The 57671-nt window shown below is 67.9% G+C and carries 42 protein-coding genes and 5 pseudogenes (1 of these 47 running past the window's edge); 18 read left to right on the forward strand and 29 right to left on the reverse strand.

Annotated features, from left to right (window positions below):
- From B8W69_RS21820 to B8W69_RS21845, 6 genes are all read right to left on the reverse strand, one after another.
- Positions 1 to 741, reverse strand: a 741-nt coding sequence (locus tag B8W69_RS21820) for a patatin-like phospholipase family protein (protein ID WP_110882021.1), incomplete at its 3' end; no start/stop codon positions are given.
- Complete coding sequence (locus tag B8W69_RS21825; protein WP_085291857.1) at positions 722 to 1792, reverse strand: ABC transporter ATP-binding protein; 1071 nt, start codon at positions 1790 to 1792, stop codon at positions 722 to 724. The genes B8W69_RS21820 and B8W69_RS21825, both read right to left, overlap by 20 nt.
- A 2-nt stretch (positions 1793 to 1794) precedes the next feature.
- Entirely contained in the window at positions 1795 to 2637 is an 843-nt protein-coding gene (locus B8W69_RS21830) for a carbohydrate ABC transporter permease (RefSeq protein ID WP_085291858.1), read from the reverse strand.
- Entirely contained in the window at positions 2624 to 3469 is an 846-nt protein-coding gene (locus B8W69_RS21835) for a carbohydrate ABC transporter permease (protein ID WP_165762666.1), read from the reverse strand. Before B8W69_RS21835 ends, B8W69_RS21830 begins: the two co-directional genes overlap by 14 nt.
- A 119-nt stretch (positions 3470 to 3588) precedes the next feature.
- Positions 3589 to 4917, reverse strand: a complete 1329-nt coding sequence (locus B8W69_RS21840) for an ABC transporter substrate-binding protein (protein WP_085291860.1) — start codon at positions 4915 to 4917, stop codon at positions 3589 to 3591.
- Positions 4907 to 5902 (reverse strand): sigma-70 family RNA polymerase sigma factor, encoded by a 996-nt coding sequence (locus tag B8W69_RS21845; protein ID WP_085291861.1) that lies wholly within the window; start codon positions 5900 to 5902, stop codon positions 4907 to 4909. The genes B8W69_RS21840 and B8W69_RS21845 overlap by 11 nt, the downstream gene beginning before the upstream one ends.
- Before the next feature lie 168 nt (positions 5903 to 6070).
- Here B8W69_RS21845 and B8W69_RS21850 point away from each other — a divergent pair, with 168 nt between their 5' ends.
- On the forward strand, positions 6071 to 6421 hold the full coding sequence (locus B8W69_RS21850; protein ID WP_085291862.1) for a DoxX family protein: 351 nt from the start codon (positions 6071 to 6073) through the stop codon (positions 6419 to 6421).
- A 12-nt stretch (positions 6422 to 6433) separates the two neighbouring features.
- Here B8W69_RS21850 and B8W69_RS21855 read toward each other — a convergent pair whose 3' ends face one another.
- Together B8W69_RS21855 and pncA are read right to left on the reverse strand one after the other, a co-directional pair.
- Complete coding sequence (locus B8W69_RS21855) at positions 6434 to 7234, reverse strand: ketosteroid isomerase family protein (protein ID WP_085291863.1); 801 nt, start codon at positions 7232 to 7234, stop codon at positions 6434 to 6436.
- Positions 7234 to 7794 carry a pyrazinamidase PncA gene (pncA, locus tag B8W69_RS21860; RefSeq protein ID WP_085291921.1) on the reverse strand — a complete coding sequence of 187 codons (561 nt, stop codon included), beginning with the start codon at positions 7792 to 7794 and terminating at the stop codon, positions 7234 to 7236. The genes B8W69_RS21855 and pncA overlap by 1 nt, the downstream gene beginning before the upstream one ends.
- A 101-nt stretch (positions 7795 to 7895) precedes the next feature.
- Between pncA and B8W69_RS21865 the strand changes: the two genes are divergently transcribed.
- Positions 7896 to 8897 carry a DoxX family protein gene (locus B8W69_RS21865; protein ID WP_085291864.1) on the forward strand — a complete coding sequence of 334 codons (1002 nt, stop codon included), beginning with the start codon at positions 7896 to 7898 and terminating at the stop codon, positions 8895 to 8897.
- Positions 8898 to 8923: 26 nt separating this feature from the next.
- Here the strand turns inward: B8W69_RS21865 and B8W69_RS21870 are convergent, their stop codons facing one another.
- The 5 genes from B8W69_RS21870 to B8W69_RS21890 all read right to left on the reverse strand — a co-directional run bounded on the left by B8W69_RS21870 (position 8924) and on the right by B8W69_RS21890 (position 14033).
- Positions 8924 to 9502 carry an ATPase gene (locus B8W69_RS21870; protein WP_085291865.1) on the reverse strand — a complete coding sequence of 193 codons (579 nt, stop codon included), beginning with the start codon at positions 9500 to 9502 and terminating at the stop codon, positions 8924 to 8926.
- Between the two features lie 30 nt (positions 9503 to 9532).
- The gene (locus B8W69_RS21875; protein WP_044485838.1) at positions 9533 to 9922 is read right to left on the reverse strand and encodes a TA system antitoxin ParD family protein; all 390 of its coding nucleotides are present in this window, start codon (positions 9920 to 9922) and stop codon (positions 9533 to 9535) included.
- Positions 9923 to 9989: 67 nt separating this feature from the next.
- A complete protein-coding gene (locus B8W69_RS21880; protein WP_085291866.1) occupies positions 9990 to 10484 on the reverse strand; it encodes a gluconokinase in 495 nt (164 codons plus the stop codon).
- Positions 10485 to 12497 carry a DUF7064 domain-containing protein gene (locus tag B8W69_RS21885; protein WP_085291867.1) on the reverse strand — a complete coding sequence of 671 codons (2013 nt, stop codon included), beginning with the start codon at positions 12495 to 12497 and terminating at the stop codon, positions 10485 to 10487.
- 18 nt (positions 12498 to 12515) lie between these two features.
- The gene (locus tag B8W69_RS21890) at positions 12516 to 14033 is read right to left on the reverse strand and encodes a carboxylesterase/lipase family protein (RefSeq protein WP_085291868.1); all 1518 of its coding nucleotides are present in this window, start codon (positions 14031 to 14033) and stop codon (positions 12516 to 12518) included.
- A 79-nt stretch (positions 14034 to 14112) separates the two neighbouring features.
- On the opposite strand from B8W69_RS21890, the gene B8W69_RS21895 reads away from it, so the two are divergent.
- Positions 14113 to 14787, forward strand: a complete 675-nt coding sequence (locus B8W69_RS21895; RefSeq protein WP_181447458.1) for a hypothetical protein — start codon at positions 14113 to 14115, stop codon at positions 14785 to 14787.
- Here B8W69_RS21895 and B8W69_RS21900 read toward each other — a convergent pair.
- Positions 14777 to 15745, reverse strand: coding sequence for an SDR family NAD(P)-dependent oxidoreductase (locus tag B8W69_RS21900; RefSeq protein WP_085291869.1), 969 nt, complete (start codon positions 15743 to 15745; stop codon positions 14777 to 14779). The two genes, B8W69_RS21895 and B8W69_RS21900, sit on opposite strands and share 11 nt — an antisense overlap.
- On the reverse strand, positions 15742 to 16974 hold the full coding sequence (locus B8W69_RS21905; protein ID WP_165762663.1) for a cytochrome P450: 1233 nt from the start codon (positions 16972 to 16974) through the stop codon (positions 15742 to 15744). Before B8W69_RS21905 ends, B8W69_RS21900 begins: the two co-directional genes overlap by 4 nt.
- Before the next feature lie 92 nt (positions 16975 to 17066).
- Between B8W69_RS21905 and B8W69_RS21910 the strand changes: the two genes are divergently transcribed.
- Positions 17067 to 17696: a TetR/AcrR family transcriptional regulator gene (locus tag B8W69_RS21910; RefSeq protein ID WP_085291870.1), complete on the forward strand. Its 630-nt coding sequence runs from the start codon at positions 17067 to 17069 to the stop codon at positions 17694 to 17696.
- 11 nt (positions 17697 to 17707) lie between these two features.
- On the opposite strand, the gene B8W69_RS21915 is transcribed toward B8W69_RS21910, so the two are convergent.
- The 3 genes and pseudogenes from B8W69_RS21915 to B8W69_RS32295 all read right to left on the reverse strand — a co-directional run.
- Positions 17708 to 18334 carry a hypothetical protein gene (locus B8W69_RS21915; protein WP_085291871.1) on the reverse strand — a complete coding sequence of 209 codons (627 nt, stop codon included), beginning with the start codon at positions 18332 to 18334 and terminating at the stop codon, positions 17708 to 17710.
- 139 nt (positions 18335 to 18473) lie between these two features.
- Complete coding sequence (locus tag B8W69_RS21920; RefSeq protein ID WP_085291872.1) at positions 18474 to 19556, reverse strand: NAD(P)H-dependent amine dehydrogenase family protein; 1083 nt, start codon at positions 19554 to 19556, stop codon at positions 18474 to 18476.
- A gap of 65 nt (positions 19557 to 19621) precedes the next feature.
- Positions 19622 to 19705: pseudogene (locus tag B8W69_RS32295) on the reverse strand (SDR family NAD(P)-dependent oxidoreductase); the annotation flags it as partial.
- 219 nt (positions 19706 to 19924) lie between these two features.
- Here B8W69_RS32295 and B8W69_RS21925 point away from each other — a divergent pair.
- A complete protein-coding gene (locus tag B8W69_RS21925; protein ID WP_085291924.1) occupies positions 19925 to 20524 on the forward strand; it encodes a TetR/AcrR family transcriptional regulator in 600 nt (199 codons plus the stop codon).
- 117 nt (positions 20525 to 20641) lie between these two features.
- Here the strand turns inward: B8W69_RS21925 and B8W69_RS21930 are convergent.
- Positions 20642 to 21223, reverse strand: a pseudogene (locus tag B8W69_RS21930) (NAD(P)H-dependent amine dehydrogenase family protein); the annotation flags it as partial.
- 319 nt (positions 21224 to 21542) lie between these two features.
- Between B8W69_RS21930 and B8W69_RS21935 the strand changes: the two are divergent.
- From B8W69_RS21935 to B8W69_RS31535, 7 genes and pseudogenes are all read left to right on the forward strand, one after another.
- Complete coding sequence (locus B8W69_RS21935) at positions 21543 to 22190, forward strand: hypothetical protein (protein WP_181447460.1); 648 nt, start codon at positions 21543 to 21545, stop codon at positions 22188 to 22190.
- 188 nt (positions 22191 to 22378) lie between these two features.
- Positions 22379 to 23907, forward strand: a pseudogene (locus tag B8W69_RS21940) (nitric oxide reductase activation protein NorD).
- 22 nt (positions 23908 to 23929) lie between these two features.
- Positions 23930 to 24730, forward strand: coding sequence for a CbbQ/NirQ/NorQ/GpvN family protein (locus B8W69_RS21945; RefSeq protein ID WP_085291875.1), 801 nt, complete (start codon positions 23930 to 23932; stop codon positions 24728 to 24730).
- A gap of 17 nt (positions 24731 to 24747) precedes the next feature.
- The gene (locus B8W69_RS31850) at positions 24748 to 24876 is read left to right on the forward strand and encodes a hypothetical protein (protein ID WP_011724800.1); all 129 of its coding nucleotides are present in this window, start codon (positions 24748 to 24750) and stop codon (positions 24874 to 24876) included.
- The gene (locus tag B8W69_RS21950; protein ID WP_085291876.1) at positions 24873 to 25568 is read left to right on the forward strand and encodes a hypothetical protein; all 696 of its coding nucleotides are present in this window, start codon (positions 24873 to 24875) and stop codon (positions 25566 to 25568) included. The genes B8W69_RS31850 and B8W69_RS21950 overlap by 4 nt, the downstream gene beginning before the upstream one ends.
- 14 nt (positions 25569 to 25582) lie before the next feature.
- Positions 25583 to 26023: a hypothetical protein gene (locus B8W69_RS21955; RefSeq protein ID WP_085291877.1), complete on the forward strand. Its 441-nt coding sequence runs from the start codon at positions 25583 to 25585 to the stop codon at positions 26021 to 26023.
- A gap of 13 nt (positions 26024 to 26036) precedes the next feature.
- Positions 26037 to 26247, forward strand: a pseudogene (locus B8W69_RS31535) (dihydrodipicolinate reductase); the annotation flags it as partial.
- 271 nt (positions 26248 to 26518) lie between these two features.
- On the opposite strand, the gene B8W69_RS21965 reads toward B8W69_RS31535, so the two are convergent.
- The 3 genes from B8W69_RS21965 to B8W69_RS21975 form a co-directional block, all read right to left on the reverse strand.
- Positions 26519 to 29116 (reverse strand): sugar epimerase family protein, encoded by a 2598-nt coding sequence (locus B8W69_RS21965; protein WP_085291878.1) that lies wholly within the window; start codon positions 29114 to 29116, stop codon positions 26519 to 26521.
- A gap of 20 nt (positions 29117 to 29136) precedes the next feature.
- Complete coding sequence (locus B8W69_RS21970) at positions 29137 to 41685, reverse strand: type I polyketide synthase (RefSeq protein WP_085291879.1); 12549 nt, start codon at positions 41683 to 41685, stop codon at positions 29137 to 29139.
- A 404-nt stretch (positions 41686 to 42089) separates the two neighbouring features.
- Positions 42090 to 42440 (reverse strand): hypothetical protein, encoded by a 351-nt coding sequence (locus B8W69_RS21975; RefSeq protein WP_085291880.1) that lies wholly within the window; start codon positions 42438 to 42440, stop codon positions 42090 to 42092.
- Positions 42441 to 42622: 182 nt separating this feature from the next.
- Here B8W69_RS21975 and B8W69_RS21980 point away from each other — a divergent pair, with 182 nt between their 5' ends.
- On the forward strand, positions 42623 to 42958 hold the full coding sequence (locus tag B8W69_RS21980) for an RNA polymerase-binding protein RbpA (RefSeq protein WP_007770897.1): 336 nt from the start codon (positions 42623 to 42625) through the stop codon (positions 42956 to 42958).
- A 29-nt stretch (positions 42959 to 42987) separates the two neighbouring features.
- On the opposite strand, the pseudogene B8W69_RS32300 reads toward B8W69_RS21980, so the two are convergent.
- The 4 genes and pseudogenes from B8W69_RS32300 to B8W69_RS21995 all read right to left on the reverse strand — a co-directional run.
- A pseudogene (locus tag B8W69_RS32300) lies at positions 42988 to 43829 on the reverse strand (polyprenol monophosphomannose synthase); the annotation flags it as partial.
- Positions 43830 to 43896: 67 nt separating this feature from the next.
- Positions 43897 to 45579, reverse strand: a complete 1683-nt coding sequence (lnt, locus tag B8W69_RS32305; protein ID WP_439330635.1) for an apolipoprotein N-acyltransferase — start codon at positions 45577 to 45579, stop codon at positions 43897 to 43899.
- Positions 45580 to 45907: 328 nt separating this feature from the next.
- Positions 45908 to 47497: an amidohydrolase gene (locus tag B8W69_RS21990; RefSeq protein WP_085291881.1), complete on the reverse strand. Its 1590-nt coding sequence runs from the start codon at positions 47495 to 47497 to the stop codon at positions 45908 to 45910.
- Between the two features lie 94 nt (positions 47498 to 47591).
- Entirely contained in the window at positions 47592 to 48122 is a 531-nt protein-coding gene (locus tag B8W69_RS21995) for an FxsA family protein (protein WP_085291882.1), read from the reverse strand.
- Between the two features lie 73 nt (positions 48123 to 48195).
- On the opposite strand from B8W69_RS21995, the gene B8W69_RS22000 reads away from it, so the two are divergent.
- Positions 48196 to 48903: a dienelactone hydrolase family protein gene (locus B8W69_RS22000; protein WP_085291883.1), complete on the forward strand. Its 708-nt coding sequence runs from the start codon at positions 48196 to 48198 to the stop codon at positions 48901 to 48903.
- A 4-nt stretch (positions 48904 to 48907) separates the two neighbouring features.
- Here the strand turns inward: B8W69_RS22000 and B8W69_RS22005 are convergent, their stop codons facing one another.
- Together B8W69_RS22005 and B8W69_RS22010 are read right to left on the reverse strand one after the other, a co-directional pair.
- Complete coding sequence (locus B8W69_RS22005) at positions 48908 to 49771, reverse strand: type 1 glutamine amidotransferase domain-containing protein (protein ID WP_085291884.1); 864 nt, start codon at positions 49769 to 49771, stop codon at positions 48908 to 48910.
- Between the two features lie 13 nt (positions 49772 to 49784).
- Positions 49785 to 50174, reverse strand: a complete 390-nt coding sequence (locus tag B8W69_RS22010) for a PPOX class F420-dependent oxidoreductase (RefSeq protein WP_085291885.1) — start codon at positions 50172 to 50174, stop codon at positions 49785 to 49787.
- A 128-nt stretch (positions 50175 to 50302) separates the two neighbouring features.
- Here B8W69_RS22010 and B8W69_RS22015 point away from each other — a divergent pair, with 128 nt between their 5' ends.
- From B8W69_RS22015 to B8W69_RS22030, 4 genes are read left to right on the forward strand one after another with little or no spacing between them, the layout of a single operon-like run.
- Entirely contained in the window at positions 50303 to 51541 is a 1239-nt protein-coding gene (locus B8W69_RS22015; protein WP_085291886.1) for a DUF1214 domain-containing protein, read from the forward strand.
- Positions 51538 to 52683 carry a sulfotransferase family protein gene (locus B8W69_RS22020; RefSeq protein WP_085291887.1) on the forward strand — a complete coding sequence of 382 codons (1146 nt, stop codon included), beginning with the start codon at positions 51538 to 51540 and terminating at the stop codon, positions 52681 to 52683. The genes B8W69_RS22015 and B8W69_RS22020 overlap by 4 nt, the downstream gene beginning before the upstream one ends.
- 4 nt (positions 52684 to 52687) lie before the next feature.
- Positions 52688 to 53320, forward strand: coding sequence for a TetR/AcrR family transcriptional regulator (locus B8W69_RS22025; RefSeq protein WP_085291888.1), 633 nt, complete (start codon positions 52688 to 52690; stop codon positions 53318 to 53320).
- A 2-nt stretch (positions 53321 to 53322) separates the two neighbouring features.
- Entirely contained in the window at positions 53323 to 54126 is an 804-nt protein-coding gene (locus B8W69_RS22030) for an SDR family NAD(P)-dependent oxidoreductase (protein ID WP_085291889.1), read from the forward strand.
- 34 nt (positions 54127 to 54160) lie between these two features.
- Here B8W69_RS22030 and cobN read toward each other — a convergent pair whose 3' ends face one another.
- Positions 54161 to 57671: the 3' portion of a cobaltochelatase subunit CobN gene (gene cobN, locus B8W69_RS22035; protein WP_085291890.1), read on the reverse strand. It continues 65 nt past the right edge of the window; the window shows 3511 of its 3576 coding nt (coding positions 66-3576); the start codon falls outside the window, past its right edge; it ends in the stop codon at positions 54161 to 54163.

Raw genomic sequence — 57671 nt, forward strand, 5'->3', positions numbered from 1 at the left:
GGGCGGGATGCCGGGGCGCGCGGACAGCCGAATCCCGAACGTGGGCCATCGCGGTTGTGCGTCCGGCCGGTCGAACAACTCGACCGGGAAGCCCGACAGCAGCCCGCCGTCCACCCACGCCGCGCCGCCGACTCGAACGGGCTCGAACACATAGGGAATGGCCGACGACGCGTGCACGGCGCGGGCGACCGGAAAGTCGTCGGGATCGATGCCATAGGTGCTGAGATCCCACGGGATTCGAACCAGCCGGCGCCGGGACAGGTCGCTGGCCGTCACCACCAGCGACCAAGCGAACTGTTCGGGCTCTTCGCCCGTGCGCAGATCGCCGAAAGTCCGCACGCCGAGATCGCCGAGCAGACCGGCAAGCAGTTGTTCAAGATACGCCCCGCGGTAGACACCGTCCGACGTCATCAGCGACAGTCCCCCGCCGATCAGCGGCACTCGCCCGATCAGACTGCGGTCCAGAAACTTCCGGTAGTCGATGGTGCGCATCACCTCGGCCAGCCGGCTCAGCGGCTCACCGGCCACCTGCAGCGCGGCGACCAGCGAGGCGACGATCGCTCCCGCACTGGTTCCCGCGACGCGTGGAAATCGGTAGCCGGCCTGGGCGAGGGCATCGACCGCACCAACCAGTCCGATGCCCCGGACGCCACCGCCTTCGCACACCAAGTCTGCACGGTTTATACTCACGCCAATCCCCCTAACCGGATCGAGATGGGGTTCAACAGATTCGGCGGCCATCCACACCGAAGAAGTGCAGGTGCCCGGGTTCCGGATGCAGACGTACCCTGCTGCCTTTCTGCGGTGGGTTGCGCCCGTCGGCCCGCGCGACGACGGGCGCGCCGATTACCTTGCCGGAGCCGGTGATTCGCCCATACAGGTAGGCGTCGGCGCCCAGCTCCTCCACCACGTCGACCTCCATCTCGACACCGAGGCCACCCAGCTCGAAATGTTCGGGACGGACCCCCACCACGACCTCACCCGCGCTGCTGGCGATCTCTCGCGGCAGAGTTATGGGCCAATCACCTAGCGAAACGGCTGAATCCACGATGGGGAGGGTGAACAGGTTCATCGCCGGCGACCCGATGAAGCCCGCCACGAAGACGTTGTCCGGGTTCCGGTAGAGCTCGCGGGGTGGTGCAAACTGCTGCAGCACCCCGTCGCGCAGGACGGCAACGCGGTCGCCCATGGTCATGGCCTCGACCTGGTCGTGGGTGACGTAGACGGTGGTGGTGCCCAGCCGCCGTTGTAACGCGGCGATCTGGTTACGCGTCTGAACCCGGAGTTTGGCGTCGAGATTGGACAGCGGTTCGTCCATCAGGAACACGTGCGGCCGGCGCACGATCGCGCGGCCCATCGCCACGCGCTGGCGTTGCCCACCGGAAAGGTCCTTCGGCTTGCGATCGAGGTAGGGCTGCAGGTCAAGGAGTTTCGCCGCATCCAACACCCGCTCACGAATCTGGTTCTTCGGCGTCTTGGCGATCTTCATGGCAAAGCCCATGTTCTGGGCCACCGTCATGTGCGGGTAGAGCGCATAGTTCTGAAAGACCATCGCGACGTCACGATCCTTGGGGTCGACGTTGGTCACGTCGCGGTCGCCGATCCGAATATGCCCTGAGTCCACAACTTCCAGCCCGGCCACCATGCGCAGCGACGTGGTCTTGCCGCAGCCGGACGGTCCGACCAGGACGACGAATTCGCCGTCGCCCACCACGAGGTCCAGGTTGTCCAGGGCCGGGCGCTCGGCTCCCGGGTAGCGCCGCGTTGCTTGCTCGAATGTCACCGAGGCCATGGCTAGCCGCCCATTCCGGTGACAGCGATTCCGCGAACAAAGGAGCGTTGCGCGATGGCGTAGATGATGACCAGGGGCAGCATGATAAGCATCGAGGTTGCCATCAGAACCGGCCACCGGGCAACATATTCGCCCTTCATCCTGACCAGGCCCAGGGTCAGGGTGGCCAGGCTGCTGCGCTGAATCATCAGCAGTGGCCACAGGAAATCGTTCCAGACGTTGACCCAGGTGAGCACGGCGAGCACCATCACCGCCGGTCGTGCGTGGGGCAGCAGGATTCGCCAATAGACCTGCCAGGGCGTACAACCGTCGAGTATCGCGGCCTCCTCCAGATCGGTGGGCAGGGTGCGGAAGAACTGCCGCATCAGATACGTGCCGAATGCGCTGCCGAAGAAACCCGGTGCGATCATCGCCCACGGCGTGTCGACCCAGCCCAGGGTCCGCATCACCAGGAATTGCGGGATCACGGTCACCGTCAAGGGCACCATCAGCGTGCCGAGATACACGATGAACAGCGCATCGCGGCCGCGGAAATCCAGTCGCGCGAAGGCATATCCGGCCAGTGAGCAAAAGAAGACATGCCCCGCGGTGACGCACCCCGCGTACAGCACGGTGTTGAAGAACATCCGCCCGAACGGCATCAGCGCGAACACCTCGGTGTAGTTGGACCACCGCGGGTGGGCCGGCAGCAGGGTGGGCTCGCTGACCTCGCCTTCCGTTTTCAACGAACCCGACACCGCCCACGCGATCGGGAACAGCGCACACCAGGCGACGCCGAGTAGCGCGCCATAGACGATGGCGCCGCGCACCACGGTGTGCCTGATGACGCCCTCACTTAAGGCCACGCGATGTCTCCAAAGATCGTCGATGGCTGACGCGCAACTGCACTACGGTCAGCACCAGCAAGACGGCGAACATCACCCACGCCAACGCGGAGGCGTATCCGAATTCGAGGAACGAGAACGCATGCTGGAACAGCATGATGCCCAGGACGTAGGTCGCCGATTCCGGCCCGCCGCTGGGGCCGTTGAGCACATAGACCATGTCAAACGCCTGAAAGGCGTGGATGACCGAGATGATGATCACGAACGATATCGACCCGCGGATCAATGGAACGGTGATGGAGACGAATTGCCTTATCTCGCTGGCGCCGTCGATCTTGGCCGCCTCGTAGACCGTTCCCGGTACGCCTTGCATTGCGGCCAGCAGAACGACTGTGGCGAAGGGCACGCTGCGCCAGACGCTGACGATGCACAGCGAGGCCATGGCCCAGTGGGGGTCGACCAACCACGGCACCGGGCCGAGCCCGACCCAGCCGAGCATGATGTTGAGCAGGCCGTTGTCGGTGTTGAAGACGAACTGCCACACCACCGCCATGACGACCGACGAGATGGCCAGCGGCAGAAAGACAATCGTTCGGAAGATGCCGATGCCCCGGACCTTCTGGTTCAGCACGCCCGCGACGGCCAGGCTGATGAGGACAGTCGGCACCACCGTTCCGAGGGTGAAGATCACCGTGTTGCGGATCGCGATCAGGAAGAGCGGGTCGGAGGTGAAGAGGTCTGAAAAGTTCCTCAGGCCCACAAACTTTGGCGGGGTGAACACATCCCACTGCTGAAAACTCATGTACAGCGAGAAGCCAAGCGGAAAGAGCATGAACACGGCGACCGCCACCATGTTGGGGGCGACGAACAACCGGCCCGCCCAGGCGTGCCGGCGCCATGGGCTCGGATCGTCCGGCGCCTCCCGCGTCGCCCTCCCGGCCGGGGCGGTCGCGCCAGGTGCGTCCATTGAGGTCATGGGCTGCGCAGCACTTCGTCGACGGAGCGGGACAACCCGCTCAAGGACGTAGCCGGCTGGCGGCCCCGCAGGACGGGCCCAAAGTTGCGGTCCATCAAGGCATTGACCTTCTCCCATGCCGGCGTGATCGGCAAGCCCTGCGAAAAGGCCGGCCCTTCGGTGAGCACGCTGAGATTGCCGAGCCGTCGATGGGCCTTGGCGAATCCGTCCGATCGCAGCGCCGACCGCAGCACCGGAACGAACAGGCAGGATTCACCGATCAAGGCTTGCCCGATGGGCCCGGTCGCGAACTTCACGAATTCCCACGCCTGCTCCTTGCGGGGGCTGCTCGCCGAGATGGCCAGTCCGGTGGCGCCGATATCGGAACACGCGGCGTGGCCCTTTCCCAGCGCCGGACCGACGGGCAACGGGGCGACATCGAAATCAAGGTCCTCGGCGCGGATGTAGGTCTGGTAACGCCAATGTCCGCCGAGCGCGATCGCCGCCCGCCCCACCGCAAATAGGTTGGGCGTCGACATCGACTGCGTCTCAGATGCGTTCGGCGCAACCCGGTATTTGTTGGACAGATCGGCGTAGAACTGCACCGCTTCCTGGAACGCCGCCTTGTCGAAGTTGAAGTGGGTCGGGTTCAGCCGCGGGTTGGACCAGGCGACACCGTTGTTCATCGCGAACAGGCCGGCCGAGTAATAGGAACCCCAGGTGTTGACGAAACCGTACCGCGCGGCCCGCCCGGATGCGTCACGCTTGGTCAGCGCGCGCGCTGCGTCCACGAATTCGGTGAAATCCCAAGGCTGTTCCCAAGTCTTGGGTGGTGCGGGCACCCCGGCTTCGGCGAAGTGCCGCTTGTTATAGAACATGTAGTTGCCCGACCACTGTTCGGGCAGCGCGTACTGCTTGTCGTTGAAGGTGAAGGTTTCGTACAGCGCCGGGATGCTGTCCGCCTTGAGCTGGTCGGCAAACGTCTTGTCGCGTGCCAACAGCGTGTTCATGTCCAGCAGCACACCGCGGTCGGCGAGTTCGGCGTAGGACAGTTCCCACGCCATCAGCACGTCGGGGCATTTCCCGCCGACACAAAACGTCGAAAGCTGTTGCATGACGCCCGGACCGGACTGCACCGGCCGAACCTTGATATCGGGATGGCGCCGGGCAAACTCGTCGACGATGCGCATCCTGGCGTCACGCTCGTCCGGGTTGGCCGCAAAAAAGAACGTCAGGGCGTCGTCGTCGTCGGAAGCGCACCCGGCCGGCCACGGTGCCAGCGCAGCCGCGGAAAGCGCGCCGGCACCCCGCAGCAGGTTGCGCCGTCCGAACGGCTTATCGAGCATGGCTCTCCCGGTCTTGCCCCGTAGCCGGTTTCCCGGCCGACTGTGTCTGACGTACTTGGTACCCGATCAGGTTGTGATGTTCCTGGATCGGCCACCGCGGCAGCGTCAGCGCGGCCCGGCGGATTCGCTCGGCGTTGTTGGTGATGTCGATCGTGTGAATGCGATCGTCGGCGCCGACGCCGATCACCAGCAGGACCTGAGCGCGCCCGCGGGCGGCGAGCACGATGCCCGGTGCCCCGTCGATGAGCATGACAGCACCGGCGCGCGCCCGCTGAGCGAACCGGCGAGTCTCCTCGGCGACCCGGCGGGCGCCGCGCAACGTGGTTGGCACGTCCGCCGGAACGAGGGCCGGATCGACCGTGCGCACCACCTCGGGAGCGAGCAGCTCGAGCAGACCGGCGATGTCACCGCCGCGCGAGGCCGCCAGAAACGCCTCGATCACCTGCAGGTGGTCGAGGGTGCGGCGGGGCGGGGCGGCCGGGTCGGCGTGCAGGCGCCCACGCGCCCTGCTGGCCAGCTTCTTGGTGGCCGCCGGTGACCGATCCATCAGCCCGGCGATCTGCTCGAACGGCATGGCGAAGACGTCGTGCAGCACGAACGCAACACGCTGCGCCGGGGACAGCCGGTCGAGGACGACGAGCAGGGCACTGCTCACCGACTCCGCCAGCAGTGCGTCCTCGTCGGCCGCGGCCGACGCCGTCTGGGCCAGTCGGTCCAGTTCGTCGGTCCCGCCGAGCGGTTGCTCGGCGCGACGCTTGCGCACCCGAAGCTGGTCGAACGCCTCACGCGCGGTGATCGTGGTGAACCAGGCGGAGAGGTTGTCGACAGCATCGAAGTCCGCACGACTGGCCTTGAGCCACGCCGATTGCACGGCGTCGTCGGCGTCGGCCACCGAGCCCAGCAGCTGGAACGCGATGGACCTCAGGTGTCGTCGGTCGGCATCGAAACGCCGTGCCAGATCCGCCAAATCCTTAGTTGCGCTCATGGGTCACCTTTTTCGCACGGAAGTCGTCAAGAAGATGACCGCGTCCAACGGACTTCTCGTGGCAAAGGAGACAAGCACCATGACCTTATCGATTGTGCGCCGCGGCGCGCACTGCACGCATTCGACTCGCCGCTGCCGAAATCGCTGCGCGACAAGGGATTGATCCAGATGAGCACCGCACTTGTCGTGATCACGCTGATCACCGCCGCCATCACCGCCGCGATCGCCATCGCCGACTTCGTTCCGGCGCGATTCGTGCTGGCGAGCTCTGCCCAGGTCGGGGTCCCGCGGTCGCGGTTGCCTGCGCTGGGCGCAGTGAAGCTGGCCGGAGCCGTCGGGATCGTTGTCGGCCTGCTGGGCCTGCGGGATTTGGGCGTCGCTGCCGCCGCCGGCCTGGTTGTGTTTTTCGTCGCAGCGGTGGCGACGCACCTGAGGGCACGCGTTCTGTACAACATCGCGTTTCCCGGCGCGTTTTTGTGCCTGTCCGCGGCTTCGCTGGCGCTGATGGTGGTCCGGTGAGGCATCCGGGGGTCAGGCGGGAAAGTACCTGATCCGGTTGATCGCGTTGCCGCGCCAGGCCACATCGGCGAACACGATGGCACGCCCGTGACCCGAGTGGAGCGACACCGCGACGGTGGGGCCCGCGCTGTTCATCTTGGTCGCGCCGGCCCCGTCCAGTTGCTCCGCCAGCTCGACCAGTTCGAGTGGGTCGCGATCGCCCAAAGTTATCGCGGCATCCGAGCACAGCAGCCGTGCCGCGGAAAACGTGTCCTTCCGCGCAACTGCGTCGAGAAAGGTGGTCACCAGCCGCTGGTGACGCGCTCCCACCCGACGGAATCCGGTCATGAAACCGGCGGTCCCCCGCCAGCCTTGGTTGCTCACCAGCCCCCTGGACAGGTTCAGCGCGGGGCCCACCGCGCCGGAGCCGGAGCGCAGGAACTGCACCATCATGGCGGGAAGCTCCCAGTACGCGCGTAGTTCGCCAATCTTCCACTCGCCGTTGGTTTCTCGGAGGTCATAGCGCAGGAAGGCCGGAATGTACATCGTCACGGCCGAACCCATCGCCACCTCGAGCTCGAGGTCACGCAGTACCGCCGTGCCGACGACGATGTCGAGATCGCGATGGAACTTGATGTCACGCGGACCGATGAATGTGTCGTAGAAGCGGCCGATCTGCTCATGCCCCACGTGCGGTCGCGAGCCCACCGGGTCCTCGATCCGGCCGTCGCGGGTGAACAGTCCCACCCACCCGGCGCGATCATGGGCGGTCGCCGCCTGCGGCGAGCGTTCCACGGCGGCCAGCAGATGTTCCCGATCCAACGGCACCACCATTACGGCCCCCCGACCAACTCGATGCCGGCGGAGCGCATTTCCACCAGCGCCTCGGCAGCGGAATCCACGGCCGCGGCCGCGGTCAGGCCCAACAGCACCCTGGTGGTCAGGCCCGCCGCCGCCGCATCCTCGGCGGTTCGGCGGACGCAAAAGTCGGTGGCGATGCCGACCACGTCGACCTCGTCGACCCCTCGCCGCCGCAACCAATCAAGCAGCGTCGTCCCGTTCTCGGCGACGCCCTCGAAACCGCTGTAAGCCGCTGCGTGAGCGCCCTTGCGAAAGACCGCATCGATGCGCCGGATGTCCAGATCGGGCCGAAGATCCGCGCCCGCGCTTCCAGCGACGCAGTGCACTGGCCAGGAGGATGAAAAGTCCGGCCGGTCGGAGAAATGATCACCCGGGTCGATGTGGAAGTCCTGGGTGGCCACGACGTAGTGGTAGCCCGGGTCGCCGGACAGATAGTCGTTGATCGCGGGCGCCACCTCTGCGCCGCGGGCGGTGGGCACGGAGCCGCCCTGGCAGAAATCGTTTTGCACGTCGACGATGATCAACGCTCGCACGCGCTCCACCCTATCGGTGCGCACCTCTATGTCTATGCCGATCTAGCTGGGGATATCGACCCCACGGTTTGCTCAACAGGCAGCCGGGTAATACACCCGCCATGGTGCTCAGGAGAATCGCGCGACCCCTGTTATCAGTGGCTTTCATCGGGCAGGGAGTCAATTCACTGCTCAATCCCAAATCCGCGGCCGAGGCCGCGGCCCCGGCGGTGGACGGTCTTCAGGCGTTGCCGGATTCGGTGAGCAGCAGCATCCCCAGCGACCCCGAGACGGTCGCGCAGATCACCGCGGCCGTTCAAATCGGCGGCGGCCTGCTGCTTGCCACCGGTAAGCTCCCCCGCATCGCGTCGGCGGCGCTCGCGGTGACGGTGTTGCCGGCCAACCTTGGTACGCACTCGTTCTGGAACGAGAGCGACCCGGTGGTTAAAGCCCAGAAACGCCAACAATTTCTCACCGACCTCAGCCTCTTGGGCGGCCTGTTGATCGCCTCCGCCGACACCGCCGGTAAGCCCTCACTCGGGTGGCGTGGCCGGCGCGCGGCGGAACGGCTCTCCGAGCGCGTGTCGTCGGCGTGGCCCGGCTCTGACGACTCGGCCTTCGATGCAGATTTCTCCGAGCTGGGTGATCGGATCGCACACGGCTTGCAGATCGGCGCCGAGCGGGGCCGCGAACTGGCCAGCACCGCGGCCGAGCGTGGTGCGCCCTACGCCGAGGCCGCACTCGAACGCGGCCGCGAACTGGCCAGCACCGCGGCCGAGCGTGGCGCGCCGTTGGCGAAGAAGGCGCGCAAGCGTGGGGAGGAATGGGCAGACGAGGCCGCCGACCGCGCCGCGCACCTGGCCGAGAAGGCACGCAAGCGCAGCGAAGAGTTAGCCGACGAGGCCGCCGACCGGGCCGCGCCGCTGGCCAAGAAGGCCCGCAAACGTAGCGAGAAGCTGGCCAAGAAGGCCCGCAAGCGCAGTGAGAAGCTGGCCAGCACGGCGCGGGCGCGCGGCGAGGAGTTCGCCGAAACCGCCCGTCAGCGCGGCAGCGATCTGGCCGACACCGCGCGCGAGCGAGTCGGCAGTCAGGTCGACACCGGCCGCCGCAAGCTGTCCTGGTAGTCACGGGCGCGGGCAGCCCGGTTGAGTTAGTCGGGCCAGCGCGACCGCAGGTTCTCCGGCGCCCACGCCGGCCACTCCGGCGAGCCGATTGTCAGGCCGCCGCTGAGCCGGGCGACGATGCGCGGGCCGCGCAGTCGGCTGTTGTCGTAGACCGTCGCGAGGTCAGAAGAGGCGATGGCCTCGGCGACTGGCGTCCACAGCCGGCGGTGGCGCCCCCGGATCTTGGCTTCCGGCACGTCATGACCGCCGGCCCGCACGCGGTGCCGTACGCGTTCCACCGCAAGGTCTTCCGGGACGAGCAGCACATGCAGCACGACGGTGAAGCCCGCGCGGCGCGCGGTATGGATGAGGTCCAGCTTGGAGGGATGAGAAAACACCGTCTCGGCGATGAAGGACCGACCCAGTTCGATCAGCTTGGCGCGGGTGTCGGCGGCGATGCGCGCGGCGTCGTAGGCGTGCGAGGCCGGATCCTGCGGCCAGCGCTGCCGCGCGATCTCGTCGGCGTTGACCACGAGGCTTCCCGGCAACAGCGGCGCCAGGGTGAACGCGATGAACGTGGATTTACCGGCACCGTTCGGCCCGACTACCAGGTCAAGTCGATCCATCGGACCGCCGAACCGCCGACGATCGCCGGGTCAGCGCCCGCCCGCAAGCACCACCGCGGCGCCGTCGGGCCGATGCTCAACGATCTCGCCGTCGTCGTTGAGGGCCACCGTGGTGACCCCCTGCCCGGCCAGCGTCGCCCCGTAGTTGGTGCGCGCCAGGCTTTCTTCGATGGCCGCGGAGATCTCGGCGTTGAACACCACGCCCTCCTCGACGGTGAGCTCGCTGGTCGCGAGCTGGCCGGCAAGGGCGGCTTCCACCCGTCGCCGCGAGGCGGTGTGCTGGCTGGACACCGCCCGCCCGACCCGCGCCCAGTGGTCGAGTTGCTGCTTGGCCGAGCGGCTCTGCCGGGCACCCTCAGCCGCCGCGCTGTCCATCAGGTCGGATGCGACCCGGGTGACACGATCGAGAGCCTCGGCCATGGCTTCCTCCAATGCAACACTTCGTTACAAACTGTAGCATAATGCTACATGGTTGGGCAGGCCCCGGCTACCCGCGAGCCCGTACGACGGTATCCACGATGGCGTCGATGCCGGGGCCGACGTCGACGGTCATGCCGGCCTCGTCGGGACCGAGGGGCTCCAGGGTGTCCAGTTGCGAGCGCAGCAGCGCGGCCGGCATGAAGTGGTCGGTCCGGGTCGCCAGCCGGCCGCCGATCAGCTGGGCCGAACCCGAGAGGTGCAGGAACTCCACGCCCGGGCAGTGCGCGCGCAACTGGTCGCGATATTTCCGCTTCAGCGCCGAACAACTTACGACGCCGCCGTCGCGGTGGGCCGCCAACCAGTCGCCGACCCGTTCCAACCAGGGATAGCGATCGCCATCGTCGAGCGGTTCGCCGGCCGCCATCTTGGCGATGTTGGCGGCCGGGTGCATGGTGTCGGCGTCGACGAACGGGACCCGCAAGCGCTGCGCGAGCGCCGCCCCCACCGTGGACTTGCCCGATCCGGAGACGCCCATCACCACGACGGGGACCGATCCGTTCACCTACGTGTGGTCGCCGAGATTGCGGTTCCATTCCAGCCAACCCACACCGCTGCGCCCGTCGGCAGCGCTGATCGTGGCCCAGACGCGGGGGAACTGGCTGACCCGCCCGTCCGTCGCGACGAGCCGGACCGGCGCCTGACCGCGCACGTTCACGTCCGCAGTGATCTCCGCCGGCATGAGCCGCAAAGTTGCGTCGAGCGGTAACCCGTTGTCGGCGAACGACTCTCGCGAATCAACGGCCTGCAGTTCGGTGACCTTGCCGTCGGCACCCTGTTCGTAGCCGATGCTGAACGCGGGCGCCCCGGGAATCCGGATGTTCACGCCGTGCAGGTGGGTGCCGTCGTCCAGGTGCAGCGCGCTCCAGATCCAGTCCATGCCCCACCAATCGCGCACGCCCCAGGAGTGATCACGCTGCCCGGGAACGGATTTCATGCGGTAGCCGGTGTCGTCGATCGTGACGGTGCCCGACACGGTGCACGGAATTTCATAACGCGTCGTCAGCCCATACTTGTACGGCGTGCCGTCGGTGGCCCACACCAGGTTCATGGCCATCTCGACCGGCGTTCCGGGCTCCCCGCGCAACAACGCGGACGGATCGGCGTAGGCCTGGCCCCGCGCCCGCACGTCGACGCGGTAGCTCTGCAGCGGCACCTCGGCGGAATGGCCGAGATCGAAATCCTCGGTGCGCACCGCCCACGGGTCCGACGGCAGCGGTACCTGCGCATCGACGGCGACGGTCGGCATGTCGGGGCCGCACAACAGGACGTGCACCCAGGCGGTCTGCTCGTTGGCCACCCGGCCCAGACGGAACCAGCCGCCCAAACCCTGTGCCGCGTCGGCGAAGTCGGCGTACCAGCTCTCGCTCCACAGCGGTTCGGCGGTGGGATCGTGGGCGAGTTCGTCCTCGTCCGTGGGCCGCAACGGTTCGGACGCGACTGGTGCGGGCAACGTCGACAGCGCGCCCGTGTCGAGCACATGGTCGCAGTGCCGTTGCAGCATCGTCATGAACATCCGGTCGCCGCGGTCGGTGCGCTCGACCAGCATGGGCGAGACGATTGCCATCATCACCCCGAAGAAGCTCTGCCGGCGCACCCCGTCGGCGACGTCGGCCAGGGTGACCGGCGCCTGCGGACCCAGCGCGTCATGGTAGGCGCGCAGCAGCGCGTCGTAGTGCTGCCGACGGTCCTCAGTGGGCATCGCGCCACCGAGGAAGTAGGCCAGGTCGGTCAGGGCCGGACCCCAGGACACGGTCTGCCAATCGACCACCGTCAGTGCGCGATCGGCGCCATCGGTACCGAACAGCATGTTGTCCAGGCGGTAGTCGCCGTGCACCAGGCCTTGGAGGCGTCGCCGCTCGGGCGCCTCCCCTTCCTGAGCCAGGTAGCCGTCGAACGCGGCCACCAGGCGTTCGCACACCACGCGGTGCTCCGGCGCGATCTGGTCGCCGTAGCGGTCGACGAAACCGGCGTACAGCGGCGTGATCATGGCCTGGTTCAGCGGAGGCTCACGGTTGAGCCACGGCGCCTCGGCCAGCGAGGCGTCGCCGAGCAGCGGTCCGTGCAGCCGACCCAGTTCGACCGCCCCCAAGCGGGCCTGTTCGACTGTGGCGCCGGCGATTTCGTCGCCGACGACGGCCGGCCCGGCATCGCCCAGCAGCAGGTCGAACACGCCCGTCGAGGTGTCGACCGCCGCGTGGTAGCAGGGCGCGACGGGCCCACCCAGCCGCGGCGCGATGTCGCCGTAGAAGCGCACCTCCCGCTCGTAGAGCCCCAGCGCCAGCCCGGTCTGCCGGCTGATCGGGTCGGTGGCCGCGACCTTCAGCACCACCGACTCGGGTCCCTCCGAGGGCCCCTCGGCATAGCTGAGCCGGACGCGGTAGCACTCGCTCATCTGGCCGGTACCGATGCGTTCCACCGAGAAGTCGGCGATGGGTCCGGTGCCGACGACCGTGGCCAGCCAGGAGGCGGTGAGGTCACTGGGTCGTTCGATGACTTGCTCGGTCTCGGCATGCATGAGGGTTAGCGTGCCAGGTCATCGCGCCAGTGAGAAGCCGTCCCATGCCATTCGGCGATGCGGGTGCGGATCGAACTCGACGCGGGACTTGCGGTCGAAGACCATCACGGCCCGGTCGTCGGCGGTGTAGAGAGGCCAGTCCTCCCCCGGCACGCCGGTGCGGCTGAAGGCCCGCCAGCGCCGCTGCACCTGGTTGCTCACCCGCAACGCGGCGCGCCGGTCGGCCGCCGCGGTCAACAACGCGCCGAATCTGGTGCGGTAAACGTCGAAAACCGCGAGCAACTCGGTGGCATGGGTGGCTCCGAAACCGGACCAGCGCAGCGTGCGCGGCGCGTAGTCGTACCGGTAGAGGTACGTCGGCGCGTGCGTGCCGTGGGCCTCCGCAATCTGCCAGGCCGCCGACGCGAACGCGAAGTCGCCACCGAGCTGGATGCACGCCGCGCGCTCGGGATAGTCGGGATATGCGGCGGTAATGCGTTCGCGGACAGCGGGTTCCGCCTCGGCAAGCAGCTCCTCGACCATCGTCTCGTTGGTCGGCAACATCGCCAGGAACCGGGTGAACAACCGTCCCTCCTCGGCGTTCGTGCCCACGATCAGCGGGACCCGGTGGGCCTCGCCGTGCCGCATCGCCTCCACCGGATCCAGGGGCAGGATGTCGTCACCGAAGACGGGGCCGATCGGGAAGGCGCCCAGCCTGTTCCGCATGCCCTCGTCGATCAGTTGATGTTGGGTTTCCACCAGTTGGGCGGCGGACACCGACATCAGCGCGTTGGCCGCGTCCTGCCTGCGCACCCCGAGCAGGTTGGCAAAACGGTTGGCGAACTCCGCGGCAACCTCCCTCGACCGCACCAGTCCCGAGGCCGGGCTTTCCGAGATCGCCCGGGCGAAAAGGCCTTTGGCGGCGGGCACCGCCAGCAGTGAGGCGGTGATGCACGCGCCGGCGCTCTCGCCGAAGATGGTGACGTTGTCCGGGTCACCGCCGAATCCCGCGATGTTGTCGCGAATCCACTGCAGCGCCAGCACCAGGTCACGCAGGTACAGGTTGCTGTCGATAGTGATCTCCGGCGTCGACAGGGACGAGAAGTCAACGCACCCCAGCGCGCCCAGCCGGTAGTTCACCGATACATATACACATCCCCGGCGTGCCAGGGCGGCGCCGTCGTACAGCGGCGTCGCCGAGCTGCCCAGGAAATATCCGCCGCCGTGGATGAAGACCATGACGGGCAGCGGACCCTCGACGGCACCCTCGGGTGCCACAACGTTCAGGGTGAGGCAGTCCTCGCTCATCGGCTGGTAGCGGCCTCCCAAACCCGACATGCCGAGCAGGGTGTAGCGGCGCTGCTGGGGCGCGCAGTTGCCGAAGCCATGGCAGTGCCGAACACCCGACCACGGCTGGGCCGGCTGCGGCGCCCGGAAGCGCAGATTTCCCACCGGTGGACGGGCGTACGGAATCGACCGCCACCGAGTGACCCCGTCGCGGGTGAAGCCTTCGACGGTGCCGATAGCCGTGCGTGCGCGGACCGTGCGCTGATGCATAACCCGACGGTAACCGACATGACCGTCGTAACGCGCGCGCAGCGCCTTATTTGCCCGGCGCGGCGGTTAGCCTGACTGGATGCGGATAGCTGCGGTGATCGCCGCGTCATTACTGGTCGCGGGGTGCTCACACACCACGGGCGGTCATTCGGAGCCCACCGGAAGCACCACCCAGGCATCCACCGGCGCCGGGACGCCGGGAAGCGCAACACCGGGACCAGCCGCCGCGCCGGCCGCGGGAGCGGCGATCTCCGACGTCATCGCGTGGATCGAGGCCGGTCACCAGGCCGATCCGGGCCGCTTTCACACGGCCACGCGCGACGGGGCGGCCACGCCACTGGGCGATGACATCGCGCTGACGGCGATGGCGGGCAAGGTCTCCTGCATGACTGACACCAAACACACCGGCGGCGCGCTGGCCTGCCTGGTGAGTCTGACAAACCCGCCGCCGGCGCCCGCGACGGCCTACGGCCAGTGGCAAGGCGGCTGGATCGGCTTCGACGGGGTGAACCTGCAGGTGGGATCCGCCCGAGCCGACCCCGGCCCGTTCATCAACGGCAACGGACCGGAACTGGCGAACGGGGATTCGCTGTCGTTCGGTGACTACCGGTGCCGCGCCGACCAGTCCGGTCTGTATTGCGTGAACTACGCGCACCAGTCGGCGGCCAGATTCAGCCCCGCCGGCATCGAGCCGTTCGGCTGCCTGAAGCCGGCGCCACCACCGGACGGTGTCGGCACGGCGTTCAGTTGCTGAGGCCGGCCATGATGGTCGCGAACAGCTCGCTCATCTCGTCGGCTGATCCGCCCGGCACGGTGTAGCCGGTTTCGTCGCGGATTTCCGCGAGGTGATCGCGCACGTCCTCGATGGACAATCCGGGCCGGTAGAAGCCCTTTGTCCTGCCGATGAAGAACCGCGAAACATGGCCGGCGCCAACGGTATAGATCTCTCCCGACACCGGACAGTCACGATGGGTCAGGAAGGCGGCCACCGGAGCCACCAGCGCTGGATCAAGCTTCTGAAGATATTGGCCCACAAGGTCGTCCAGCACCGCCTGTGCGGCGGGATCGTCCGGCGGCGCGGCGCCGTGCACGGAGTGCGCCAGCATCCGGGTGTAGGCGATCGGGGCGACCGCATTGACCTTGATGTTATGGTCGGCGCCTTCGGCGGCCAGCACGCGGGTGAGGCCTAGCAACCCGGTCTTGGCCGATCCGTAGTTGCTCATCCCGGCCGCCCCGAGTATCCCTGCGGCCGAACAGGTATGGAGGATGCGGCCATATCCCTGCTCGCGCATGACTTTCCAGGCCGGCCTCGTCACGTAGAACGCGCCCTTGAGATGCACGTCCAGCAGTGGCTCTAACCGTTGCGCGGTCATGTCCTCGAACGGCGCGTCCCCGACGATGCCGGCGTTGTTGATCACGATGTCGACGCGCCCCCACGCGTTCAGCGCGGTGTCGATGATGGCCTGTCCGCCTTCGGGGCTGGTGACGCTGTGGCCGTCCGCCACGGCGTCACCCCCGAGGTCGCGGATCTCGGCCGTCGCGATATCAGCGGCCCGGCTGTCGGTGCCGTGTCCAGTCACCGAGCCGCCCAGGTCGTTGACCACGACGCGCGCGCCACGGGAGGCCAGCAGCAGCGCGTACTGCTTGCCCAGACCGCCACCGGCGCCGGTGATGACGGCGACCTGGTCGTCAAACCGCAGCTCGCCACTCACCAGCTCACCGGAAGTTCCTTCATGCCATAGATGTTGGCGTCTTTGAACCTCAGCTGCTCCGGTGGCACCGCCAGTCTGAGCCCGGGCAGGCGGCGCGCCAGCGTGGCGAACGCGACCTGCATTTCGACGCGGGCCAGGTTCGCGCCGATGCACTGATGCACGCCGTAGCCGAAGCCCAAGTGACCGCGGGTGTTTCGGTCGACGTCGAAGGATTCGGGATTGTCGACGAATTCGGCGTCCCAGTTCCCGGCGAGCAGGCTCATCATGACGTACTCCCCCGCGCGAATCAGCTGGCCGCCGATCATCAGATCTTCGGTCGCAATGCGGTCGACCTGGCTGTGCACGATGCTGAGGTAGCGCATCAGTTCTTCGACGATGTTGGCGATGACTGCGGGGTCGTCGCTTTGCCCGAGTCGCTCGAACACGTCGGGATGTTCTAGCAGCGCAACCGTTCCCAACGAGATCATGTTGGCGGTCGTTTCGTGGCCGGCCTGCATCATGATCACGCCGTTCATGGCCGTGGTGTCATGGTCGAGTTGGCCCGTCGCCACGTATTCAGTGGCCAGCCGGCTGATCAAGTCGTCCCCGGGCTCGCGCGCTTTGCGCTCCACCAGTTCCTGGATGTAGGCGTACATGGCTCCGAACGCCTGTCCCTTTTCCGCGTCGGTGGATTTCTGGTCAAGCCCCTTGGTGGTGTTGAACTGAAAAAGTTCGAGGTCTTCGGGCGGCACGCCCAGCAACAGCGCGATCACCATCGACGGGACCGGTAGGGCGAATTCACGCACCAGATCGGCCGGCGCGCCGCCCTCGATCATCTGGCCGAGATAGTGGTCGACCCAGTCCTGAATGTGCGGACGCATCGATTCGCAACGCCGGAAGGTGAAGTTGCTCGTCATCATGCGGCGCAAGCGATGATGCTCGGGATCGTCGGTGCGCGCGAACATCACCGGGACCTTGTTCTCCTCGTCCTTCGGCATGATCGAGTCCGGAATTGTCTTCGCGGACAAGCGCGGATCGACCAGCGCCGCCCTGATGTCCTGGTAGCGGCTGACCACCCAGACCGGGTTGCCCTGGAATATCGCCTTTCGGAGTCCCGGTTGTTCCCGCCAGTCTGCGAATTCGGACGGGGGCGCGAGCGGGCAGCGCGCGGGCCGCGGTAGCGGCAGCTCCGGGAGACCGGCGTCGGAGCAGGAGTCGGCGGTTCCGAAGGATTTGGAAGTTGTTGACATAACCCGCGTTTCCCATTAACTGTCAGATGCCTGCCAGTTGTAGAGCGTAAGGCTACGGTCGTTGGCAGTCAACTGTCAGTTACGCTGTCACGATGACCGCGGTGGAGGACCGGCCGTTGCGGGCCGACGCGGCGCGCAACGTCGAGCGCATCCTGCGCGCGGCGCGCGAGGTCTACAGCGAGCTGGGGCCCGACGCCCCGGTGGAAGCGGTCGCTCGCCGCGCGGGCGTCGGCGAGCGAACCCTGTACCGCAGGTTTCCGGCAAAGGCCGACCTGGTCCGCGCCGCCCTGGATCAAAGCATCGCCGAGGACCTCACCCCGGTGATCGATAACGCGCGCCGCGCCGAGGATCCGCTGCGCGGCTTGACCCAGCTGATCGAAGCCGCGATCTCGCTGGGTGCGCGGGAACACAGCCTGCTGACCGCCGCGCGCCGGGCCGGGTCACTCACGTCCGACGTTTCGGTGCCGCTCAACGACGCACTCGGCGAGCTCGCCCACGCGGGCCAGCGCGCCGGCCGCATCCGCGCCGACCTGGTCACCGACGACCTGCCTCGCCTGATCGCGATGCTCTTCAGCGTGCTGTCGACCATGGATGCGGGCAGCGACGGCTGGCGACGCTATGTCGCCCTGGTCATCGACGCGATTTCGGTCAACGACCATCAGCCGCTGCCGCCGGCCGCCGCCTTGCGCTATGAGGTGCAGCCGGACAGCTGGCCACTATGACCAGCGGCGGCTCAGCTGGCCGGTAAGCCCGCCTTGACCGCGTCGTCCTGCTTACGGGCGAGATCGAGCATGATGTCGGCCGGCGTGGGATTGCCGATGACACAGTCGGACTCCAGGTCGACCATGGCCCTGCCCTCGACGAACACCGCCTCGGAGATCTCCATCGGGTTGGCCGGGTCGGTTCCCTGCCCGATCACCATGAACCCGTTGGTGCCGACGTCGATGGGCTGCTGCTGCCCGTTGACCTTCTTACCGACGACGTCGCGCATGTTTGCCGCGGTCTGGGTGGCCGTGGCCGCGTCGGGAAACACCGCGATCGTGTCGATGATGGTGCGCTTGCCGTCGGGGTTCTTGAAAACCTGTCCCACGCCGGTGATGCCGCTGGGATTCTGGCTCGGCGGCCCGTCCACGGTGGCGTTGGGGCCGACGTCGCCGGGCTTGATCAGCAGATTGCTGTAGTCGGCTGGCGCTCCCGGCGACGCGCTGGTCGGGGAGCCCGACGAGGCGGCCGAACCGGACGACGAGGCCGAACCCGATGACGCCGTGGGGCTCTTGTCCCCGCCGCAGCCCACCACCGCCGCGCCGATCAACATCGTGGTAGCCGTCAAGCCGAGCGCGGAGGTCCGCACCGTGTTCATAAGGCTCTCCTTTTAGAAGTCAGCTATTTGTATCCGTTACCGCGCGCGCCGGCAGCGCGAACACGCGAAATTCGCACCGCCAGATGAATGTCATCTGAGAGCCCAGCCTATGGGCTTGACGCGATCTCAGTAAGAGTGACTAGCGCTCTTTCCACATCACGCCGCGCATGGTCACCGAGAGCGGAATGTCCTCGACACCGATGAGCCCCTGGGGCGCCCGGCACACCCAGTCGATCGCATTGACGACCCGGCCGGCCGTCGAAATGCAACCGGCATCAGTGGAATCGAACAGCGGATGGGAAACGTGGGTGTTGATTTCGACTCGCGGCTCGCCCTCCACGACGACGCGATGCACCCCGGTATGACCGTCGGGCGGGAATTCCCAGTCGGGTGCCGCTGCCTGGGTGAGCCTGGTGACGTGCTCGAGGGTGATGACGGGTTCGCCGTCGCGGACGCCCTCGGTGGCGAACCGGACGGCGGCCATCTGCCCCGGCTCCACCGTCATCATCGTGCAGTCGATGCGCTCCGGCGTGTACCAGGGTTCGATGCGCTGACGCACGTCGTCAAGCTCGATGCCCAGATTGTCCGCCAGACTGCGGACCTGACTACCCCACATCGACACGATCACCCCGGGCAGGAACATCATCGGCGAGTCGTCGTCCGGGGCGGTTCCGAATCCCATTGCGGTACCGGTGAATTCGGCGTCGTCGTAGTTTCCGTAGTCGAAGATCTCCTGCACGGTGATCGACGAGACCCGGGTGGTCAAACTGACCGCCGAGTGCACCAGCGTATCGCCGGAGAACCCGGGGTCGATGCCGTTGACGTAGAGCGAGGCGTCGCCGGCCGCGCAGGCACGCTCGAGCGGTTCCCGCAACCAATCGTCGGCGTGGCGGGGCGTGACCAGCCAGACCATCGACGTACCGACCACGTTCGTGCTCGCGGAAAGGAATTTCGACATCTGCTCGATGGCTTCCATCGGCCGGGTCTCACCCTGCGATGTGTAGACGACGCAGTCGGCGCCCAGGGCCACCAGGGCGTCGATGTCGTCGGTGGCGACGATGTCGGTTGGTTCGTCGAGACCGCACAACTGCGCCGCGTCCCGGCCGACCTTCTCCGCGCCGGCGGCGTGCACGCCGACCAGTTCCAGGTCTGGCCTGCCGATGAGTGCCCGCAACGAATGCCGGCCAACGTTCCCGGTGGAGAATTGGATGACTCTGCGCACGGCTGCCCTGGTCCTTCCGGCGGTGGGTGACGACCCATCATGACGCGTTCGAACGCGGTGCGGGGTCAGTAATCCGGTATCTGCAGCGGCGAATTATTCGAATCGATGCCACCGTCGACGTGAAAGATCGCGTTGGTCGCGTAACAGTCGTCCAACGCCATGTCGGGCTCCCTTGTCAGTATATGTGCGCCGTTTAATCTAAGAACCTTACTGACTAAAGTCAACGAATAGCGACGGCAGATGTCGGTGACAGTGAGACCGGACCAAGAATGGCCAAGTTATGCAAGCGGTTTTGGCAGCGGCACGGCATAATGGTCGAGTGAGCCTGGCCGCTTTGGTATGAGTCAGGTCAACCGTGAGGAATGACAATGGCTGTGACGGACCGGCTGTCGGCGCGAGAAGCCAAGCGCCTGCAGACGCGGGAGCGTTTGATGGGCGCCGCGATCGCGGAGTTCGCCCGCGCCGGCATGGCCGAGGCCGACGTCAGCGCGATCGTCGCCGCTGCGGGAGTTGCCCACGGGACCTTCTTCTTCCACTTCCCCACCAAGGAGCATGTGCTGCTGGAACTGGAACGCCGCGAAGAGGAAAGGATTGCCAAGCAGTTCGCGCAATTCCTCAAATCCAAGCACGATCTCGTATCCGCGTTGAACGAGGCGGTCCGCTTGGTGGTCGGATTGGAACGCCGGCTGGGCGACCTGCTCTTCAATGACTTTCTCGCGCTGCACTTCTCCCAGACCCGTCCGCAGACCGAAGACGGCCGGGACCACCCGTTGATCGTGTTGGTCGCCCGGGAAATCGAGCAGGCCCAGCAACGCGGTGAGACGGACCGAGAGGTCAATCCCATGAACAGCGCGGTGTTCTTCTTGCTGGGCCTCTACGCGCTGTTGATCACCACCAACCACTGGCCCACGGGGCATACCCTGCTGGAGGACTACGTCGCGAGGACTCTGCGCAGCCTGAAGCCGTGACGTTGTAGCGGCTTCCGCGTGCTAGCGGATCACGCCGAGCAGCGGTACCAACCCGAGTTCCTTGTGGATCAGGAATCCCGGCGCGGCATCACATACGGCCGGAACGGTGTTCGCCGGCGGCCCGGCCATGAATTCCTCGGGGTCGCTTCCCATTCCCATCTCGTGCAGGTACTTCAGGGTGTCCTTGCCGAAATTCACCACCTCGTAGATGTGGATGGCGTCGACCCGGCTGACGATGCGGGCCAACGTCAGGACCAGCAGGTCTCCGGCGAAACCGGGGTTGACACCGCCCGCGTGAAAAGACGTCCCACCCTCGTGGCACGCCGCGTCGATCTTGTCGATGTCGGCCTTGCTGTGCTCGGTTCGATACCACCACGCGCCGCCCGAGGCGACGACGTTCTTTCCGCCGCGCAGCAGCCGGCACACCTCGTCGGGATCCGACCACAACGGCGCGTAGAACACACAATCGGCGTCGAGCGCTTCGACTGCCGCCTTGTCTGTGGTCGCGAGCACCCCGGTCGGCGCGGCGCCGACCAATTCTCCGGCGTCCCTGCCCACCTTCTCCGGACGGTTACAGAGCACGCCGACGACTTCGAAGGCGGGATTGTGCGCGAAGTGACGCAGCGCCACCGTCCCGACATTGCCCATGCCCCACTGGATCACGCGGTACTTCTTCTCGGCCGGCGATGTGAGCGTCATTGCTACTCCTCTGCATGGCCGCGACGGCTGAGCGCTCGCCGAGCGTAGGCGTCCCCGAAACCTTGTGTCAACGATTCCGGGCTGACTTTCATCAGTAAGAGCGGCTTTGAGGTATGGCTTTGCAGCGCTACACAGCATGAATTTCAACCGTTATGCCGCGTAGTGGCGCGGACTTGCTCGACGCCTTCTGCTGACTATAGTCAGCTTGTTATAGTGCAAACGCCGATCCAATCAGTGTCGATGGCGGGGAGGGTTCGTGAATCTGCCGAAGCTCGAGTCAAGCGGCACCGCGCAGGCGAGTCTGACCATCGACGAGCACATGGAACGCTCGCAACTCGCGCAGCGCCAGGCCGACAAATGGCTCATCTCCGGGAGTCTGCTGATCGGCACCGCGGCCCTCGGCATCTTCGGCCTGCCGCTGTTCCTTTGGGGAGTGCGGTTGCTGCGCAGGGCCCAACGGAACGGCCTCTCGGTGCGGCCGATGCTGGTCATGCTGCTCGGCTACCTCGTCATCATCGACGCCGCCATCAACACCGTCGGATGGGCGCTCGACCTGGTGGCAAACCACACAATTCTGGCCCGGGTGCTGCTCAACGGCTGGGGCAACATGTTCGACGCCGGCTACTTCTGGCACTACAACGAGCTCTGGGTCGGCGGCGCGGCGGGCCCCGGCGAAAAGGCCTTGGAAGTCGGCCTCATCCTGACTGTTTTCACCATGCGCATCGCCGCGGCCATCGGCTTCCTGCAGATGAAGCGGTGGGGTCATCAGTGGATGGTCGTCACGTGCTGGATGGGCGTGGTCATCTGGATTACGTACGTCTTCAACATGACCATGTTCGCCGACGTGCGCTTCGCCGGAGTCGTGCTGCCGGTCGTCGGCTGGTGGCTCTACGACATCTTCTACATCACCCCGTTCCTGGCCATCCCCTATCTGCACACCGTCAACCGCGAACTCTTCTCCGACTGAAATGTGCGACCTGAAATCCACTACGCCACCGAGGAAGTCACATCATGGGTTATCTATGGGAGATGCTTCGCTACGTCGCCGCATGGGGCGGCACCGGACTGATCATCTGGTTCTGGTACTGGCTGTTCTCCAACATCGGCACGTTCTGAACCGCGGCCTACGTAGTCGGAGCGCACGGGGTTTCGTCGATGATTGACCAGTCCGACGGTCACGCGATGGCGCTGGAACGGCGTTGCTCGGTGACGGCGGTCGCGCTGAGCGATCAACGTCGCGAAGGCGTTCGGCTGGTCACCGGCGACCGGCGGGGTTTCGGCGCAAATGCGGCGCTCACGTTCGTTCACGTCCCCTACCCCGCACCGCCCGATTGGACACGCAGGACCTTGACATGCGGTGTGGCGCTGCAGTGTTCGCCGTCGAAAGAACGCGTCACCGAGTATCGCCTGAACGAGCTCTCTGCCCGCGAGCTACGTGCGCTGACGCTTGTCGAGTCCGGCGTCGCCCTCGGCTGGATCGCGTCGCGGTGGCCCGGCCTGCTGCCCGAGGTCCGGCGATGGCTGCCCGAAGTCCAGCTCCGAGACGGCGACATGCCTGCCGTCCAGATGCTCGACCTGGCAATCGCATTGGCGGCCACGCGCCAGGAATTGACCCTCCATCCCCTGCTGGGCTCGTTGCCGATGGCGTACACGGCGCCACGCGGATGGGCCGACAAGCTGCGACGCAGCTTTGGCCGGATGCCGTGGACCACAACACAGAAGCGTCTGCCGCGACCGTACTCGGTTCCGGTCGGCGGCGACGGCGGTGTCCGCAACCCCAACCTGCCACCGCCGAGCCGGCCGCAGGACAACGATCTCGACGTCACACCGCGGCATCGGCCCGGGATCCCCTATCCCGAATGGAACATGTGGACACAGCGATTCATGCAAGACCACGTCGCCGTTGTCGAGCACGCCGACGGCCAGCTCGCCCGCCGCCCGGTGCCGGTGGCCGTCGACGTGCGCAAGTGGTTCGAAGAACACACCCACCGCGCGATGACGAACCGCCTCGAAGACGGCTCCGACCTCGATGTCGACCAATACGTCAACCACTACATCGACCTGGCGACCGACGAGGCCAAGGAGCCGAAGGTGTTCCGCGACCTGTTGCCCAGTAGTCGCGACGTCACCACGGCGCTGCTGCTCGACGGCAGTTCGTCGCTCGGGGTGCGCGGCGGGCGCGTCTTCCAACTGGAATTGTCCTGTGCCGATGCACTTTCACGAGCCATGACGCTGGCGCGCGAACGGAACGGTGTCTTCGTCTTCACCGGCAACACCCGCCATCGAGTCGAAGTACGCTGCCTGAAGGACTTCGAAGAACGTCGGTTCGTACCGCCGAGCGCGCTGGGCCTGTCTACCCGCGGATACACCAGACTCGGTGCGCCGCTTCGCCATTTGACGAGCCGGCTGCTGGCGCAGGCCTCCGAGCGACGTCTGCTGATCGTCATCGGCGACGGACTGATCTCCGATGAGGGATACGAGGGCCGCTATGCCTGGGCCGATGCCGCGCACGCGGTCGAGGAGGCCAACGACGCCGGGGTGTCGATCTACTACGTGGGCGTGGGACCACCCGCGTCGATCCCCTGCCCGAGGTGTTCGGACCCCGCCGGTCGCAGCGGATCCGGCGCATAGAGGAACTACCCCGGGTATTGGCCCATGTCCATCGTGAATTGGTCGCCGCGTGAACGCCGGCCTGCTGAGGAAGAGATGACCACCGACACATACTTCGCCAACGGCAACGAGGTTCAGCTGTTCGAGCAGGCCTTCCACCGCCGCATCCCGGTGATGCTCACCGGCCCGACCGGATGCGGCAAGACCCGCTTCGTCGAACACATGGGCTCCTTGCTGCAGCGGCCCGTGGTCACCATCAGTTGTCACGACGACCTCACCAGCTCCGACCTCGTCGGCCGCTTCATGGTGACCGGCGGCGACGTGGTCTGGACCGACGGCCCGCTGACCCGGGCCGTCAAAGCCGGCGCGATCTGCTATCTCGACGAAGTCGTCGAGGCCCGCCACGACTCCCTGGCGATCCTGCACTCGCTCACCGATCACCGGCGGTCGCTGTATCTCGACCGCGCCGGCGAGGTTGTGCAAGCACCCGAGGAGTTCATGCTGGTGTGTTCATACAACCCGGCCTATCGCAGCTCGCTCAAGGAGCTCAAACCGTCATTCCGTCAACGCTTCGCCACACTGGCGATGCACTACCTGCCGCCGGACCGCGAGGCCGAGGTGATCGTCGCCGAATCCGGAATTCCCCTGGCAACAGCGACGCGGCTGGTCGGGTGCGCGGTCGCGATCCGGACCGCCGACCAGGCCTTCCACTTCGAGCCGCCGTCGACCCGGGTGCTCGTTACGGCCGCCCAGTTGATCGCCGCCGGGGCAACCGAATTGGACGCGGCCGACGCCTGCATCCTCGCGCCGCTGAGCACCGACGGCGCGGTCACCGACGGTCTACGTGAAGTCGCGGCCGCCAGCCTGGGCGCCGCCGACACATCGAGCAGTCCTTAGAGAAAGGAGCAATCGGCATGGACCGACAGGAGCAGAAGCGCAAGAGGGCGCTCATCGTCTTCCAGATCTTCATCTACGGCTACCTGCTGGCGATGTTCGGCGTCCAGCTGTACATGTCGTTTGCGCGGGGGTGGTGGGATCTGTGACTCTCCCTGCAGCGCAAGCGAGTTCAGTCGGCCTCCAGGATCACCACGACGAATCCCGTCAGGCTCAGCGCCGCGCCGATAAGTGGATGATCATCGGCGCCGGCCTGATGGGCATGTGGGCGCCGGGCCTGATCGGATTTCCCATCTTCATGCGCGGGGTGTGGCTGCAGCGCCAGGCCCTGCGCGCCGGGCTGTCGGTCCGGCCCATGATCGTCACCCTGATCGGCTATCTGGTGCTGATCGACGGAATGCTCAACAGCCTGGGCTGGGCCCTGGACCTGGTGGCCAACCACACGTTGATCAACCGCGTGCTGATGGTCGGTTGGGGCAACATGTTCGACGCCGGTTATTTCTGGCACTACAACGAACTTTGGGTCGGGGGCGCCGCCGGTCCGGGCGAGAAAGCCTACGTGGCCGGCCTGATCCTCACGGTCTTCTCCATGCGGGTGGCCGCAGCGATCGGCTTCCTGCAGATGAAGCGGTGGGGTCATCAGTGGATGGTCGTCACGTGCTGGATGGGCGTGGTGATCTGGTCGGCCTACGTCTTCAACATGACCATGTTCGCCGACGTGCGGTACGCCGGAGTCGTCTTCCCGGTCATCGGCTGGTGGCTCTACGACATCTTCTACATCACCCCGTTCCTCGCCATCCCCTATCTGCACACCGTGAACCGCGAAATCTTCTCCGACTAGCAAGGAGTAGTGCCATGACAAGCCCTTCCGTACCGGCAGCCGCCGAAGGCAAAGACCCGAGCACCGAGCTCGAGCCGGGGACGACACCGTACTACGCGCGGATGCACAAATGGATCAAGCGGGCCGTGTTGGTGTGCCTGGTGGCCCTGGTGATCGAGGGCGCTTTCACGTTGCCGTTCATGGCCGTCTACTACGGCTATCCGACGCTGAGCCTCACCCAGATCTGCAGTGAGCTGCTCAAGATCCGGTACTCCAACGACACCCTGGAGTGCAAGTACCCCTACCCACCATTCGGTCCACCCGAGGGCGCCGAGGGGAAGGCCACCGCGCAGGACGTGTGGGGCATCCAGCCGATACCGAAGTATCACCGGTTGGGATTCCGCGAACTCGTCAAGATCCACAATGACAGGCTGGCCCGCCAAGCGGCACAACAACAGGCGGCGTCGCACCCATGATAGGGGCAGCCCGTTGAGCTACCGGGTTGTCAAGTGGACGACGGGTAACGTCGGCAAGAGCTCGGTCAAAGCGATCGCAGCCAACCCGACACTGGAACTGGTCGGATGTTATGCCTGGTCGGCGGAGAAGGCCGGGCGTGACGTCGGCGAGCTGTGCGGCATCGAACCACTGAACGTGACGGCCAGCACCGATATTGATGCGCTGCTCGCGCTCAAGCCCAGCCTGGGGCGCTCACACGCCAAGCTGCTCGCCGAGCGGGGAGCCACGGTAGTGGTCAACGACCTCGGCGTCGGACCCGACGGGCGAAACTTCCTGCGGGCCAACGCCGAGGAGGTTGCCGACGAGATCTCTGCGACGGGCGGTGAGGCGGTGCCAGACCTGCACACCGTCGCCGATCAGGATAGCGCGCGCCGGGTCGTCCAGACCGCGCTGGATGGCCGCACATGCGGGACGCCGGTACTGAGCAGGCCGGTAGAGCTGGAGATGGAGTTCGACTAGCTCAGCGAGTCGTCTGCAGCCAGCTCGAGCACCCGGATCTCGCCGGTAGCACCGTCGACCTCCACCATGGCTCCCGGCGGCAGTGCCTTGGTGGCCCCCTGGACGTCGACGACGCACGGAAATCCGAATTCGCGGGCCACTACCGCGGCGTGTGACATCGGGCCGCCGAGTTCGGTCACGACGGCGGCGGCGTAGCAGAACGCCGCGGTGTACCCGACGTCGGTCACCTCTGCGACAAGGATCTCGCCGGGTTGCAGGTCGTCGATCGTCTCGGGCCGCACGATCCGCACCCGCCCGCGCACCCGTCCCCCGCATACGCCGACGCCACGCAAAGTGTCCCCGCTGGCCAGCGTGCCCGATGAGGTCGCGGTTGGCTGCCACCTTCCGCTGAAGACCGTCGGCGGCGCCACCGCGACCAGCCGGCGTTGTTCGGCGCGGCGCCGGGCCACCAGCGCGCCCACATCCGCCGGGAGGGCGTCGAGTTCGTCGACGAGCAGATAGAAGACGTCGTCGGCGGCGGTGAAGAGCCCGGCCTCGGCCGATCTACGTCCGTATTCGCGAAGCAGCGTGCGTAGCACCCAGTTAGCCCGCACCACCTTGTCGCGGCGGACCTCGCGGTCGCGCAGTTGCTGGGTGGTCAGAGCCGCAATAGGCTTGGCGTGCAACGGGATCCGGGGCCGCTGCGGCTGCGGCGCGGATGGCGCGCTCATCGCTCTGGCCACCATCCGCACGAGCAGCTCGGGATCGTCGGCGTAGCTGGTTGACAGCATCTCAAGCTCGGCCGGACCACGGTGTCCGATGAGCGCCAGCTCATCCAGCACGGCGGCATGGAATTCCGGCGCCTCGACGGCGAGCTTGTCCAGCCGGTCGCCTGGTTCGGCAAGCAGCGCCGTCACTTTCGAATCGCACTGCGCGGCGAGCACCAACCGCTGCATCGCCTCGACCGAACGCGCGCTGACCAACTCCGGCCCGCCGGGTGCGGCGATGTCTCGCCCGCATAAACCGCGTAGCAGCACGTTGAACGCCGCGCACAGCAGAAACGAGCCCGCCGCCAGCACCCAGCCGTGCACCACCTGGTCACGCGCCAGTGAGATCAGGCTCAGCAGCCGACGATCGTCGAGCCCGGCGAGGTCACCGTCGGTCAAGCGTTCCAGGCGATCGACATCGGCGACGAACTCTCGGGTGTCCAGGGGCGCGCCGGCGGACAGGCCGATCAGGTTGACGCCGAATACCCCGATGTTGCGGACGGCCCGCAGTTGCTTGCGAATTCGGCCGGTGTCGGAGTGCGGACGTTCCTCACCGAAGATCGGCAGGGCGGCCATGCTCGGGCCGAAGAACCCGCTGTTGCTCACCACCGTCGTGGGCTTGACGAAAGGCACCGTCTCGGCCATGAAGTGTGCGGTCGTGATGGCGCCGTAGAGCCGGTGGGCAAACACCGCGACCATGCGCATCGCGATTTCGCGCTGGATCGTCCCGCCGGGCCGCAGCCGCTCGGCGACGCACACGGCGCTGGCCCGCAGTCCGCGAACCGTCGCCGATGCCGACGCCGGCGAAAACGGGCCGGGCAGCGCCTCAGACAGATTCGTGGCGAGGAAGGTGGGGAAACGCGGGTCGATCGGCGTGTCAAATTCCCCATTATCCCCTTCTGCGCCCGCCCAAATGGGCTTGACTCCGTCGCTGCTCGGCGCGTCCACCGAAGGTAGGTCCTGGATGTTGGCCAGCCGCCAGGGCAGCGATACCAGCCGATTGCCCACGGTTATCCGGCCGCGCACCGCCAGCGCGAAATCCTGGACACATTCGCCGGATTCCCACGCCGGCTGGAATGCCCATTCGTCTGCCAGCCGCGAGGTGTCCATAAGCGCAGCCCCCCGGACCAGTCGCAGGTCCGCCGTTTCGAGGCCCATGCGCACGATCGGGCGGCGCAGCGCAGTGGCGAGTTGCCGGAAGGTCAGTTCGCCCGAAGCCGCGAGATTCACCGGCCCATTGGCGATTTCGTCCTCCACGATGGCGCGGTTGAATAGCCGAAGCGCGTCGTCGAGGTGGACGACCTGCATGTGGCGATCACCCGACCGGTCGGGGAACGCCGGTAACGCCAGCAGGCGGCGCACCCAGTTATCGACGCTTCGCCCGAGGATCAGCGCGGAGCGGATCGCGACCCATTCCGCGCCCGATTCCGCAAGCATCTGTTCGACGCGGGCTTTGAACCGGCCTTCGGCACTGACCGGAGTCGTGAGCTCGTGTTCGGCCCTCGGCGCTTCACCCCCACCGTACACGTGGCCCGAAGACGCGAAAACGATTCGCCTGGAACCGGTCTCGGCCATCGCGTCGAGCACGTTCCGGGTGCCACCGATGTTGACCTGGTCGTCGTACCCGGAACCCTTCGCCCACGCACAATGCGCGACAACGTCCGCGCCGGCCAGGGCGCGTTTGACGGCGGCGACGTCACGAATATCGGCGGCGACGAAGTCCGCTGCGCTCGGCCAGCTGTCGGGCCGATGGCGCGCGAGCCCGACGACCTCGTGGCCCGCGCCGAGCAGCCGCGTGGCGAGGCCGCGCCCGAGCACGCCGCTGGCCCCGGTGACCGCGATTCTCACAAAGAGCCCTCACTCAATTGCTATTCGCCATCGTCGTCCAGCAGCGCGGCGTTGAGCAGGTCGTCGAGGTCCATGTCCGCGATGTCCTTCTCCGTGGTCACCTCGGACGGCGCGCTCCCACTGGAAGATTCGTTGGCCAGGGCCAGCAGCAGTTCCAACACGCCGGCCTGGCGAAGGCGCTTGACCGGAATCGACCCCACGACCCGTTGAATCTCGGCTTCGCCTGGTGCGGCCGCCACCGCGGGCTGGTCCGACGAGCCGACCAATTCTCGATACATGTAGCCGGCTAGCGCGGCGGAGTTCGGGTAGTCGAAGATGAGCGTCGGCGAAAGCGCCAGCCCGGTCGCGGCTTTGAGCCGGTTGCGCATCTCCACGGCCGTCAGCGAGTCGAAGCCGAGTTCCTGGAACGCCCGGTCCGGGTGGATTGCCTCCGGACTGGCGCTGCCGAGCACGGTGGCGATGTTGGCGCGCACCAAGTCCAGCAGGATGGCCTGTTGCTCGTCCTCGGGCAGCCCTTCGAGGCGCTGCAGCAGAGCGGATTTCGACTTGGCGGCGGCCAGCGAGTCGTCGACCTGACGACGCGTCGGCGCATTGATCAGATCGACGAACATCGGCGGCAGGGTGCCCCCGTCGAACTTGACCCGCAACGCCGCGAGGTCGATGTGGGCGGGCAGCATGAATGGCTCGTCCACAATCAGCGCGGTATCCATCAGGTCCAGCGCCTGGTCCGAAGACATGGCGACAATCCCGTCCCGGCCGAACCGGGCGCGGTCGGCGGCGCCCAACCCACCGGTCATGGCGCTGGCCTGATCCCACAGACCCCAACCCAGCGAGATCGCTGGCAGCCCGTGCGCCCGCCGGTGCGCGGCCAACCCGTCCAGGAACGAGTTCCCGGCCGCGTAGTTGGCCTGACCCGACGCACCCGCGAGTCCGGCGATCGACGAGAACATCACGAACGCAGACACATCCAGCTCGCGCGTCAATTCGTGGAGGTTCCACGCCGCGTCGACCTTGGAGCGCAGCACGGCTTCGATCCGGTCGGGCGTCAGCGAGGTGACCACGGCGTCGTGCAGGACCCCGGCGGCATGGATCACCCCGGTCAGCGGATGCTGCATCGGGATTTCGGCGATCACCTTGGCCAGGGCCTCGCGGTCGGCGGCATCGCAGGCCACCGCCTCCACGTGCGCGCCGGCGGCGCTGAGTTCGGCGACCAGTTCCGCGGCACCCGGCGCATCCAGGCCGCGGCGACTGACCAGCACCAGATTCCGTGCACCGTGCCGGGTTACGACGTGACGCGCGACCGCCGAACCGGCCATGCCGGTGGCGCCGGTGATCAACACCGTGCCGGCCGTCCAGGCATCGGGCATCGTCATCACAACCTTGCCGACGTGGCGCGCCTGGCTCAGATAGCGCAGCGCGGCGGGTGCGCGCCGCACATCGAACCTGGTGACCGGCAACGGCCGCAGCACGTCTTCACCGAACATGGCGGCCAGCTCGTCGAGCATCTGCGCGATGCGATCTGGTCCGGCTTCGAACAGGTCGAAGGCGCGGTAGCGCACGCCCGAGTGGTCTCGGGCCACGACCTCGGGGTCACGGATGTCGGTCTTGCCCATTTCCAGGAAGACCCCACCGGGGGCCATCAGGCGAAGGGAAGCGTCGACGAACTCACCGGACAGCGAGTCGAGGACGATATCCATCCCGGCCATGCCGGTCCCGCCGGTGACCGCCCGGAACTTCTCCTCGAACTCCAGGCTGCGCGAGTCGGCGATGTGATCTTCGTCAAATCCCATGGCGCGCAAAGTGTCCCACTTGCCGCGGCTAGCGGTCGCGAACACCTCCAGACCGATCTGGCGGGCCAGCTGGACCGCGGCCATCCCGACCCCACCGGCCGCGGCGTGCACCAGCACCCGCTGCCCGGGCTTGGCCCCGGCCAGGTCCACCAGAGCGTAGTTCGCCGTGGCGAACACCACCGACGCCGTCGCGGCGGCGGTGTGTGACCATCCGGCCGGCACCTTGACGAGCAGGCGATGGTCGGTCTTGGCAATGGTCCCGGTGCCGTCCGGGAACAACCCCATCACGCGGTCGCCGACCGCGAAACGCCCGTCTGGCGAAGCGGTTTCGATCACCACGCCGGAGGCCTCGATGCCCATGATCGCCTCCGGGTCGGGATAGAGCCCCAACGCGATCATGACGTCGCGGAAGTTGGCCGCGATGGCCGACAGCGCAACCCGTACCTGACCGGGCCCCAAGGGCGCGTCGGCGTCGGGAATGCGCTCTATCCGCAGATTTTCGATGGTGCCGTAGCTGCTCATGCCGAGTCGCCACGGTCCGTCGTCGGGGGGCAGCAACAGGCCACCGACGGCGCGGCTGCCGAGCACCCGCGCGGTGTAGACCGTCCCCTTGCGCAGTATTGCCTGCGGTTCGCTGAGCGCCAGAACCGCTGCGATCGCGTCGGAATCCAGGGGCGCGTCCGTGTCGACGAGCACGATCCGTCCGGGGTGCTCGGTCTGCGCCGACCGCACCAGCCCCCAGACCGCCGCGCCGGCCAGATCGGTGACGTCCTCCCCCGGCAGCGTCATCGCGCCCCGGGTCGCTACCACCAGGGTTCCGGCGCCGTCACGGGACAACCACGACTGCAGCACGGGCAGCACCGCTCGCGTCGCCGCGTACACCTCGGTGATCACATCGCCGGACACCGGCTGCGACTCGAACAGCACCGCCGACCGCTCGGCCTCGGTGTCGTCCGATTCGGGTGCGCCCCAAGCGGACAGCGATACCGGCTGCACGGCCGCTGACGGCTGCGCGGACCAGATGACCTCGAAGAGCCGGTCCGGTCCCGAATTCGACACCGCGGCCAGCAGTTGCTTGTCGGTGACCGGGCGGGCAACCATCGACGCCACCGAGAGCACGGGCAGCCCCAGCCCGTCGGCCAACTCGATCGACACGGTGGAGGGGCTGACCGGCACGATCCGTGCGCGCACCGCGCCCGCCCCCGCGGCGTGCAACGACACCTGCTGCCAGGAGAACGGAACCAGCATCGAGCCTTCGGGCAGTTCGTCGCTGTCGGAGGCCAACATGACCGCGTGCAACGCCGCGTCGAGCATCGCAGGGTGGACGCCGAACCCGGCCGGCGAAACCCCGGCATCGGTGGGGAGCGATACCTCGGCGAACACCTCGTCGCCGCGGCGCCACATCGACGTCAGGCCGCGGAACGCCGGCCCGTACGCGTAACCACGCTCGGCCAGTTGCTCGTACCCGTCGCCGACATCCACCGGGACCGCACCCACCGGCGGCCACGCCGACAGGTCCGCGCTCGGCTGCATCGACCCCGCCCGCAGCACGCCTTCGGCATGGAGCGACCAGCCCGAGCCCGCTTCGGCCCGCGAAAACACCGACACCGCACGGGCGCCAGAATCATCCGGGCCGCCGACAACGACCTGAACGGCGACCGACCCACCGGCCGGCAACACCAGCGGCGCCGCCAGATTCAGCTCGTCGACCACTCCGCAGCCCACCTCGTCGCCGGCGCGGATCGCCAACTCGACAAATCCCGCGCCCGGGAACAGCACCACGCCGCCTACGGCATGATCGGCCAACCAGCCCTGGGTGCCGGGCGACAGCCGGCCGGTCAGCACCACCCCGCCCGAGGCGGGCAGTTCCACCACCGCGCCCAACAGCGCGTGCTCACTGGCGGCCAGGCCCAGACCCACGGCATCGGCCGGGGCGCCGTCGGCGGCAAGCCAGAAGCGCCGCCGATCAAAGGCATACGTGGGCAGCTCGACCAGATTGGCGTCCCCCAGGGCACCGCGCCAGTCCACATCCATCCCGGCGACGTACCCCTGCGCGACGGCGTTGATCAGGGCGACGGGCTCGGGGCGGTCCTTGCGGAGCGCGGACATGGTGGTCACCGAGGCTGCCGTCGGATCGGAAGGCAGGGTTTCTTCGATCGATGCCGTCAGGCCGCTGCCCGGCCCGACTTCGAGGAAGCGGTTTGCGCCGGCCGAGTGCACGAAGCGCACGCCGTCGGCGAATCGCACCGCCTCGCGCACGTGTCGCTTCCAATACCCCACCGAGGCGAAGTCGTCGCCGGCCAGCTGTCCGGTCACGTTGGACACGATCGGAATGGTGGGCTTGCCGACGGTCAATCCGGCTGCGACGGTGCCGAATTCGTCGATCATCGGGTCCATCAACGGGGAGTGGAAGGCGTGCGAGACGGAGAGCTGATGCACGCGGTGGCCGTCGCCGCGGAGCTGATCGGCCACCGCGGCCACTGCTTGTTGTGCGCCCGAGATCACCACCGAGGTGGGTCCGTTGACCGCGGCGATGCCCACGCCGGCCTGATCGGAGGACACCAGCAGTGCCCGCACCTCTTCCTCGGTGGCCTGCACCGCGACCATCGCGCCGCCCTCCGGCAGCGCCTGCATGAAACGTCCCCGCGCCGCCACCAGCACCGCGGCGTTCTCCAGGGACAGCACTCCGGCAACGTGCGCGGCCGCCAGCTCCCCGATCGAGTGGCCCATCACGAAGTCGGGCCGCACGCCCCAGGATTCGAGCAGCCGGAACAACGCGACTTCCACCGCGAACAGCGCGGGTTGCGCGAATTCGGTGCTGTTCAACAGGTTTTCGTCGTGCCCCCACATCACCTCGCGCAGCGGGCGGAGCAGGTGCTGATCCAGTTCGGCTACGACCATGTTGAACGCCTCGGCGAAGACCGGATAGCCGGCGTGCAATCCCATTCCCATGCCCAATATCTGGGAGCCCTGGCCCGGGAACACGAAGACCGTCTTGCCGGCGGTCGCCGTGCCACGAATGATGGAGCCGCCCAGGTCGTCGCCGGCGAGCTCGTCCAGCCCCGCCAGCAGCCGGTCGCGGTCGCTGCCGACGACGACGGCCCGCTGCTCGAAGGCCGACCGGCCCGCCAGCGACCACCCCACATCGGCGATGTCCAGATCCGGGTGGGCGCGCAGGTGGGCCGCCAGCCGCGCAGCCTGAGCGTTCAACGCCGACAGCGATTTCGCCGACACCGGCCACGGCACCACCGGCGCCTTCGGACCGTCCACGACACGCGGCGACTCGGCCGGCACCGCCTCGACGATGACGTGCGCATTGGTGCCGCTGATGCCGAAGGACGACACACCCGCCCGGCGCGGACGGCCACCGGGCCACGCCCGCGCCTCGGTCAGCAGCGAAACCGAACCCGTCGACCAGTCGACGTGCGGGCTGGGCTCGTCGACATGCAATGTCGCGGGCAACATCTCGTGGCGCATCGCCAGGACCATCTTGATCACACCGGCCACCCCGGCGGCGGCCTGCGTGTGGCCCATGTTCGACTTGATCGAGCCCAGCCACAGCGGCTCGCTGCGGTCCTGCCCGTAGGTGGCCAGCAGCGCCTGCGCCTCGATCGGGTCACCCAGGGTGGTTCCGGTGCCGTGCCCTTCGACGACGTCCACCTCCGCCGGCGTCAATCCGGCGCTGGCCAACGCGGCTCGCACCACCCGCTGCTGCGAGGGGCCGTTGGGCGCGGTCAGCCCATTGGAGGCGCCGTCCTGATTGATCGCCGAGCCGCGCACCATCGCCAGCACCGGGTGCCCCAGGCGCTGGGCGTCGGACAGGCGTTCCACCACGAGCATGCCGCCGCCCTCGGAGAATCCGGTGCCGTCGGCCGCGCCGGCGTAGGCCTTGCACCGGCCGTCCTCGGACAACCCGCGCATGCGGCTGAACTCGACGAAGATGTCGGGCGTGGCGTTGACGGTGACCCCGCCGGCCAGGGCCAGGTCACACTCGCCGGAGCGCAGCGACTGCGCGGCCATGTGCAGCGCCACCAACGACGACGAACACGCCGTGTCCACCGACACCGCCGGGCCTTCCAGGCCCAGCACATAGGACACCCGGCCCGACGCCACACTCGAGGACTGGCCGGTCAGCCGGAAGCCCTCCGCGGTGGGAGCCGCGCCCATGCCGTAGCCCTGGGTGTACACCCCGGCGAACATTCCGGTGGCGCTGCCGCGCAGCTTGCCGGGCTCAATTCCCGCCCGCTCCAACGCTTCCCAGGACAGCTCGAGGAACATGCGCTGCTGCGGGTCCATGGACAGCGCCTCGCTGGGCGCGATGCCGAAGAAGGCCGGGTCGAAGTCCGCGACCCCGTCGACGAAGCCGCCGGTGCGGGTGTAGCAGGTGCCCGGAACATCGGGGTCCGGGTTGTACACGCCGGCCAGGTCCCAGCCACGATCGGTCGGGAATTCGGACAGCACGTCGCGGCCCTCGGTCAGCATGTCCCACAGGTCCTCGGGGGAACTCACCCCTCCCGGATAGCGGCACGCCATGCCGACGATGACGATCGGATCGTCGTCGGTGGCGCGAGCCACCGGGGCGTGCTTGATCTCTTGCGGAATCCCGGCGAGTTGGGTGCGGATGTAGCCGGCCAGGCCGTTGGGCGTCGGGTAATCGAAGATCAGGGTGGGCGAGAGCGACAGTCCGGTAGCGGTTTTGAGCCGGTTGCGCATTTCGACCGCGGTCAGCGAGTCGAAACCCAACTCCTGGAACGCCTTGTCGGGGTCGATCGCCTCGGCGGTGGTGTTGCCGAGCACCGTGGCGATGTGCGAGCGCACCAGATCGAGGAGCACGGCGTGCTGCTCCGCCTCGGACAGCCCGTCCAGGCGATGCGCCAGCGCCGATTTCGATTTCGCGGCGGCCAGCGAGTCGTCGACGCGGCGGCGCGTCGGGGCGTTGACCAGATCGGTGAACATCGGTGGCACCGCGACCGCGTGGGCGCGCAGCGCGCCGAGATCGATGCGGGCCGGCGCCAGGAACGGCTCGTCGACGATCAATGCGGTGTCGAAGAGTTCCATGGCCTCGTCCGAGGAAAGCGCCAAGATCCCGTCGCGACCCAACCGGGCGAGGTCGGCGGCGTCCAGTCCGCCGGTCATGGCGCTGGCCTGATCCCACAGGCCCCAGGCCAGCGAGATCGCCGGCAGTCCATGTGCCCGCCGGTGCGCGGCCAACCCGTCCAGGAACGAGTTCGCCGCCGCGTAGTTGCCCTGGCCCGACGAGCCGACCAGCCCGGCCATCGACGAAAACATCACGAACGCAGACAGATTCAGGTCGCGGGTCAACTCGTGCAGATTCCAGGCCGCGTCGACCTTGGCCCGCAATACCGCGTCGACACGGTCTGGGGTCAGCGACGTGACCATCGCGTCGTCCAGCACACCGGTCGCGTGAATCACGCCCGACAGCGGCCGCTGTACCGAAAGGTCGTCGATCACCTGCGCCAGAGCCGCCCGGTCGGCCGCGTCGCACGCGACCACTTGCGCCCGGGCACCCGCGGATTGCAGCTCCGCGATCAGCTCGGCGGCCCCGGGCGCGTCGGGACCGCGGCGGCTCAGCAGCACCAGGTCCTCGACGCCGTGGTGTGCCACCAGGTGGCGAGCCAACGTCGAGCCCGCCATGCCGGTTCCGCCGGTGATGAGTACGGTGCCCGATGCCAGGCCGGACGGCAGCGTCATGACGACCTTGCCGATGTGGCGGGCCTGGCTCAAGTATCGCAGAGCGGTATGGGCGCGTCGCACGTCAAAGGTGGTGACCGGCAACGGCTCCAGCACCCTGGCGTCGAACAGCCCGGCGAGCTCGTGCATCCACTGATGCATCCGGGGACGGCCGGGCTCGAAAAGGTCGAAGGCGCGGTAGCGGACACCCGGGTATTCCTGGGCGACCGCGCCCGGGTCGCGGATGTCGGTCTTGCCCATCTCCAGGAACACCCCGCCGGGAGCGACGAGCCGCAGCGAGGCGTCGACGAATTCGCCGGCTAGCGAGTCCAGCACCACATCCATGCCGCGGCCGCCGGTGACCGCCCGGAACTTCTCCTCGAACTCCAGGCTTCGCGAATCCGAGATGTGATCGTCGTCGAAGCCCATGGCCCGCAACGTGTCCCACTTGCCGCGGCTGGCGGTTGCGAACACCTCCAGGCCCAGATGCCTGCCCAGCTGCACCGCGGCCATGCCGACCCCGCCGGCCGCGGCGTGCACCAGCACCCGCTGCCCCGGCTTGACGTCGGCCAGGTGGATGAACGCCATGTAGGCGGTGGTGAACACCGCCGAGATGCCTGCGGCTTCGGCGTAGGACCAGTGAGTCGGCTTGTGCTGCAGCAGGCGCACGTCGCCGGGCACCAGCGTGCCGCTGCCGTCGGGGAAGAAGCCGTACACCGAATCGCCGACCGCGAACTCGGTGACTCCCGGCCCCACTTCGACCACCACGCCGGCGCCTTCGCCACCGAGCAGGGCGTCGTGGGTGAACATGCCCAGGGTGATCATGACGTCGCGGAAGTTGGTGGCGATGGCGCGCAGGGCCACCCGAACCTGGCCGGGCTCCAGCGCGGCGCCGGCGTTGGGAACCGGCTCCAATTGCAGGTTTTCGAACGTGCCCGCGCTGCTGATTCCCAGCCGCCAGGGTCCCTCCGCCGGGGGCGTCATGATCCCGTCGACCGCGCGGCTGCCGCGCACCCGCGCGATGTAGGCCGTACCGTCGCGCAGCAACACCGCGGGCTCGCCGACCGCCAGAACGGTCGCTATCGCGTTATCGGCAAGCACCACATCGGAATCCACCAGCACGATCCGGCCGGGATGCTCGGTCTGCGCCGACCGCACCAGCCCCCATACCGCCGCGCCGGCCAGATCGGGGACGTCCTCCCCCGCCAGTCCCATCGCGCCCCGGGTTGCGACGATCAGCACTCCGGAGTCGTGCTCGGTCAGCCACGTCTGCACGGCCGCCAGCGCCCGATGCGTGCGCTCATACGATCCGGAGACCGGATCTTGTTCGTTCGCAACGGATTCGAACACCTCATGGGCGGGCGGCTCGGTGCCGGCGGCCGTCGTCGCGGCCGGCGACCACGCCAGCTCGAACAGCCGGTCCGGGCCCGAGGCCGACACCGCCGCGCGCAGCTGCCGCTCGCTCACCGGGCGCGCGACCATCGCGCGCACCGACAGCACCGGCAATCCGAGTCCGTCGGCCAGCTCGATCGAGACCGCCCTGGAGGTCGCGGACGTGGCCGCCGGCGCCGGCGCCGGCGCGATGCGTGCACGCACCGCGGACGCGCCCGCGGCGTGCAGCGACACGCCCTGCCACGAGAACGGCAGCACCACTTCGTCGGTCTGGCCGCTGATGTGGTGGCTGACGACCAGTGCGTGCATGGCCGCATCAAGCAGCGCCGGGTGGACGCCGAAACCGTTGACGCCGCCGGCCGCGTCGGGCAGCCGCACCTCGGCGAACACCTCGTCGTCGCGCACCCACGTCGCGGTCAGGCCCTGAAATGCCGGGCCGTAGCCGTAGCCACGCGCCGCCAATTGCTCATAACCGTCGGCAGCGTCGATCTTGACGGCTCCCGCCGGCGGCCATGCCGACAGATCCGCGCCCGGCTCGACCGAGCCGGTGCTCAGCGTTCCCTCGGCGTGGCACACCCAGCTGGAGCCGGTGTCGGGGCGCGAGAAGATCGACACCCCCCGCTGGCCGGATTCTTCCGCGGGTCCAACCACCACCTGCACGGCGACCGATGCCGACCCGGAATCCTTGGCCGGCAACATCAACGGCGCCTGCAGCGTCAGCTCGTCGACCGTCGAGCAACTGACCTCGTCGCCGGCGCGAATCGCCAGCTCCACGAAGCCGGACCCGGGGAACACGGCCGTGCCGGACACGGCGTGATCGGTCAGCCAGCCCTGCAGGCTCGGCGACAGGCGGCCGGTCAGCACCACCCCGCCCGAAGACGGCAGCTCGACGACCGCGCTCAGCAGCGGGTGCTCGCTGGTGCCCAGGCCCAGGCCCGAGGCGTCGGCCGCGATGCCCTCCCCGGACAGCCAAAACCGCCGCCGGTCAAAGGCGTACGTTGGCAGCTCGACGAAGCCGGCGCCGTCCAGCGCACCGCGCCAGCGCACGCTCACTCCCGCGACGAACGCGGTGGCGGCCGACGTCAGGAACCTGTCGAGACCGCCGTCGTCGCGGCCCAGGGTGGGGATGACTGTGACTTCAGCGGCCTCGGCGCCGCTGCTGACATGGTCGTTGGCGGTGTCCTCGATGCCCGCCACCAACGCCGGATGCGGACTGGATTCGATGAACGTCCGGTAACCGTGCTCGCAGGCGCTGCGCACCGCTTGGTCGAACTGCACAGTCTGCCGGATGTTGCGATACCAGTACTCGGCGTCCAATCCGGCTGTGTCCAAACGGTTTCCGGTGACCGTGGAGAAGAACGCGATGCGCGAGGGGCGCGGCTCGATGCCGGCCAGCACCTCGGAGAGGTCGGCACGGATCGCCTCGACCTCAACCGAGTGCGAGGCATAGTCCACGTCGATCCGCCGGGTCCGCAGCTCGAGGTCGGCGCAGAAGCCTACGAGCTCGTCGAGCGCAGCCCCCTCACCGGACACCACGACGGCCGACCGGCCGTTGACGGCGGCGATGCTGACGCGATTCCCATAGGGCGCCAACAACTCCCGGGCCCGCTCGGTGCTGCAGGCGATGGACAGCATCCCGCCGGGCCCGGCCAGGGCCGTCAGCAGCTTGCTGCGCAACGTGACCACCCGGGCCGCGTCCTGCAGCGACAGCGCCCCCGCGACGTAAGCGGCGGCGATCTCGCCCTGCGAATGCCCGATCACCGCGTCCGGGTTCACCCCGACCGACTTCCACAGTTCGGCCAGCGACACCATCACCGCGAAGAGCACCGGCTGCACGACGTCGACGCGGTCCAGTCCCGGGGCATCGGGGGCGCCACGCAGCACACCTGTCAGCGACCAGTCGACGAATTCCGCGAAGGCCTCTTCGCATTCCCGGATCTGTTGGGCGAATACCGGTGCGGTGTCCAGCAACTCAACCGCCATGCCCGGCCATTGGGAGCCCTGGCCGGGGAAGACGAACACGGTCTTGCCCGCCGGCGTCGCGGTGCCCCGGATCACCGATCCGGTGGGGTCATCGTTGGCCAGCTCGTCCAGCCCGGCCAGCAGCCGGTCGCGGTCACCGCCGACAATGACCGCGCGGTGCTCAAACGTCGCGCGGCCCGCCAATGACCAGCCGACGTCGGCGACGTCCAGATCACTGTGCGTGCGAACGTATTCGGCCAACCGCGCCGCCTGCGCCGCCAACGCCGACGGCGATTTCGCCGACACCGCCCACGGAACCACCGGCCGCACCGGTCCGGCCTCCCGATGCTGGGCCTCCGGACCCGAAACCGGCGCCGCCTCGACGATGACGTGCGCGTTCGTGCCGCTGATGCCGAACGACGACACGCCCGCCCGGCGCGGCCGCTCGGCGTTCCAGGGCTGCGCCTCGGTCAGCAGCGACACCGAGCCCGCCGACCAGTCCACGTGCGGACTCGGCGCGTCCACGTGCAGCGTCGCGGGCAGCGTCTCGTGACGCATCGCCTGCACCATCTTGATGACGCCGGCCACGCCGGCTGCGGCCTGCGTGTGGCCCATGTTCGACTTGATCGAGCCCAGCCACAGCGGCTCGCTGCGGTCCTGCCCGTAGGTGGCCAGCAGCGCCTGCGCCTCGATCGGGTCACCCAGGGTGGTTCCGGTGCCGTGGCCCTCGACGACATCGACGTCGGCCGCGGACAGCCCGGCATTGGCCAGCGCCGCACGCACCACCCGCTGCTGCGAGGGACCGTTGGGCGCGGTCAGCCCATTGGAGGCGCCGTCCTGATTGACCGCCGAGCCGCGGACCACGGCCAGCACCGGGTGCCCCAGCCGCTGCGCATCCGACAGGCGTTCCACGACCAGGATGGCCCCACCCTCGGACCAGCCGACGCCGTCGGCCGCGCCCGCGTAGGCCTTGCATCGTCCGTCCGGCGCCAACCCGCGGTGGCGGCTGAACTCCACGAAGACCGTCGGCGTCGCGTTCACGGTCGCACCGCCGGCCAGGGCCAGGTCACACTCCCCCGAGCGCAACGACTGCACGGCCATGTGTAAGGCCACCAGCGACGACGAACACGCCGTGTCCACCGACACCGCCGGGCCCTCGAGGCCCAGCACGTAGGACACCCGCCCCGAGGCGACGCTGGAGGTCATGCCAGTGAGCCGGTAACCCTCGATCTCCTCGGCGAGCATGCCGTAGCCCTGAACGATCAGCCCGACGAACACGCCGGTGGCGCTGCCGCGCAACCCGCTGGGGTCAATTCCGGCCCGCTCCAGCGCTTCCCACGACAGTTCGAGCAGCATCCGGTGCTGGGGGTCCATCGCGAGCGCCTCGCTCGGCGCGATGCCGAAGAAGGCCGGATCGAAGTCCGCGACCCCGTCGACGAAGCCGCCGGTGTTCACGTAGCACTTGTGCCGCGCGTCGGGGTCGGGGTCGTAGAGGCTCGCGACGTCCCAGCCGCGGTCGGCGGGAAACTCCGAGATGACGTCGCGTCCGTCGGCGACCATTTGCCACAGCGCCTCCGGGCTGTCGACGCCACCCGGGAAGCGGCACGACATACCGACGATCGCGATCGGCTCGTTGGACCGCTCCAGCAGCGCCCGGTTGGTGCGCTTCAGGCGCTCAACCTGGACCAGCGCTTTACGCAGCGCTTCGGTCGCATGCTGGAGTTGATCAACCATCACAAACCTCACCTAACGACGTTCGGCCGTCTTTCACCGCACGATGCGGTTTTCGCCGAGTGACGGACTTTGCTGCACGGAGCGACACCGTTTCCCGTTCGACCAGCGTCGTGCTGCTCTCCGACCCAAGAATATTGCTGGTGAGTATGGCCAACTCCGACTGGATTTCAAAACGTCCGCTGCTCCCGGCTGCTACCGGAGGACCGGCACGGACCGCTGCGCCGCGCCGCGCAAAGAAGATGTAAGACCGGGCGCCCGGTGTGCTCGCTGGACAGCGGCGCGCTGTAGACATGGCCCGACGTCCATGGCGCGACTGTACCCGGCTGACCATAGCTGATGGTCAGGCGCGTGTCGTAAAGGCTTCGGTCCAGCGCCGGGTCCGGCCGGTCCGGTGCGGGAAACGGTCACACACCCGCCCGGCGCCAGCCATCGGCGGCCCTGGCGGCTTGGATCAGCGCGTCGCACAACTGGCGAAGCTCGGTGGCCCCGGCGCCTTCGTCGACCGCCGTGGCGACGTCCTCCGCCGCGCATCGCACCTGGTAGACGCGATCCGACAGGTCGGCGGCATCCTCGGCCGACAGCACCACCGCGTCCTCGGGCACGGCTGCCGCGCCGTTCCGGTGCAGCGAGGCCCGTTGTTCGTACGCGCGCTGCCGGCACGACTGCCGGCAGTACTGGCGACGACGTCCCATTCCCGCATCGGTAACGTCTCGGCCGCACCAGCGACAGGGCTGCGGGTGGGTACGGCGGCTCACGCCTGCCGACTTTAGTCGGGTTTGCTCGGCGATCCCGGTATCATTGAGGGTCGCGTCGCGTATGCCGGTCCCGGCCGGGAACTGCGCAGATCGCGGCAGCGTTTGCTAACTGGACAGACTGCACCGAACAGCAGTAAGGGAGCCGGAGAGCTCCGAGAAGAAGACCTGAAGGAGTAGCAGCCATGGCTGATCGCGTACTGAGAGGCAGTCGCCTCGGGGCCGTGAGCTACGAGACTGACCGCAACCACGATTTGGCGCCGCGTCAGCTCGCGAAGTACCGGACCGAGAATGGCGAGGAGTTCGAGGTTCCCTTCGCCGACGACGCCGAGATCCCCGGCACCTGGCTGTGCCGCAACGGACTGGAAGGCACCCTGATCGAGGGCGACCTACCCGAGCCGAAGAAGGTGAAGCCGCCGCGGACCCACTGGGACATGCTGCTGGAGCGTCGCTCGGTGGAAGAGCTCGAAGAGCTGCTCAAGGAGCGCCTCGAGATCATCAAGACCCGCCGCCGGGGCTGACCGCGGCTTGAGCCGGGCCGGACCGCGACCTAAGTGCGGTTGTCGGCCCTGGTGGCCAGGGCGCCGGACCGTCGGCCCTGAACACCCCAGCGGGTGACTTTGACCAGGGCTTCGCGGATGTTGGAGCCGCTCATCTTGGACACGCCGAGTTCGCGCTCGGTGAACGTGATGGGCACCTCGGCGATGGTGAACCCGTTGCAGATCGTGCGCCAGGTCAGGTCGATCTGGAAGCAGTAGCCCTTGGAGTCGACGCCGTCGAGGTCGATCGCTTCCAGCACTTCGCGGCGGTAGGCACGGTAGCCGGCGGTGATGTCGTGCACGCCGATGCCGAGCGCCAGCCGGGCGTAGGTGTTGGCCGTCCAGGACAGCGCCCAGCGCCGCCACGGCCAGTTGCGCACCGTCCCACCCTCGACATAGCGCGACCCGATGGCCAGGTCGGCGCCGGCGTCGACGGCGTCCAGCAGGCGGTGCAGCTGTTCGGGCGCGTGGCTGCCGTCGGCGTCCATTTCGACCAGGACCGAGTAGTCACGGCTCAACCCCCAGGCGAAACCCGCCAGGTACGCCGCGCCGAGGCCGTCCTTGACGGTGCGGTGCATGACGTGCGTGCGGCCTGCGTCGGCCGCCGCCAGCTCCTCAGCGAGCTGGCCGGTGCCGTCGGGGCTGCTGTCGTCCACCACGAGCAGGTGCACGTGCGGGCACGCCTCTTTGAGCCGCCGGTGGATGACCGGAAGGTTCTCCAGCTCGTTGTAGGTAGGGATGATCACCAAGACGCGCTGGCTGGGACGGTTGCTTGGGACTTGGGGCGCCGGCTGGCCGGTGGTCATGTAGCTCCTCTGTGTCGCCCGAAATCGAAAGTGTGTCGGCCGTCCTGGTCGGACGGAGGGTGGTCAGTCGCCGTCGTCTGCCGGCGTGCGGTCCCGGGAGTCGGGCGCAGGGTCTTAGTCGTGCTCGTCGGGCGGGGGTTTGCCCGGGGTTGCACCGGCCCCTTGCGATTGGCGTGTGGACCTGAGACGTACCGAACGCGGGAACCATCCATTGTGCCGTATCCCGGCCAGAATCACCGCTCCGGCCGCCAGCACCATGACCCACTGCACCAGCGGGGCCCATTGCGTCGCCGGCGTCAGCCTGGTCTTGAGCCGCACCTGCATGTCCAGATAGGCGGGCTGGAAGAAGTCGGTGCGCGCCAACTCGCCGCCGTCGGGGGCCACCACGGCACTGATCCCCGTGGTGCCGGCCACCACCACGTACCGGTCGTGCTCGACGGCCCGGACCTTGGCGAACGCCAGCTGCTGCTCGCTCATCCTCTTGTTGAAGGTGGCGTTGTTGGCCGGCACTGCCAGTAGCTGGGCACCGCCGAGCACCGCCTGTCGCGGCACCCGGTCGAAGATCACTTCCCAGCAGGTGGCGACGCCGAGCGGCACCCCCGCGATGTGCACCACCCCGGAGCCCTCCCGGGGCACGAAGCTTCCGGCGCGGCCGGCATATCCGGACAGGTGTTTGAACAGCCAGGGCATCGGCAGGTACTCGCCGAACGGCTGCACGATTTCCTTGTCGTGGCGATCGGCCGGGCCGGTGGCCGGATTCCACACGATCATGGTGTTGGTGTAGTTCGGATCCTCCGGCGAGCGTCCCGGCACTTCGAGCACGCTGCCGATCAGGATCGGAGCGCCGATCGCCGACGCGGCCTGCGAGATCTCCAGGGCGGCGTCGTGGTTGACCAGCGGGTCGATGTCCGACGAGTCCTCCGGCCAGATCACGAACTGCGGTTGCGGGGCCGCCCCGGAGCGCACGTCCTCGGCTAGCCGCAGGGTTTCCTGGACGTGGTTGTCCAGCACCGCGCGCCGCTGTTCGTTGAACTCGAAGCCCAGCCGCGGCACGTTGCCCTGCACGGCCGCGACGGTCACCGCCGGCTCGCCACCCGACCCGGTACCGGCGTGGCGCACCTGCGGCCAGACGATGAGCGAGGCGAAGAGCACCAGGCAGATGCAGACGCCGGGCAGCACCACCGCGGGCGGCGCCTGGTCGGGGTGCGCGGCATTTGCGGCGCCGCTGTCGCGGGCCGCGCGGGGCGCCGGGTGGCCGGAGTGCCACCACTTCATGATCTCCAGCGCGATGGCCGTCGCGCTGAAGCCCACCAGCATGATCGCCATGGACAGCAGCGCCACGCCGCCGAGCTGGACCAGCGGCAGGAACGGACCGTGCGTCTGACCGAATGCCACCGACCCCCAGGGGAAACCGCCGAACGGGATGGTCGACTTGAGCCACTCCTGGGCCGCCCAGATCAGAGCGAACCAGATGGGCCAGCCGGGCAGCCGGCGCACGACGACGGCGCACAGGCCGAAGAGGGCGGGAAACAGCGCGCAGACGGTCGCGAGCGCGATCCACGGGATGGGGCCGACCAGGAGCCCGACCCACGGCAGCAGCGGCAGGTAGAAAGCAAGCCCGAACAGGAAGGCGTAACCCAGGCCGCCCGCAGGCGTGGTCGCGGGGTGCGTCAACACCCACGCCAGCAACGCGGCGGCCACCACGGCACCCCACCACCAATTGAGCGACGGGAAACTGGCGCAGAGCAGCAAGCCGCCCATCACGACGCAACTCAGCCGGGTCAGGCGGGGCAGCATCGCGGCCTGGGCGGCGGGCAGCCGCGCGATCACCGCGGCCGCCAGTCCGGTCACCGCGCCGCGCGCCGCGGCCCCGAGCCGACCGCCCGGGCTCGCGCCGACCGGCGCGCGCCCCTCGTGCGATCGCGGTTCTGCGGCATCGTTGTCCCGGTCGGGTTCGCCGTCGCGCTCGTCGTCCTCGGCTTCGGGCTCGGCGCGCACCTCGGCGGGCTGGTCGTCGCGGTCCGACTCGGCCTCGTCGCTGATGGGATCGGTGTCAGGCCGCCGCGGCAGGTCCTCGTCGGCCGCATCGGTGTGGTCCGCGGGCTCGTCGTCGCCCAGTCGGTACCTAGCCATGGATGACAGCGCCCCGATGCACCGTTCGCAGGCACCGCGGTAGGGCATCGTCGCGACCCAATCGCGGCAGCGCCGGCACCCGCGACCGCGGGTCCGTCGACCAGCGCTGGACGGTGTCGCGGGGGGCGTGCACCTCGAGGCCCCCGGCGTCCCAGACGACGTACGAGGCCGGCGCTCCCGGCACCAGCGTGCCCGTCTTGCCGTCGCGGTCGCCGGAGGCCCGCCAGCCGCCGCGGGTGGCGGCAGCAAACGCGGCCCGCGCCGAGACCCCGCTGCCGGGGGTGCGGTGGTTGACCGCCGCGCGCACGCTCACCCACGGGTCGAAGCCCGTGACCGGAGCGTCGGAACCGAGCGCGAGGGGCACGCCTTGGGATGCTAACAGCGCAAAGGGGTTGAGCCGACTGCCTCGCTGGGCACCGAGCCGTCGCGCATACATGCCGTCGACGCCGCCCCAGAGCGCATCGAAATTGGGCTGCACGCTGGCAATGACGCCCCACTGGCCCAGTTTGGCGGCCTGATCGGCGCTGACCATCTCGACGTGCTCGAGGCGGTGCCCGCAGCGGGCGACGGCGACCGGCCCGAGGTCGGCGACGACGCGCTCGAAAGCCTCCACCACAGTCGCGACCGCGGCGTCCCCGATGACGTGGAATCCGGCGGTGACCTCGGCCTGGGTACACGCCCAAACGTGCGCCTCGACGGCATCGGAATCCAGGTAGCAGGCTCCGGTGCACCCCGGGGCGTCCGTGTACGGCTCGTGCAGCCACGCGGTGCGCGACCCCAGGGCCCCGTCGACGAACAGGTCACCGGCCAGCCCGTGAGCTCCGGTCGCCGCCATCAGCTCGCGTGCCTGGGCGGGGCCGCTCACCGCCTCACCCCAATAACCGATCACCTCGACGCCGTGATCGAGGGCCCGCAACTGCAGCCAGTCGTCGATTCCACCGATCTCGGGGCCGGCGCATTCGTGGACCGCGACGATGCCGGCCGCCGCGGCGGCCCGCAGTGCTGCGGCGCGCGCTTCGGCGAGCTGCTCGCCCGTCAGCAGGCCCCGGGCGACGGCCCGCACCAGATGGTGTGCGTCGCCGACCAGCGGCCCCTCGGCGCTGAAACCCGCCGCCGCCGGAAGCTCCGAGACCAGCCGCCGCAGGCCCGTCGACGCCAGCGCGGAGTGCACGTCCACCCGCGCGAGGTAGGCGGGCCGGTCGCCGAGAACTGCGTCCAGGTCGCCGACGCTCGGCGGGGTGTTCTCCGGCCACGAGGTTTCGTCCCAGCCATGGCCCCACACCGGCTGGCCGGGGTGCGCGGCGGCGTACTCGGTGACCATCTGCAGGCATTGGGCGCGCGAAACCGCCGGGCGCAGGTCCAGCCCGCAGAGCGTCAGCCCGGTGGCGGTGAGATGGATGTGGCTGTCCACGAACCCCGGCGCCACGAACCCGCCCAGGAGATCTTCGACGTCGGCGTCGGGAAACAGCTGACGGCCGACCTCGTCACTGCCCAGCCACGCCACCACGCCGTCGCGGACGGCCATCGCGGTCGCATCGGGCTGGGCCGGGCTGTGCACCCTGCCATTGATCAGCAGGGTCACCGGTGCGGGACTAGCGGTCACGATCGGTCACAGGCCAAAACTACGTGGACCGGTCCGGATGGCGATAACGGTGGGCGGGTGCCCCGCGCCCGCGTCAGCGTCCGTCGAATCGTTGCGGCCGCGCCGGCGCCTCGACGTCGTGGACATCGATGACCTCGCCGTCGATGTAGTCGCCGTGGCCGCCTCTCGAGCCGGCATCCGGGTAGTACACGCTCGCCGGGTGAGGCTCCGGGCGAAGGACGCTCGCATAACTGAGTCCCGGCATCTGCCGTTGCAGCTTGCGCACCGCCATGGCCGTCAACCCGGGACCGACGGCCGACCGCACCGGCGGGATCAGCAGCAACAGGCCCAGCGCGGTGCTGACCAGGCCGGGAGTGAGGACGAGGAGGGCGGCCAGACTGATCAGCGCACCATCGCCCGCAGCGCGTTGGTCGGTCAGCCCCGAGCGCAGTTGCCCGATCCGGCGGATGAGGTGCGACCCGGCCATCGGGGCCACGATGCCCCAGCCGAGCAGGAAGGTCCCCACCAGCGCCAGCAGGGTCCAGCCCCATCCGATCGTCGACACCAGCGCGAAGATCACCGCGAGTTCGACGACGGCGTAGATCAGCAACAGCCGCGACACCATGCCAGACCAACGTGTGCGGACCACGCCCAAGTTCCCGTGGTGCTCGCCAGCGTGATTGCAGTTAGATGACGCTATGACGACGATTCAGATCGATACCCCCGACGGACCGATCGATGCGTTACTGAGCACGCCCTCGGGGCAAGGCCCGTGGCCGGGTGTGGTGGTGATCCACGACGCGATCGGCTACGGCCGGGACAAGCAGTCGATTAACGACCGCATCGCCGCGGCGGGTTACCTGGCGCTCACCCCGAACCTGTACTCCCGCGGCGGCCGCATCCGCTGCATCACCCGCGTCATGAAGGAACTGCAGACGCAGCGCGGCCGCGCCCTCGACGACATCCTGGCCGCGCGCGATCACCTGAAGGCCATGCCGCAATGTTCCGGCCAGGTGGGCATCGCGGGTTTCTGCATGGGCGGTCAGTTCGCTCTTGTCATGTCGCCCAAGGGTTTCGGTGCCTCTGCCCCGTTCTATGGCGCTCCCCTGCCCCGCAACCTGGACAAGACACTCGACGGCGCGTGCCCGGTCGTGGCCAGCTTCGGCGGCCGCGACCCGCTGGGCCGGGGTGCGCCCGAGAAGCTGAACAAGACCATCGCCGCCAAGAACATCACCGCCGATGTGAAGACGTATCCGACCGTCGGGCACAGCTTCGCCAACGAGCTGCCCGCCCAACCGCTGCTTCGCATCGCTGGTTTCGGCTACGACCGGGACGCCACCGAGGACGCCTGGCGGCGGGTGTTCGCGTTCTTCGGCGAGCATCTGGGCACGGGCGCCGCGACGTAGCGGGTCAGCGCGCCGCGTTCAGTTTCTGCGCCAACACCGTTGCGAACGTGTGGGTATCACCGGGCCAGCGCGCCGACACGTAGCCGCCGTCATCGACGACGAATGCGGGCCCCGAGTCGGTGGCCGTATCGCGCGCCATGCCCGAGGTTTTCCGCCGCCAGTGCGGTGATCCTGGCGCCACGTCACGGAAGTCGGCCGGATCTTCAAGCGCGCGTGTGACTTCCGACTGCACCGACATATACCCGCCGGGTTGGCCCGGCTCTTCGGTATAGGTCCGGTAATAGTCGCGATCCCAGAACCGGGTAAGTCGGGTGAGGCGCCAGGCCAACCGCTCCATTGCCCACGTCAACGCCGTCGTCTTGCGTCCATACAGGACGGAACGGCCGGTTTTGGGATCGACGCTGCGCGCGGCGAGCAGCACCCCGTGACAGATGGCGGCCACCACCAGCTCGCGGGCGAAGGCCTCCACGACCAGCCGGTGCAGGATGCCGCTGTCGATGTAGCTACGCATCCCGCGGGCGCGGTGCCCGCCCGGCAACAGCAGCGCATCGACGCCGTCGAGGCTGGCCCCCGCCCACGTTACCGGATGCTGAAATTCGTTGGAGTGCACCATGTCTCGGTAGGCATTGCGCCCGTCTTTGTTGGCGCGCAGCGTCAAGCCGATCAGCGGGATGGCGCCCAGCAGTGGCAGCGCGGACCAAATGTCCAATCCGCGGCCCGTCACCATGATGTCGTCGGCCACCCCGGGCGCGCCGGTTTCGGTCGCGAAGGTCACCCGGTGGCCGCTTCGCGTCAATACCTTCCAACTGACCGCGACTTCGGTCGGGTCGAAGTCGCGGTCCGGGATCGGGATGAGAACGGTGGCCACGGCGCCTTCGCGTTCAGGCCACTTTCAGTTCGAGGCCGACGTTGTTGTCCATGCCGCCGCGCAACTTGCTGAAGAAGTTGAACACCTTGCCCACGACGCCGTAGCGCTTGCCGATCGCGTCGTAGACGGCGGCCGTTTCCGACTTGTCGAGGATGGCCGCGGTCCCCTCGATGGCCTCGCTGGTGGGTCGGCCGTTCATGGTGCAGGTGGCCAGCGTGACCCGCGGGGTGTTGCGGATTCGCTTGACCTTCCACGACTTTTCCTGGGTGATGACCAGAAGTCGGTCCCCGCGCTGCTTGTCCAGGGCTGCCCAGATCGGCGTCGGCTTGGGCCTGCCGTCCTTGGTGAACGTGGTCAGCAGGATGTACTGCGTCTTGGCAAGGTCAGCAAAGGTCGGCGTCACCAGAACAACTTACCGCTGCGGGGTCGGGGCGTTGACATTCTCGGCACTCGGCTGCGATAGTCATGACAGCTTAACTGAAAACGTTATTTTCAATTAAGACCGCGGGACACCAATCGAAGTAGGCAGTCATGGGCGATCCGAAGAAGCCGCTGGCGTGGCTGCCGTTCACGATCGCCGAGGCGGCCTTGGAATCGTCGGGCGAGGCGAGCAATCGCGATCCGTTCGCGGCGTGGTCGCAACTCTTGAGCCGGCTCAACGAAGCCGCGCAGACCGTCGAATCCGAATCGGCAAGCCGCAACCTGATCGACGTCGCCGCCGGCATCCGGCACCTGCTGGTGCTGCTCACTGCGGGTATCGACGAGGCGCTGCGGTTCGATCCCGATCCGGCACTGCGCGTCCAACGCACCAGCACCGATGACATCGTGACCTGGGGAATGGAATGCCCGGACTGCCTCTACACCCGCGCCGCGTTGCGCGGCGGGGAGAGCTATCGGCTGTACGGCAACCGCGGCACCGCCCGCTACGTCGGGCTCCAGACGATGAACGGCATCACCGCCACCGCCAACGAGTTGGTCGACGAGCTCGAAACGGATCCCGACGGGAACTTCGAGGTGGTGCTGTCGGCCTCGAAACAACCTGGGCAAGTGGGCAATTGGATGCGTATCGAAGGTGAGCATCCCACGCTGACGGTGCGGCACTTCTTCTACGACTGGGACACCGAGCTGGCGTCGTCGCTGCGCATCGAGCGACTCGGTGATCCCGTCCGGGCTACAGCCCGTCCGGTCGATCCCTACTCGGCGGTGACCAGCCAACTGACCGCACTCGGTGACTTCGTCGCCGACAACCTGGCGTTCTTCTTGCAGTTCGGGTCCGCCGCACCGGTTAACGGCTTCCTGCCCCCGATCGATCGCACCGACATGGGGGCCGCCGCGGAGAATCGGCCGGTGATCGGCCGGTGGGAACTGCACCCGGGCGAGGCCCTCATCGTCGAAGTGGAACCGCCACAGGGAATCTATTGGAGTTTCTCGATCGGCAACCCGTGGTGGGAGACGATCCATTACGGGCGCCACCAGTCCAGCCTGAATGCCCATCAGGCCGCGATCGATTCCGATGGATTAGTCCGCGTGGTGCTGTGCGATCGTGACCCCGGGATCGCCAACTGGCTCGACACCGCCGGCCACAGCGACGGCCCGATCATCCTGCGGTGTGTGCGAACCGAAACGGCGCCCACACCGATGACACGAGTGGTGCCGTTCGACGACATCCACACCGAGTTGCCCTCGGATACACCGCAAGTCACCCCCGAAGAGCGCGCATCAATCCTCGCGGCACGGCGCCGCGCGGTGCACGAAAGGTTCGGACGGTGACCTTCGACGCTGACGAGTTGGAGGGCGGTGCCCGAACCGCAACCGGTCTCGACGATTTCGGATCGTCCTACTACCGCGAGGGACTCGAACGCATCGTCGACGCGCTGAACAGCGAGGCGGACCTCAACGACATCGGGCGGGTCATCCAGCACGCCACCATCAGCAACGCCCTGATCCAACGCCTCAAGATTGAGGACGCCTACCGGCAGCACCCCGAGATCGACGACCAGGCGGTCGGGGGCCCCGTTTTCGTGATCGGCCTGCCCCGCACCGGGACCACCGCGCTGAGCCAGCTGGTGGCCGCCGATCCCCAGTTCCGGTCGCTGCGGATGTGGGAGTCGCAAGCGCCCACCCCGCCGCCGGAGGCCGCGACCGAACACAACGATCCGCGGATCGCGCAGGCCGAGGCCGGCCTGAAGATGCTCGACGACATGTTCCCGCTGATGAAAACCCTGTATAACTCCGAGGCCACAGCGCCGACCGAATGCCAGGACCTGATGGGAATGAGCTTCCGCACCTTCCACTTTGACGGCGCCGTGCGCGCACCCGGGTATCTCGCGTGGTTGATGAGGTGCGACATGCGCGAGACCTACGTCTTTCATCGGCGAGTGCTCCGGCTGTTGCAATGGCACTGTCCGCCGGTGCTGTGGCATCTCAAGACGCCCGTACACATGTTCGCCCTCGACGCGCTCGTCGAGGCATACCCCGACGCCAAATTCCTGTGGAGTCATCGCGATCCGGCCAAAGTGATGGGTTCGGTCTGCAGCCTGATCCGATATGTGCGTAGCTGGAGCAGCGACCGCGACGACGCCAGGGAACTCGGCGCCGAGCAAGTCGAGAGCTGGGTCGAAGGTGTCCGGCGGGCGATGGATTTCCGCGACCGGATGGGCGATGACCGATTCGCCGACGTCTCGTTCGCGGACCTCCAGACGGATCCGGTTGGCACACTGCAAACCAGCTACGGCACGCTGGGCCTGACCTTCACCGATGCCACCCTCGCCTCGGTCAAGCGTTGGGCCACGGACCACCGGCCGGGCTCCCGCGGCGCACATGACTATGACCTGGCCGACTACGGCCTGACACCCGAACACGTTCGCGAGCGCTTTGCGGACTATCTCGCCGCCTACGACGCGAGCGCCTGAATCCGTGAGCACTCCCCGCACGCGCCGACGCGAAAAACTCGGCCCGGACGCAGCGGTGCGCCGCGAGATCCTGGCTGCCGCTTCAACAGTTCTGCGAGAGCAGGGAATTGGGAAGCTCAGCATCGGCGCGGTGCTGGACCGGGCCGCGCTGGGCACCCGGGCGTTCTATCGGCACTTTGAATCCAAGGACGATTTGGTGGCGGCGCTGTTTCTCGACATGGCGCGCGCCGAGGAACGGCGACTGCGACGCCGGATGGCACCTGCCGTCACCGAGGTCGACGCGGTCGCGGCGTGGATCGATGGACGACTCGACCTGGCGTTCGATGACAACATCAAATCCGACTTGCGTCGTCTGTCGATGGAAGCTCAGTCGCAGTCCTCCGCACTCATTCAGCCCGCGTACGCGGAGATGCTCAAGCCGCTCAGCGAGGCGCTGCAGCGCGGCCTGCAGAGCGGGGTGTTCCACCACGTCGACCCGATGACGGGCGCCCAGTTCATTCACGGGGTGGTCTGGGCGGGCATCAACCAACACTGGGCGACGGGCGATTTCGACCGCAACGTTCTCCGCGAACGCATGCTGCGGTTCTGCCTGCGCGGGCTGGGCGTGCGGGTCGCGGAACCGATCAAAGGAGACTAGCGATGGACCTGGGCTTTGCCGGATCGACGGCCGTGGTCACCGGCGGCAGTAAGGGTATGGGACTGGCCATCGCCGAAACCCTTGCGGCCGAAGGGGCCAGCGTGGCGGTGATGGCCCGAGGCCACCAGGCGCTCGATGCCGCCGTTTCGTCGCTGCGGCGGGCGGGCGCTCCGGATGCCGTGGGCATCAGCGTGGATATGACCGACGCCGAGTCCATCACCGCGGGCTTCGCCGCCGTCGCGCAACGTTGGGGGCAACTCAACACCCTGGTCCACACGATCGGACCGGGTGACGGCTATTTCGAGCAGATGGACGACGCACAGTGGGACGAGGCGTTCACCCTCGGCACCATGTCGGCCGTCCGGTCGATTCGCGCCGCTCTGCCGCTGCTGCGCTCCGCGGACTGGGCCCGCATCGTCACGTTGTCCGCGCATTCGATCCAGCGCCAAAACCCGCGGATCATCGCCTACACGGCATCGAAATCGGCCTTGGCCAGTGTCACCAAGAACCTATCGAAAAGCCTTGCCACGGACGGCATTCTGGTCAACTGCGTGTGTCCTGGAACAATCGTCACCGCGAGCTTCACCGAAGCGCTCAAGGACATCCTCGCCGCCGACGGCCTCGACGCCACCAATCCGGTCGACGTCATGACCTGGATCGACAACAACTTTCACCAGCCCTGCGACCTCGGCCGCGCCGGACTGCCCGAAGAGGTCGCCTCCCTTACCGCCTACCTGGCGTCGCGGCGCAACGGCTACGTCACCGGCGCGACGGTCAACGTCGATGGCGGGTCAGACTTCATCTGACTGCCCCGTCACGCTCGAGCCACACAGGGCCCCGTCAGCCTTCCAGATCGCCCTCGGTTTCCAGCAGCGCCTGACGCAACCCCTCCAGGGTTTCCGGTTGCGGATGCGCCCACATGCCACGCCCGGCCGCCTCCAGCAGCCGTTCGGCCATGCCGTGCAGCGCCCAGGGATTAGATTCCGACATGAACTTGCGGTTCTCCGGGTCCAGCACGTAGCGCTCGGTGAGCTGTTCGTACATCCAGTCGGCCATCACCCCGGCCGTCGCGTCGTAGCCGAACAGGTAGTCCACCGTCGCCGCCATCTCGAACGCGCCCTTGTATCCGTGCCGGCGCATCGCCGACATCCAGCGCGGATTGACCACACGCGCCCGGAACACGCGGGTGGTCTCCTCCGACAGCGTGCGGGTGCGGATCGCATCGGGGCGGGTGTTGTCGCCGATGTAGGCGGCGGGCGCCTGGCCGGTCAGCGCGCGCACCGTGGCCACCATGCCCCCGTGGTACTGGAAATAGTCGTCGGAGTCGGCGATGTCGTGCTCGCGGGTGTCGGTGTTCTTCGCGGCCACCGCGATGCGCCGGTACTGCCGGTTCATATCGTCGACGGCCTCGCGGCCATCCAGATCGCGGCCGTAGGCGAACCCGCCCCACGCCGTGTACACGGCGGCCAGGTCGGCGTCGTCGCGCCAGTTGCGGCTGTCGATCAGCTGCAGCAGGCCCGCACCATAGGTGCCCGGCTTGGAACCGAAAATCCTTGTGGTGGAGCGGCGTTGATCGCCGTGCTGAGCCAGGTCAGCCTGGGCGTGCGTACGAACGTAGTTGTCTTCGGCGGACTCGTCGAGCTCAGCGACCAGCCGCACCGCGTCGTCGAGCATCGTCACGACGTGCGGGAAGGCGTCCCGGAAGAAACCGGAGATGCGCACCGTCACGTCGATGCGCGGGCGGCCCAACTCGGCCAGCGGAATCGCCGCCAGATCGACGACGCGCCGCGACGCGTCATCCCACACCGGGCGGACACCGAGCAGGGCAAGGACTTCGGCGATGTCATCACCGGCGGTGCGCATGGCCGAGGTGCCCCACACCGACAGCCCGACCGATTGCGGCCACTGCCCGTGGTCGTCCCGGTAGCGGGTGAGCAACGAATCAGCCAGCGCCACACCGGCTTCCCAGGCCAGCCGGGACGGCACTGCCTTGGGGTCGACGGAATAGAAGTTGCGGCCGGTGGGCAGCACGTTGACCAGGCCGCGCAGCGGGGATCCGGACGGGCCGGCCGGGACGAACCGGCCGTCCAGGGCGCGCAGCACCTGCTCGATTTCGGCGGCGGTGCCGGCGAGCCGTGGCACCACTTCGGTGGCCGCGAAACGCAGCACCGCGGCGACGTCGGCGTCGTCGGCGATCCTTACGGCCGCATCGGCATCCCAGCCGGTCGCCTGCAACGCGGCGATGAGCTCGCGGGCCACGGCCTCGGTGTGATCGACCGTGGTCCGGTCGTCGGTGCCGTCCTCGGCCAAACCCAGGGCCTGTCGCAATCCGGGCAGGGTGTGCTCGCCGCCGAACAATTGGCGGGCCCGCAGGATCGCCAGCACCAGATCCAGTTCGGCACCCCCCGTTGGCTTTTGCCCAAGGATGTGCAGGCCGTCACGGATCTGAACATCCTTGATCTCGCACAGCCAGCCATCGACGTGCAGCAGCATGTCGTCGAACGAGTCTTCCTCGGGACGTTCGGTCAGGCCCAGATCGTGGTCCATCTTCGCGGCCCGCATCAGCGTCCAGATCTGCTGGCGGATGGCGGGCAGCTTGCCGGGGTCCAGCGCGGCGACGTTGGCGTGCTCGTCGAGCAGCTGCTCCAAACGCGCGATGTCACCGTAGGATTCGGCGCGCGCCATCGGAGGGATCAGATGGTCGACCAGAACGGCGTGCGCGCGCCTTTTGGCCTGCGTGCCCTCGCCGGGATCGTTGACCAGGAAAGGGTAGATCATCGGCAGGTCGCCCAAAGCGGCGTCGGGGCCGCAGGCCGCCGACATGCCCAGCGTCTTGCCGGGCAGCCATTCCAGGTTGCCGTGCTTGCCCAGATGCACCACCGCGTGTGACCCGAAGCCGACGTCCAGCCAGCGATACGCGGCCAGGTAATGGTGGCTGGGCGGCAGGTCCGGATCGTGATAGATGGCGACCGGGTTTTCCCCGAAGCCGCGGGGCGGCTGCACCATCAGCACCAGATTGTCTGATTGCATTGCGGCGATCACGATTTCGCCGTCGGGATCGTTGCTGCGGTCCACGAAAAGATTCCCGGGTGCCGGGCCCCAGTGCTCGGTGACGGCGTCGGTGAATTCGGTGGGCAGGGTCGCGAACCATTCGCGGTAATCCCTGGCGGAGACCCGGATGGGGTTGCCAGCCAGTTGGCCTTCGGTGAGCCAGTCGGGGTCCTGTCCGCCCCGCTCGATCAGCGCGTGGATCAGGGCGTCGCCGTCGTTGGCCTCGACGCCCGGCAGCTCACCCACCCGGTAGCCGTGCTCACGCATCGCCTGCAGCAGCGCGATGGCGCTCGCCGGCGTGTCCAACCCGACCGCGTTACCGATGCGGGCGTGCTTGGTGGGATAGGCCGAGAACACCAGGGCCACCCGCTTGTCCGGCGGGGGGATTTGGCGCAGCCGCGCGTGGCGGACCGCCAGCCCCGCGACGCGGGCGCAGCGCTCCGCGTCGGCGACGTAAGAGATCAGGCCGTCGTCGTCAATCTCCTTGAAGGAGAACGGCACCGTGATGATGCGGCCGTCGAACTCGGGCACCGCCACCTGGCTGGCCACGTCGAGCGGGCTCAGGCCGTCATCGTTCGCGCGCCATTGGGCGCGCGGGCTGGTCAGGCACAACCCCTGCAGGATCGGGATATCCAGCGCGGCAAGGTGTTCGACGTTCCAGCTGTCATCGGCACCACCGGCCGCCGCCTCCGCAGGCCTCAGTCCCCCGGCCGCGAGGACGGTGACCACCATGGCGTCGGCGTCGCCCAGCCGTTGCAGCAGTTCGGGTTCGGCGGTGCGCAGCGATGCGCAGTAGACCGGCATCGCCCGCGCGCCGGCGTCTTCGACGGCCCGGCACAGCGCCTCGACGTAGCCGGTGTTGCCGGCCAGGTGCTGCGCGCGGTAGTACAGCACCGCGATCGTCGGGCCGTCGGCATCAATGGCGTTCGGCCGCGGCAGTTCCCCCCATGTCGGGGTCACGACCGGCGGGGTGAATCCGAACCCGGTCATCAGCACGGTGTCCGAGAGAAAGGCGTGCAGCTGGCGCAGGTTGTCCACGCCGCCGTGGGCCAGGTAGATGTGGGCTTGCACAGCGATGCCGGCCGCCAGCGTGGACAGACCGGTCAACTCGGCGTCGGCGGCCTGCTCGCCGCTGACCAACACCGTGGGCACCCCACTGGCGATCACGGTGTCGATCCCGCTTTGCCATGCCCGGTAGCCGCCGAGGATCCGCACCACCACGATGGCGGCGCCGGCCAGCAGCCCGGGCAGCTCGTCGTCCGACAGCCGCGACGGGTTGGCCCACCGATAGTTCTTCCCG

This window comes from Mycolicibacterium vulneris (assembly GCF_002104765.1).
Classification (GTDB): Bacteria; Actinomycetota; Actinomycetes; order Mycobacteriales; family Mycobacteriaceae; genus Mycobacterium; species Mycobacterium vulneris.

Bases quoted from the DNA above. Each gene is read 5' to 3' on its own strand.
- B8W69_RS21865 (WP_085291864.1), top strand. From the start codon at position 7,896: ATGGTGCTCAGGAGAATCGCGCGACCCCTGTTATCAGTGGCTTTCATC.
- B8W69_RS21870 (WP_085291865.1), bottom strand. From the start codon at position 9,502: ATGGATCGACTTGACCTGGTAGTCGGGCCGAACGGTGCCGGTAAATCC.
- B8W69_RS21910 (WP_085291870.1), top strand. From the start codon at position 17,067: ATGACCGCGGTGGAGGACCGGCCGTTGCGGGCCGACGCGGCGCGCAAC.
- B8W69_RS22030 (WP_085291889.1), top strand. From the start codon at position 53,323: ATGGACCTGGGCTTTGCCGGATCGACGGCCGTGGTCACCGGCGGCAGT.
- B8W69_RS21970 (WP_085291879.1), bottom strand. From the start codon at position 41,685: ATGGTTGATCAACTCCAGCATGCGACCGAAGCGCTGCGTAAAGCGCTG.
- B8W69_RS21855 (WP_085291863.1), bottom strand. From the start codon at position 7,234: ATGGTGGTGCCGTTGGATCGGGAACATCTGCTGGCCGCCGTGGAACGC.
- lnt (WP_439330635.1), bottom strand. From the start codon at position 45,579: ATGCTGCCCCGCCTGACCCGGCTGAGTTGCGTCGTGATGGGCGGCTTG.
- B8W69_RS21925 (WP_085291924.1), top strand. From the start codon at position 19,925: ATGGCTGTGACGGACCGGCTGTCGGCGCGAGAAGCCAAGCGCCTGCAG.
- B8W69_RS21935 (WP_181447460.1), top strand. From the start codon at position 21,543: ATGGAACGCTCGCAACTCGCGCAGCGCCAGGCCGACAAATGGCTCATC.
- B8W69_RS21915 (WP_085291871.1), bottom strand. From the start codon at position 18,334: ATGAACACGGTGCGGACCTCCGCGCTCGGCTTGACGGCTACCACGATG.
- B8W69_RS22000 (WP_085291883.1), top strand. From the start codon at position 48,196: ATGACGACGATTCAGATCGATACCCCCGACGGACCGATCGATGCGTTA.
- B8W69_RS21850 (WP_085291862.1), top strand. From the start codon at position 6,071: ATGAGCACCGCACTTGTCGTGATCACGCTGATCACCGCCGCCATCACC.
- B8W69_RS21845 (WP_085291861.1), bottom strand. From the start codon at position 5,902: ATGAGCGCAACTAAGGATTTGGCGGATCTGGCACGGCGTTTCGATGCC.
- B8W69_RS21980 (WP_007770897.1), top strand. From the start codon at position 42,623: ATGGCTGATCGCGTACTGAGAGGCAGTCGCCTCGGGGCCGTGAGCTAC.
- B8W69_RS21835 (WP_165762666.1), bottom strand. From the start codon at position 3,469: ATGGTGGCGGTCGCCGTGTTCATGCTCTTTCCGCTTGGCTTCTCGCTG.
- B8W69_RS31850 (WP_011724800.1), top strand. From the start codon at position 24,748: ATGGACCGACAGGAGCAGAAGCGCAAGAGGGCGCTCATCGTCTTCCAG.
- B8W69_RS22015 (WP_085291886.1), top strand. From the start codon at position 50,303: ATGGGCGATCCGAAGAAGCCGCTGGCGTGGCTGCCGTTCACGATCGCC.
- B8W69_RS21995 (WP_085291882.1), bottom strand. From the start codon at position 48,122: ATGGTGTCGCGGCTGTTGCTGATCTACGCCGTCGTCGAACTCGCGGTG.
- B8W69_RS21840 (WP_085291860.1), bottom strand. From the start codon at position 4,917: ATGCTCGATAAGCCGTTCGGACGGCGCAACCTGCTGCGGGGTGCCGGC.
- B8W69_RS21885 (WP_085291867.1), bottom strand. From the start codon at position 12,497: ATGCATGCCGAGACCGAGCAAGTCATCGAACGACCCAGTGACCTCACC.
- B8W69_RS21905 (WP_165762663.1), bottom strand. From the start codon at position 16,974: ATGTCAACAACTTCCAAATCCTTCGGAACCGCCGACTCCTGCTCCGAC.
- B8W69_RS21890 (WP_085291868.1), bottom strand. From the start codon at position 14,033: ATGCATCAGCGCACGGTCCGCGCACGCACGGCTATCGGCACCGTCGAA.
- B8W69_RS21955 (WP_085291877.1), top strand. From the start codon at position 25,583: ATGACAAGCCCTTCCGTACCGGCAGCCGCCGAAGGCAAAGACCCGAGC.
- B8W69_RS21895 (WP_181447458.1), top strand. From the start codon at position 14,113: ATGCGGATAGCTGCGGTGATCGCCGCGTCATTACTGGTCGCGGGGTGC.
- B8W69_RS21945 (WP_085291875.1), top strand. From the start codon at position 23,930: ATGACCACCGACACATACTTCGCCAACGGCAACGAGGTTCAGCTGTTC.
- B8W69_RS21825 (WP_085291857.1), bottom strand. From the start codon at position 1,792: ATGGCCTCGGTGACATTCGAGCAAGCAACGCGGCGCTACCCGGGAGCC.
- B8W69_RS21875 (WP_044485838.1), bottom strand. From the start codon at position 9,922: ATGGCCGAGGCTCTCGATCGTGTCACCCGGGTCGCATCCGACCTGATG.